Raw genomic sequence first — 57,671 nt, 5'->3', positions numbered from 1 at the left:
ATGTTCGAAGTTATTATAAGTCTGTGCAACTATTGAATTTATATTTGAAGCAATAGTTTTCTCAGAATTATATGTCGGAGTGATTACACTTATTTTCATCAATGTTCTGTAATTATTGTGTCAAAAATACTATAAATAAATCAACTTTATGACCATTAACCTTAAGCAGAATAAAAACATTTTGCTGATAACACTTCGTTCAGATATTGGCGGTGGCTCAAAGCATCTGAATTCTGTTTTTGAAAATCTTAAAGATGATTTCAGTTTTTTTATAGCTTCACCTGTTGATGAACCTTTTGGAATTAAGTGGCTCAATGAATTGAAAGATAAATTCTTTCAACTACCGCACAGAAGATTTTCTTTAATTCATTTCTTCCGATTAATCGGTTATGTCAGAAAAAATAAAATCAGAGTTGTTCACGCACACGGCAAAGGAGCGGGAATTTATGCCCGGTTGTTAAAATTATTTTTGCCCTCTTTAAAAATCATTTTTACCTGGCATGGATTTCACATCGAAACTTATAATTCATTATCAAAGCAAATTTATATTCTGATTGAAAAAACACTTTCAATGCTTACTGATCTTTTTATAAATGTTTCCGAAAGCGAAAGAGTACCTTGTCTCGCAATTAAGATTTATGATGAAAAGAAATCGGTTGTAATATATAATGGAATCAAAGATGAGTTTAAGCCAGTTGATAAAATAACCTTAAGAAAAAAACTCAATCTGCCTGAAGATAAATTTATTGTTATGAACATCAGCCGTTTTGATAAAACAAAAAATGTTAAAGCTTTTGTGGAAATTGCCTCGATGCTTAAATCGCACAATGAAATATTTTTCGTTCTTGCCGGAGATGGTGAAGAGAAAAAAGAAATTGTTAATATGATCGAGCATAGAGAAATGAAAAATATTTTACTCCCAGGTTTTGTTAACAACCCGGTTGAATATTTACAAGCAGCAGATGTTTATCTTTCAACTTCTTTAAGTGAAGGACTTCCTTACACTTTGTTGGAATCTTTGATGTGCGCTCTGCCAATTGTTGCTTCAGATGTAAGGGGAAATAATGAAGTGGTTCAGAATAATGTTAACGGCTTTTTATTCGATTTGCGAAATAGATCACAAGCTTCTCAAAAAATAATTGAAATCAAAAGTGAATCTGATAACTATAAGAAACTCTCCGATAATGCCCGCAAGATATTTTTAGATAAATTTACAGAGCAAAAAATGATTTTTAAGTTAAAAGAAGTTTACGAAAAATATTTATTATGAAAATAGCTTTGGTTCACGAGTGGCTCGTGTTTTATGCTGGTGGTGAAAGAGTTTTTGAATCATTCACAAACATCTGGAAAGATGCCGATGTTTTTGCACTCGTAGATTTTCTTAATGATGAACATCGGAAGATAATTCTTAAAGGAAAACACGCTAATACAACTTTCATTCAGAAACTGCCTTTTGCTGAAAAAAAATTCAGATCATATCTGCCACTATTTCCACTGGCAATTGAGCGTTTAAATTTCAGCAACTATGATGTGATTATCTCAAGCTCGCATGCAGTTACAAAAGGTGTTCGCAAAAAGCAAAATCAATTGCACATCAGCTATTGTCATTCGCCGATGCGTTACATTTGGGATGAAGCTGAGACATACTTTGAAGCTGCGAAACTAAATCGTGGTATAAAAAAAATTATCGCAACAAAAATTCTTAACTATCTTAGAAAATGGGATTTGAAAACCGCAAAGCGACCGGATTATCTTCTTGCTAATTCAAATTACATCGCTGAAAAATTAAAAAGAATTTACAATCGTGAATCAACAGTGATTTATCCTCCTGTTGATGTTGATAAATTTACTTGTGTTGAACAGAAAGATGATTACTATTTTGTAGCTTCAAGATTAGTTCCTTACAAAAGAATTGACTTAATTATTGAAGCATTTGCACAAATGCCGGACAAAAGATTAATTATTGCCGGAACCGGACCTGAGCTGGAGAAATTGAAAAATAAATTTCTTATTAATGTAGAATTTCTTGGTTATCAGGATGAACAGGCTTTAAAGGATTTAATGCAAAAAGCCAAAGCTTTTGTTTTTGCAGCCGAAGAGGATTTTGGAATCGTAGTTGTTGAAGCAATGGCTTGCGGAACGCCTGTTATTGCCTTGAATAAAGGCGGTACTGCCGAAACTGTTATTGACGGCAAAACAGGAATATTATTTAATGAACAAACAGTAGAAGATATTAAAGATGCAATAAAAAGATTCGAAAAGATTGAAGACACTTTTAATCATAAAGAGATTGCAGAGCATACAAGAAAATTCAGCCGACAAATATTTGAACAGAATATGAAAAACTATGTTGATGAAAAGATTGAACAATTCTTCGGAAAGAACTCACGCAAATGATTGTAAATAAAAGAACAATTAAAATTGCCAGGTTACTTAGCGATTTAATTCTGCTTAATCTTGTTTTTATTCTATCTGCAGTTCTTGCACAGTCGTGGGAAATTCTGCTTCAGCGCAATTATATGTTTATACTTCTCGCTTTGCTGAATCTTGTCTGGTACTTTTACACAAATCTTTCCGGATTTTATAATGATTTTTTCACAAGAAGATTTTCGACTCAGTTTTTCAATATCGTCAAAAGCTCAATCGTTCAGGTATTGATTACTATTGCATTTATCTTCTTTGTTAAAGAAGATTTATTCACAAGAAACTTTATTGTTTATCTTGGAGTGTTTCTAACAATTGCAATAAGCATTCGCACTATAATATTTAAAAAATCTCTAAAGCAATTACACAAAAAGGGAATAAGCGTCAGAAATCTGATAATAGTTGGAGCCGGCGAGACAGGTAAAAACTTTAAAGAAACAATCTGCGATGTTCCGGAATTCGGTTACAGATTTATTGGATTTGTTGATGATGAAAAATCCGATGAAAACTATCTTGGCAAAATTTCTGAACTGGATAAAATTCTTAAATCATATCAGATTGAAGATGTTGTTATAACTTTACCTGAAGAAGAATCATCTCTGCTGGATGAAATCATCCGTATCTGCAACATCAACGCTGTTAAAGTTCACCTCATTCCTGATTATTTCAGATTTCTTTCAAACCGGTTTCAGGTAAGTTCAATTGGCTCATTCCCTGTAATCACTGCGCGCGATGAACCTCTTGAAGAAGCAAGCAGAAGATTTCTGAAAAGAAGTTTTGATATTGTTTTCTCTTTGTTCGTGATAATCTTCATCTTCAGCTGGTTGTTTCCTTTGATTGCTTTGTTGATTAAAATCAGTTCAAAAGGTCCTGTATTTTATTTGCAGGAAAGAGTTGGTGTTCGTGATCAGAAATTCAAATGCTATAAGTTCAGAACGATGAGAACTGAAATGCAGAAAGTTGAGTTTAAACCTGTCACTGAAGATGACCCACGGGTTACACCAATCGGTAAATTTTTAAGAAGGTCTAACATTGACGAGCTTCCTCAGTTCTTTAATGTTCTCAAAGGAGAAATGTCTGTTGTTGGACCAAGACCTCATCCAATTCCTTTTCATAACAAATACAGCGAGTATTTTGAAGCGATTAAGTTGAGACATAATGTAAAGCCCGGAATAACCGGTTGGGCACAGGTTCATGGTTATCGCGGTGATGTTCCCGATGAAGAAGAGAACAGAAAAAGAACTTTGCAACGAATCAAGTATGATTTATGGTATATCGAAAACTGGTCTTTCAAACTTGATTTGCAGATCATTATGATGACTGTCTGGCAGATGATAACCGGAAAGACGAATGCCGTTTGAATGAATTCTTGTAATAGTTACATCTGTTAAATGAAATTTTAACATCTTTTTGAAAGATAAGTTGTCAATTTTTACAAAATAAAAATATTTCTCTGGTTCAAATTTTGATTTTTCAGAAGTTGACCGATACCTGTTGTTAAATGTTTATCCGAATTTTAATAACTAAAAAATATATATCAGGAGATAAAGAATGTTCATAGCAAATAAACTTTTTAAGCTATCTGTTTTTTTCGGAATATTAATTCTTGTGCTTGTGGTTTATTTTGGCTATTTATTCTTTGAGCCATACCTTACTCAGGAAATAATCACAATAGAAATAGTGAACAAAGAAAGATTCGGAACCGAGCCATCAAAATATCTTATATTCACACCTGATGAAGTATTTTTGAATGAGAACAATTATTATCACGAGAAGAAAAATGCTGATGAACTTTATCCTATGTTTTCGAGAGGTAATAAGTATAAGGTGAAAGTAGTTGGAACATATTGGCCCTCTATTAACAGAATGAGGAACATTGTTAAGATTCTGGAGATAAACGGAGTGCCTGTAAAACAGGAACCAATAAAAATTGATTAGAGCTTTGTTATTTCGATTCTAATGGATTGTTGTGTGATTTACACGACAATCCTTTTTATTTTAAATGACAGATTATAAAAAATGATTAAGTTTACAACGCACGAAAAAATCTATTCAAAACTATAAGGGGAACTTTATGGCAGTATTTATTACAGATGATTGTATTTCCTGCAATGCTTGTGAAGTTGAATGTCCGAACAACGCAATCTACAATGCAGGTGATCCATGGATTCTTGCTGGCGAGTCACACGATCCATTAAATGAAGAACACACATACATTGCACCTGATAAATGCACCGAATGTGTCGGATTTTATGATTCTCCACAATGTATTCCTGCTTGTCCTTCTGATGCAATAATAATGGATCCAAACCGTCAGGAAACCAAAGAGCAACTGATGGCAAAGAAAGAATTTCTGGATAAAGTAGGAAGGTAAGATTTAAGGGAGTTTCGGCTCCCTTTTTTATTTCCTTTTCTTCACAGGAGGTTTTTTAGTGCAATATTTTTTTATCTGTTCATAAGCATCAAAGTAACCCAGTTCACCGGCTTTCTTAAAATCATCGCACGCTGCTTTTTCTCTTTTCAATTCAATATTAATTAGTCCGCGCTGATAGTATGCAAGTGAGTTGAGTGAATCAGTTAAAAGAATTTTTGTATAGTCGTTAAATGCATTCTGATAATCTTTTAACTTTGTTCTTGTTTCTGCAATAAGGAATAATAAATCGGTGTTTTTATTATCCAGTTCCGAAGCACTTAACAAATCATTTAATGCTTCGTTGTTTCTTCTTTGAGCTAAATATTCAACAGCACGGTTATAATGAGCATTAAAATCACCCGGATTAACTGTTATAGCTTTTGAATAATATTCTATTGCGAGATCATTTTTACCGATTAAGCCATAAATAAATCCCATGTTAACTAAAGGCACGGAACTGTTTTGATCCAGTTCGTACGCTTTTTCGTAATCTGCGATTGCTTTTTCAAAGTCATTAAGTTTATAATAAGTGTAAGCTCGATTCAGATACCCCTCTGTAAACCGGTTATTAAATTCTACCGATTGTGTAAAATGATAAAGAGCATTATTAAAATCAGATTTATCATAAAGAATTTTCCCCATAATAAAATGCGCTTCGTAATCTTCATGAATTTGCAATGCTTTTTGAATATCTTTTTCTGCCTGCTCAGTATTACCTAGTTTAAGATTTACCTTACTTCTTAATACAAATACTTCGTAAACATTTTCATTCTCTTTGATAATTTCATCCATGTAATACAATGCTGTCTGGTAATTTCCGTCTGAGTATTCTTTATATGCATTTTCATAATACTGCTGATTGAAAAAGCTGCATCCGAAAAGATTTAATAAAAATATTATAAAAATTTTTTTCATAGTTCTATTTAATCAAAAAAGGTCGGGCGAAGATTGTCTGTAAGATGTAGTTTGATTTCTTCAATATGTTTTTCATTTGTTCTGTTTAATGATAATGGTGGAAGTTTATCTAAGGGAAAAAATTTTACATCAAGTGTTTCATCGCTTGTTCTGGCTTCACCACCAATTAAATCACATAGAAAAACAATTTTGAATGCATGGAAGAGTTCAAGATGTCCGCCAAGTCTGTTTGCATCAAAAACACCAACTACTTTTCTTGGAATTACATCATAACCGCTTTCTTCTTTTGTTTCTCTTATTGCTACCTGCGACGGAATATCTCCAACATCAGCCCAACCACCAGGCATTGCCCAACATTTATCTGTTGATTCCTGTACCAGCAGAATTTGATTATCTTTTATTACTGCAGCACGAACATCAATCTTTGGTGTTGCATAGCCGGGATGATTCATCAGATATTTTTGAACAGATTCTTTTTCAAGCTGAGTATGATTTTCAATAATTTCAGATACAATCTCAATAAGTCTTGTATATCTTTTCTTCTCATAATCATTTGTGGCAAATGCAAGACCTGTTTGTGACAGCTGCTGAATTTCTCTTGCAATCTCAAGCCATTTAATTGATGAGTTATTCTTTTCCATATAATATTTTCTAATTGAATCTAAGTGTGTTTGTCGTATAAGTAGTAAATATATTTTCCAATTGCTTTTCTAAAAAGGATTTGTTGCCCACACAGTTACTTCGGGAATAAAACCTCTGTCGTCCATCTCAAGTGCAGAAACTATTGTATGCGCGATTTCAACCGGACGAAGTTTATTCTTCACTTCAGGTCTTTCAACTCTTTCGTCATTACCAAAAGCCGTTGTTACTTCGCTTGGATTAACAAGTATTACACGCACATTATATTTTCTTAACTCTGCCTGCCAGCATTGAGTCATTCCACGCAAAGCAAATTTGGAAGATGAATAAACTGTTCCGTTAGAAAAACCTTTTGTGCCGGCTGTGGAAGAGATGTTCACAATGTTGCCATAATTCTGTTGTTTGAAAATTTTGGCTGCTTCTCTTGCCATAAGTGCAGCACCAAAAACATTTACAGAATACACATCAAGAAAATTCTGATTTGAAAGGTTGAATACATCTTCCCATTTGCCACCAATTCCGGCATTGTTAATAAGACAATCGAGTTTACCAAATTCTTTCATTAAAACATCATATGTTTTCATAACATCTTTTTCTTTTGCAACATCAGCCTGAACAGCAATTGCACCGATTTCTTTTGCCACCAATTCTAATTTTTCTTTGTTTCTTCCGGTGATTAAAACTTTTCCGCCTTTTTCAGCAAGCATTTTTGCTGTTGCTTTACCAATTCCGGCACTACCACCGGTGACAATAAAAATACTATCTTTTATTTGCATTGCTTCTCCTTATTAATCTTCTGTGAATTTTAAAATTAACTGTTATTAGTTTAATTCAATTTAATTAATTCTCAGAACAATCTTACCGATATTTTTGTTCGCTTCCATTCTTTTATGTGCTTCCGAAACATCAGTCCAATCAAAAACCTTATCAATAATTGTTTTTATTCTTCCCGAAGAAATTTTATCATAAGCAAAATTGTAAAAATCTTTTGTCAGCTTTATCTGATAATCAAGTGACCTTGAACGCAAAGTTGAGCCGACAATTTTCAATCGCTTAGTAAGAATCTGTCTTACATCAAACTCATTAACTTTACCACCACTTAAAGTTGCGAGTAAAATTAATCTTCCGTCTCTTGTGAGAGAATCAATGTTATCATTAAAGTAATTTGCGCCGATAAAATCAATAATTACATCAACACCGTAATTATTAGTAGCGTTCAAAACCACATCTTTGAAGTTTTGGGATTTGTAATCAATCAGAACATCAGCACCAAGTTCTTTGCAGATAAAATGTTTTTCTGCAGATGCTGTAATAATAATCTTTGCACCAATTTCACGAGCGAGCTGAATTGCAGCTGTTCCAACTCCGCTTGCAGCAGCGTGAATGAGAATGAACTCATTCGCTTTAAGTTCTGCAAGCCACACAATTGCCTGATATGAAGTTAAGAATGCTTCGGGAATTGCAGCAGCTTCTTCGAAGCTTAGTTTATCCGGAATGCGCATTGCCATTTCTTCATGAATGACTGCATACTGAGCATAACCTCCGCCTGGTATTAAACCAAAAACTTTATCTCCGGTTTTCCATTTAAATACTTTCGAACCTTTTGCAACAACAACGCCGGCAATCTCTAATCCAAGAATCGGACTGGCTCCGGTTGGTGGTGGATATTTACCCAGCCGTTGTAGTATATCAGCACGATTAAGTGCAGTTGCTTTCACTTCAACAAGAATTTCTTCTTCACCAACTTCAGGTTTTGGAAATTCACCAATGTAAAGTTTGTCTGCAGCACAAGGTTCATCGAACAAAATTGCTTTCATTTTTTCCATGTCTTTGACTTAATAATTAATTGGTGTAAAACAATGTTGAAAAAATTTAATAAAACTTTGATGATTATAAATACTCTAATTCTTAATCGTAAGGCATAATAATTGAAATTTTAACATATAAATTTAGTTAATTAAGTTAACAAAGCAGTTCAGAAAACTTTTGTTATGAGTATTAGAAAAATTATTCAACCTGTTGTTTCTGATACTCTGAGAACCATTCTATTGATTCCCGGAGTCTTTCTTTCAAACAACTTTTTATTCCGATTTTTATTTAATCTACACTTAAAATTTTATTGGAGTAAATTATGTTAAAACAATTTTCACTTTGGTTTGTATTACTTATTTCGTCTCTGATTCTTTTTGCTTCGTGCAATAAAGATGATGAGATTGTTAATCCCGCTAACCAGAACAAACTTGTTCTGAAAGGAAATATTTCAGCCCTCTATAAAGATGGAATGATTAAGTTCAACAATGGACAAAAAATTTTTTCTGATTCCATGATTTCAAAAGTAATTGTTTTCTATCCACAGGGTTATTATAACATTGCTAATGTAGTTGATGGAAAATTTTCAATTGAGGTTGAGAAGGGAAAGCCAGCTTTCATGATTTTTGCGGGACCAAATGATAACTATCTCGGGTTCTTATGTTTGAAAGATGGTTTTGAATCGATTCCGCTAATTAAAATTTCTGATGATGTAACAACCATTGATTTACAGAATATTATTCTGAATAATAAAATCGGCTCTCCGACGCACAATCCACTTGGTACAGAAATTCAGTTGAATGAAGAAGAACAGCAGATACTTTCAATGTTTGATGACTTCTTCTATCCCATAGTCAGAAATCCCGATGTTGATGGAAATGGTAAAATTGATTTGCTCGAAAATAAATTCTACAGACTTCAGGTGTTATAGTTTTATATGGGAGGAAATTTCGGAAATAATCTTACGCCATCTTTCATGCCTCCGTTAGAATATAGTGGTTGGAAGCTTGCATTCTCGGCTCAGGAAAATAATGTTCCTCAATCAGTTGAATTTTATTATCCCTGGAATCCAGCGGTTCCTTCTGTATCTGAGCAAACAAAATATCTTCAGCAATGGAATACAACTGTTTACTTTTCCCGATTGATAATTGAATCACTACCAATTGGTGGTGTTTACAGAATTAATTTTAAGGGACAAAACTTTAATTTCAATATACCGGATCAAAGTCCGGCATTCAGAAATTGTCCGATAATTGTTCCAACAATTGCTCTTAACAGTGATAGCTCAATTCAGAAAGTTAGCTGGATATACTACAATGCTTCAGGAACATCATTGGTAGACCCTACATCTTTCGCAGCAAGAGTTAATTTTGGAATAGAAACATTAAGCAGAAATTATGATTCACCAAATATCGAAGTTCCTGAAAATCAATTTACAATGGATGAAAAAATTTATTGGAGTTCTGTTACAAGAGTCTGGATCGCTTATCATGATATCTTTGATAATCATTATATAATCTTCTACAGCAAATAACTTCAATTATTCTATTCAACAGAACTTTAAAATGAAAAAGAGCTGTATCAGAAATGATAACAGCTCTTTTTGTTCACTCCTCCGGTCTCTTTACTTCTCTTAATCAGAAATTAAAGTTTAAGCCACCCATAATTCTGAATTCATATTTGGGTTGATTAACTGCATCGTCTGCATCCTGATATGAATATCCCTGTCTTGGATTTACATTTTGTCCATCGGGACTATATGCAGTATCGTGTCCAAGAAGCTTTGATTGGAAATAGTAATCAAATCCTGCTGCGACAACAAAACTCATATTAGGTGAAATACCAAGATGAGTTTCAAGTCCGGTTCCGATTCCCCATTGATCTGCAGTAACATCAAAGAATTCATTTCCGCCGATAAACTTGAAATTTCCGGTGAACATAGAATATCTCGGACCTATTATGATGTTGGTCTTATTCAGAGAAAATAATTTTACAGGATAAGTAAAATCAAGTCTGAACTCCCAGATATAACCAGACTCTTCAGGAGTTCCGTTTGTTGCATCATTTATAAAAACTTTTCTTGCGTCAAGTGGTTTGCCTGCATCAGTTATTGTGTAGCCGAGAGAAAATCTTAATGAAAGCGGAACATCATAAGAAAAATTAGAAATTGTTCCGTAAACATTTCCTCCGATATTATCTGTGTAACCAAGTAAAAATCCGGCTGATACTTTTGGATGAGCAAACAATGCAGGTGCTGTTTGCGCATAATTTATTTGTGTAAAAAAGATGAGTGTCAATAAAGTAAATGATATTTTTTTCAATTTGTTTCCTCCTGTTTGTTCAGGATTATGCAATCATTTTGCCAGAAGGATTCGAAAAAATATTCTTCATTTTTTTAACATAAACTAAAGAATTAGAGTCGTAGAATTAGTTTTAATAAAAATGGCGACAAGGTTGTCGCCACTTATGTCGTTTCAGCAAGGACTAAACATTATTGATTTTAATATTTTGGCTCGATTCCCAAATTATAAAACACAAATGACCAGACATCAGCAACTTCTTCAATTATTTTTGAAGTAGGTTTCCCGGCACCGTGTCCTGCTTTAGTTTCTATTCTGATAAGAACAGGATTTTCACCTTTATATTTTTCCTGAAGTGTTGCAATGTATTTGAAAGAATGTGCCGGTACAACTCGGTCATCGTGATCTGCAGTTGTTACAAGCACTGCAGGATAGTTTAAGTTTTCTTTTATGTTGTGAAGAGGAGAATATTCATAAAGAAATTTGAATTGTTCAGGGTCATCACTTGAGCCGTACTCAACTACCCAATAATAACCTATTGTAAATTTATGGAATCGAAGCATATCCATAACTCCAACTGCAGGAAGAGCAACTTTAAATAGTTCTGGTCTTTGATTAATTACAGCACCAATTAATAATCCACCGTTAGAACCGCCTGCACAAGCAAGTTTGTTCGGATTAGTGTATCCTTCTTTAATTAGATATTCAGCAGCGGAAATAAAATCATCAAACACATTTTGTTTTTTATCAAGCATACCTGCTTTGTGCCATTCTTCGCCATACTCACCACCACCGCGAATATTTGGCATTGCAAACACTCCACCGTTTTCAAGAAAAATTAATCTCGAAGTACTGAAAGAAGGAAGTAATGAAATATTAAATCCACCATAGCTGTAAAGGTAAGTTGGATTATTTCCATCAAGCTTTAATCCTTTTTTATGTACTATGAACATCGGAATCTTTGTTCCATCCTTGCTTGTATAGAATACCTGTTTTGTTTCATAGTTATCAAAATCAAAATTGAGTTCTATTTGTTTATAAAGTTCAGATTTATTTGAGTTCACATCAAACTTAAAAATAGTTCCGGGATATGTGAATGATGTGAAAGAATAAAATGCAATGTTATCGTCTCTTCTTCCCGAAAACCCCACAGTACCTAATGCAGGTAACTTTATTTCACCTTCGGGTTTTCCATCAAGACTGAAAAGATAAACATGATGACTTGCATCCTGCATATATTTTGCAACCAGCTTTTCTCCGATTATCTGAACGGATTGAAGCACATTATTTGATTCAGGAATTACATCCTTCCAGTTTTCACGCGAAGGATTTTTTGGATCTATTAAAATCAAACGATACTTTGGTGCTTTATAATCCGTTAATACCAATAGTTTATCTCCGACATTATCAACAACACCGTAATTATTATTTAAATCATCAACGATGGTTATAAATTCTGATTTTGGATTTGATAAATCTTTTACAATCAGTCCATTATTACTTGTTCCTTCTGAAAAAGTAATGATGAGAAAGCGTTCATCGTCAGTTGTGCCTGCATAAAATCCCCTGTCAGGTCGTGTCGGGTCTTCATAAATAACAATATCTTCTGATTGATCTGTCCCAAGTTTATGGTAATAAACTTTTGCAAATTGATTTTTTTGTGAAAGTTCAGAGCCGGTTGGTTCGGGATATCTGCTGTAATAAAATCCGTTATCTTTCCAGGCGATTCCGGAAAACTTTATCCATTTGAGATGGTCTTTTAATTTATCTCCGGATTGTGCATTCATAACAAAAAATTCATCCCAGTCAGAACCACCGGTTGATACACCATAAGCAAACCATTTTCCATCCTTTGAGAAAGAATAATTTGAAAGAGATTTTGTTCCATCTTCAGCAAACTTATTTGGGTCAAGAAAAACTTTTTCTTCGCCATCAAGTTTATCCATTACATACATTACGCTCTGATTTTGCAAACCATCATTTTTGAAGAAATAAAATTTATCACCTGCTCTGAATGGTGCGCTGTATTTGGGATAATTGTAAAGCTCAGTGAATCGTTCTTTTATTTTTTCCCTGAATGGAATTTTAGAAAGATATTCAAATGTAACTTTGTTCTGTGCTTCAACCCACGCCTTTGTCTCTTCGGAGTTATCATCTTCAAGCCATCGGTAAGGATCAGCTACAAGCGTTCCGTGATAGTTATCCACTACTTCAACCTTTTTTGTTTCAGGATATTTCATTTGCGAATATGAAGTTGTTGCGATGATTATTGTTAACAAAATGAAGTTCAACAGTTTCATTTTACATCCTTTCAGTTATTAAAATTGCACGGTTTTAGTTTAATAATCGGAATTTTCGTATATCAATTCGCCTGAACTGAGGAAATTCTTTAACCACAGATTACACAGATTATCACAAATTTATTTTAACAATTCAGAATATTCAGGATGTCGTTGCATAAAAACAGCGACATAAGAACAAGAAGGAATTACTTTTAAACTGTTTTCTTTTGCATATTCAATTGCAGCGCGAACAACTTTTTCAGCTAATCCTTTTCCTCTTAGTTGAGGCGGAGTATAAGTGTGATAAAGATTCATTTCTTTTTCATTAAGCGAATATTCAACAAATGAATCCAGTCCATCAATGTTAATTACAAATCTGTTGTTTACTTTATCGTGTATTACTTCCATAATCAATTACTCAAACTTAATTGTGGATTAATAATTTTTTCTCGTTCTTCCTGTCTGTTTATTATTGTTAAGATATGTTCGTTTATGATTTCATTCAATTCATCTTCATTTACCATCGCTTTTTCCGGTTCAGTCGGAAGAAGTAACCAGGGTTTTATTCCTTTAAAATCATACTGACCATAAATGATTACGGGTGTACCATATGCTATAATAAATTCACCGTCCTTTGTTAATATCCATTGTTCCGCCCAGTTGTAAATCCAGAAAGCATCTTCTTCAAGTAATCTTACGCAAGCATGACTTGCCGGATAACCCGGTAATTCAAATTGATGTATCGAAATACCACGAAAATTTTCCAGATTAAAATACCAAGGAAGAATCCAATCTTCATTATCTGTGCTGATTGTTTCTTTGGCTTTCCAGTTTGTGTGAAATAAACCATTAGGTGTCGGAGTTGATCTCTTTCCTGTGCTTGTTGGTCCCCAGTTCACAAGATTACCATACTCATAAGCTGCAAATGCCTGAATATGCTGATCAACAAGAAGAATTTTTTTTACACTTTCTAATAGTGCTATGTGTTTTGGAAAAGGTGAGTAGAGCAATTTATCATTTATTATAGTATCAGGAACAACAATTGAATCTGGTTTTCTTATAAACCTTTCATCAAGACGATTCAGTGCTAAAATTATTTTGGCTCCGATTGTATCATAATTTTCAATAAGAAATTTATATCTGTTCTGCTTTGGTGGAGAAATAAAAATGTAATTAATTAACGGCAAAGCGGGAATTGTATCTTTAATTAAAATTAGTGAGTCTTGTGTTTTAATAGTCGAATCAATCTGTACTTTTGCCTGGTTAGAATTTTTATTATCAGAACATTTGATTAAAAAGGCAATTGCTGATATCAGAAACGAGTATTTCAAAAGAGATTTTGTCAAGATAAAATTCCTTTATCTGAAAAATCTTTAACAAGATTATCATATCCCGTAAACTGAACTCCGTCCCATCCAACTTTTTTTGCTGCTTCAACATATTCTTCGATGTCATCAATGAAGATGTGTTCTTCAGGCGGAAGTTTTGAATAACTTTCAACTGCCCGGTAAATACCCTCTTCAGGTTTAACAAATCCGACTTCGTGAGAAAGAAAAAGTTTGTCAAAGATTTTCAGAAAATCGTAATGTTGATAACCGTATTTCTGATGTATCGAATTTGTATTCGAGAGAAGATACAGTCTGTATTTTTCTTTGAGCTTTGGAAGCAAAGAAATTACATTTTCATTAAGTGAAAAAATTGAAGACCAATATTTAACAAACTGTTCGGCAGTTACTTTATGCTCAAGCCATTCAATCATCTGCGCGATAAAATCCTTTTCAGAAATTTTACCGCGCTCAAAATCACGATGAATATGGTAATTCTGATTATACTTTCTTACAAACTCTTCACCAAGTCCGGCTTTATGCTTGTTAACAGCACGGATAAAAATATTATAGTCAAATGGAATCAGAACCTGACCAAGGTCAAATACTATTGCAGAATATTTTCTTTTGCTCATTCGGAAATAACAAAAGTCTCGTCAGGAATTCCTTTATTAATTTTTACACTGCTGATTGTCAACTCAACACTCTGTGGTCCGAATGATTGTTTCATCTTAAAAGGAATTTTTATACCGTCAACATCCTGATAATCGGAATATTCAAGAATCTGAGTGACGAGTCCCATCTGTGTTTCTGTTTCTTTTGTTTCTTTTACTTTGAGACCTGTTTCATCATCAAAGTAAGCAACCCAGTTCAAACCCGAAGGAAGAATAAACTTCACTTTGTGCAACAAACTTTCACCATCTTTTTCAGTTCCTTCATAAGCTAATTTAATTCCCAGCAATTCAGGGTTTAACAACATTTCCATGGTTGATTCTAATTTTAATTGCTCGAGCTGCTTTCCTTCAATATTGATTGTTTGTCCTGCAACTTTCATAACAGCCTTTTCACCATCAAAAATCAGAACCTGATCCATACCACCGGCTTTGATATCCTGACGAAGTTTATTCGGGAGTTTCTGCTTGATGATAATTGTAACTGCCTGATCCATAGCTGTTCCGCGCATTATCACAGTTTTATCCTGGATGTTTTTAACTACATCAGCTCCGCCAATTGCATCCAGATATTTTGCAATTACTGATTTTGCCTGCTCATCTGATTCAGCATTTTCATTCTGTGAAAATGCATTCACAAATAAAAACATTGTAATTAAAAACGAAAGTAAAAGAGATTTGAATTTCATTTTTGTGATCCTTCTTGTTTGGTTAATTTGTAGTGGTAAAAATACTAAACAGTAAGATATTTATTTTATCCGTTTATCAATTTATTACTCCATTGGTTTATGATAATTCAGGTAAATTTTATCAAAAATTTATTTTTCGGAAGATGATATTAGAATAGTATGAAAAATTTAGCACTCATTATTTTAATTAGCTCAATTCAGGTTTTTGCACAAAGCTTTTCTATAAAAGGAAAAGTTATCGATTTTCAATCCGGCAGCAGTTTAAGTTTTGCCAATATTAGAGTTGAAGGAACAACTCTTGGGACAGCTTCGAATGTTAATGGTGAATTTGAACTGAAATTAAATGCTGGTAATTATAAACTCATCGCTTCATTCATTGGTTATTTTTCTGATACTATTTCAGTAAACGTAAATTCTGATTTATCAGGTTTGATATTCAAACTAAAAAGCACAGAAATAAATTTGCCTGAAGTTGTGGTTAAGCCGGGAGAAAATCCTGCGCTTGAAATTATCCGAAAAGCAATAGAGAAAAGAAAGCAAAGAGAACTAAATTTATTCTCCTATGAGTTCGAAGCATTTTCCAAAGGAACTATAAGAACCACCGAAGATATAACCTCAACAGGAAGCGGCTCGATTAATTTGGGAATTGGTGAATCTGATACTGCAAAACTTAAGGTAACGGGAATTCTTGAAAGTCACAGCAAAGGATATTTCCTTAAACCGGATAATTATAAAGAAATTATTCTTGCCCGAAAGCAAAGTGCAAACTTTCCTCCGTCTGTTAATACTTTAACCGGCGGAAGATTAATTCAGAATTTTTACAGCAGTGATATAAATTTTCTCGGAAGAGATTTACCCGGACCAATTTCAAACAACGCTCTCGATTATTATTACTTCTATATTGAAAAAACTTCTGCAATTAACAATCAAAAAGTTTTTCAAATTCATATTGAACCAGACAATCCATCAGATCCAGGATTTGTTGGAAAAGTTTTCATCACAGACAGCACTTATGATTTACTTAAAGTTGATTTGATTCTTAATCGTGCTGCAAACATTGGGGGAATTTTCGATACGGTAAATATTGTACAGCAATTTGATTATTATGATGGAATTGTAATGCCCGTTGATTATCGATTGTTTGTGACTGCTAATTTTCTTGGACTTGCAAGGTTTGGTTTTGAACTGAATACAATATTGTTTAACTACAAAGTAAATAAAAAAATTGATGAATCGGTTTTTAACAAAGCAATAGTTACGGTTTTACCTGACGCTGATAAAAAAGATTCAACTTATTGGTTTACCACTCAGACAATTCCAAATACCGATGAAGAGGAAGAAGCTTATAAACGAATTGATAGTCTTGAATCTCTTCCTAAAGAGTTTTGGGATGATTTTTCAATTCTGAATTCGCGATTAAAATTGAGTAAAACTTTTTCCGTAAGTGCACCGCTTGCAATGTATCATTTCAATTGTGTTGAAGGTCATTCAATTGATTTTGGATTTTTCATTAATGATGAATTCGACAGAAGATTTAATTCATCACTAAACCTGTCTTATGGATTTTCTGACAAGAAATTCAAACAGGATTTTTCAGCCAATTATCTTTTAGGTGATTACAGAACTGTTCGCTTAGGAATTAATGCTTTCAATAAAACGAAAATTCTTTTTGCAGAATCTGACAATTACGGCGAACTCTTTGGAACGCTTTCAACTTTGCTTTATAAGGAAGATTTCAGAGATTACTATTACACAAAAGGATTTTCAGTTTCTGCAGAAGGAGAAATTTTCCCTGTACTAAAAAGCAGAATATCATTTACGAACAGAACCGATAAATCAGCAATTAACAATTCAGATTTTTCATTCTTTTATAAAGATAGATCCTACAAACAAAACCTTCCTGTTTATGAAGGAAAAACAAACGCAATTAAAATTGGTTTTGAATTGGATTTCCGTAACTACATTGAAGATGGCTTCTTCAGAAGAAGAACTTCACTCGGTAGAACATACACCTTAATTTCAATGGATGTTACTGCTTCGGATAAAGATTTGTTGAAAAGTGATTTTGATTATCTGAAATATGAATTTTTATCCAGAACATTTATCAGATCTTTCAATTCAACAACTGCAACAATTAAAATTTACGGAACTTATTCGAATGGTTCTGTTCCTTATCAGGATTTATATGCTGTTCCCGGAAACATAAGCACATTTTCTTCACCACTTACTTTCAGAACATTGGGAATTAATCAAATACTTGGGGACAGAGTTGTTACATTAAATGCTGAATATAATTTCAGAGATGAGTTATTCCGACTATTGAATATTCCTGTTATTAAAAGACTTGAAATTTTGCTTACTGTCTTTTTTAATGCTGCTTATGGAGACATTAGTTCAAAATCAAATGAAATATTGGTAAATCCAATTCAAACATTTAAGCATCCGTTCTATGAAATTGGCTTTTCGCTTGGACAGGGGTTACTTCCATTGTCAATTGAATTTGGTTGGAAGCTGAATTACAGAAACGGGAATAATTTCAGAATCAGTCTGAGTTCCGTCTTATTCAATCTCTAAAAAATTTTCGGCGTATTATCAGATAAAAAATTGATTACTTAATATCAGTCCAAAGATTTTTCTTCTTCACACCGAAAGAAACAATTTTTGCATCTTTCGGAACTTCATAACCACATAAGAATGAGCGCGCTTTTGTTTTTGCGGGAAAATTGTCGCTGTAACAAAGATTATAAGCTTTCTGATCCTGTTTTACTTCAGGATTTGCTGCAAGATATGAAGAGACAATTCCCGCACCTCTTAAACCTGAACGATATTCATTACCTTTTGCATCTTTCAATTCAATACTCATTGTGTATTCTGCGCCCATATTTATGCTTTTGTCAGAAATATTCTCAATAGTTATTTCGGCAACAAGAAATTTATTTCCTTCTTTTGCACCACCAAACTCAATTAGTCTGTGAAGTTTAATTACGACTTCACTGTTTTTAATTTCGGCAATTACATCACTTTTCTTCTGAGCATTAATTTGAAAAGTTAAAGCGAATAGTAAAAGTGTGATTAAAGATATATTTTTCATTGTAGTACCTTCTTTCCTTATTTCATTTTTTAATCAGTTAAAAATTATTGATATGTAAATCTTTTTCAAATTAAATAGAGCCAACGATGATTTACATCATTTCCCGGTGCATACATTATGCCAGCAAAATAATTTGTTATGAAAGATTATTAAAATACTTATCGATTTCATTGAGCAGTAATGAATACATTGATTGTAGTTTATATGCATAGCAGGGATTCAAGTAATTTCGTCTATACATTCATTCAACAAATCATTCATTCATTAATCCAAACATTCATCTTTACCTACCGAAGGCAGGCATTCACCAATTCGGTTTTATGTTGATTGTGTTGAAAGATTTCTCCCCCGACAGGTCGGGGTCGAAATGACAAACACTCATTCAGATTAACCCGACGAAGGTATGCATTCACACATTCATCAATTCAAACATTCATCTTTACCTACCGAAGGTAGGCATTCATTCCCTCGTTCATTCTTGTTCTTAACTCATTGACTACTTAAATTTCGCCCGAAATTTTTTTGAAAGGGAACATCTGTGGCAAAAACATTTGAACAACTTAAAACCGGATTTCAGCATTCTTTCTGGGTGGCAAATGGAATGGAGCTTTTCGAAAGACTTGCATACTATGGACAGGCAACAATTTTAAGTGTTTTCCTTCGCGATCATCTAAAGTTTGATGAAGTACAGGCAGGACAACTTTCCTCTATCTTTGGTGGGTTGATTTACTTCCTTCCGATTTTTGCCGGAGCACTTGCTGATAAGTTTGGTTTTAAGAAAGCTTTTTCGTTTGCATTCTTTGTTCTTGCTATCGGATATTTTCTTATCGGCTCAACAGGAATGACAGCATTTTCTTCCTGGTATGAAAATAAAGATTTGTTCCCTTTACTTTCCGTTATATTAATATTTACTGCAATTGGCGGTTCATTCATAAAGCCAAGTGTACTTGGAACAGTTGCATTAACTACCACTCCGGAAACAAAATCTCTTGGTTATGCAATTTATTACTGGCTTGTAAATATGGGTGCTGCAATAGGACCATTCTTAGCTTATCTCGTTCGTGATTCATTCGGAATTGAATTTGTTTATATGGTTTCGGCAATAAGCTGTGCGTTAATGTTTCTGGTTACAATATTTATTTTCAAAGAGCCGGAAGCAAAACTTAATGAAGAAAGGGATTCGCTCCTTCAGGTTGTTAAAAATCTCTGGACTGTTGTAAAGAACATCAGGTTTATGGTTTTCCTTCTCATCTTTGCTTTGTATTGGATTGTATTCTGGGAATTCTTTATCGTAATTCCATTTTACATTTCAGATTATATCTCACCCGAAGCACCAATTGAATTAGTTTTGTCAACCGGTGCCTGGACAATTATACTGCTTCAAATTCCCATTAACAGATTAACTAAAAATATCCCAACACCAACAGCAATTATGATTGGTTTTGTGTTTGCTGCTCTTAGCTGGTTTCTTCTTTACTTTGTTACCTTAGCAGGAACAATTGTTGGACTTGGATTTATCATTGCAACAATTTTTATCTTCTCAGTAGGCGAACAAACACAAGCTCCAAGATTCTATGAATATCTTGCTGACCTTGCACCCAAAGGACAAGCAGCATTATTTCAGGGCTTTGCTTTTCTTCCTATCGCAATTGCCTGGCTTTTAGGTGGTACTTTTGGCGGATGGCTGTATCATACTTTCGGAACAAAAGAAGTCGGTAAACCCGAAATGGTTTTCCTGATTATCGGTTTGGTTGGAGTTGCAGCAGCGGCAATGATGTTTGCTTATAATCTGGTTGTGCATAAAAGAAAGTAATATTTCTCCTGCCTTCTAAAGATAATTTTGACAAGTCATAAACTACTTGCCACTCAGGATTTTTGTTTTTGACTTTCATTAAACGAATAAAATCTTTAAACAGCAAAAAAGCTAAATACTTTAATAGCGTTTTTATTATACATAATTTTGAAAAAACAATTTTATACATTAAAAGAAAATGAAAAAAAACTTTAAACCAATTCTGATCACCATATTAGCCGTTATAATTCTTATTCTTCTTATTATTCCAAAGCTTGGATCCTCAGAAGGTAAAAATCCTGTTAACACTAACAGACAAACCGGACCACTTCCTGTAAAAGCTCATATACTAAAACCTGAAAATCTTGATAACAAAGTTTTAATAACGGGCACAATTCTGGCAAACGAAGAAGTTGAACTGAGAAGTGAACAATCCGGAAAAATATTAAACATATATTTCAAAGAGGGAAGTCTCGTCAATCAGGGAGATTTGCTGGTTAAAATAAATGATGCAGAACTTCAGGCGCAATTACAAAGTGCTAAGTCAAGACTTGAATTGCAGAAACAAACTGAATTCAGACAAAGACAATTACTTGAAAAAGAAGCAATCAGTCAGGAAGATTATGATATGACCGCAAATCAACTTAAGGTTAATCAATCTGAAGTTGATTTAATAAAGGCACAAATTGATAAAACTGAAATTCGCGCTCCTTTCAGTGGAGTTATTGGTTTAAGAAATGTCAGCGAAGGAAGTTTCGTAACAAATTCAACAGTAATTGCAACACTGCAGAATATTAATCCGGTGAAAATTGATTTTTCAATTCCTGAAAGATATTCTGCGATGGTTAATACTGGTGATGAAATTTACTTTACGGTGACTGGTAGCGATAAAAAATTTGTGGGAAGAATTTATGCAATTGAACCCAAAATCGATCCGGTTACACGAACTCTTCGTATGCGGGCATTATGTTCTAATGCTGGAAGAGAATTGCTGCCCGGCTCATTCGCAAATATTGAACTTGTTCTTAAAAGAATAAATGATGCACTGATGATACCCACAGAAGCACTTGTTCCTGATATTTCAGGTCAAAGAGTTTTTTTATATCGTGACGGAAAAGCAGTTCCGCAACAAGTTGAAACGGGAATCAGAACTGAAAGAAGAATTCAGTTGCTCTCTGGGGTTAATGCCGAAGATACTGTAATTACATCCGGAATGCTTCAGCTAAGACCAGGTTTGCCTGTAACAATTTCGGAGTTTGAATAATGAGTCTTTCATCATTAAGCATAAGACGACCTGTACTTGCAATTGTAATGTCAATTGCAATTGTAGTACTTGGACTTTTAGGTTATACATATCTTGGAGTGCGTGAATATCCATCTGTCGATCCGCCAATTATAACAGTTACCACTTCTTATATTGGAGCAAATGCAGATGTAATTGAATCTCAGATAACAGAGCCACTTGAAGAATCTATAAACGGTATTGCAGGAATTCGTTCGTTAACCTCAGTTAGTCGCGATGGAAGAAGTACAATTACAGTTGAATTTGATATTGATGTTGACCTTGAAACAGCTGCCAATGATGTAAGAGATAAAGTATCCCGCGCAATCAGATTACTTCCGCCAGATGTTGATCCACCAATTGTTGCCAAAGCAGATGCTGATGCAATGCCAATAATAAATCTGAATGTTAAAAGCGATAAAAGAAATCTGCTTCAGTTAAGTGAAATAGCAAACAATATCTTCAAAGAAAGATTTCAAACAATACCGGGTGTAAGTGCTGTTAACATCTGGGGTGAAAAACGATACTCTATGAGACTTTGGTTAGACCCCGCAAAACTTGCCGCTTATAATCTGACCCCAATCGATGTTCGTAATGCAATTAATCGTGAAAATGTTGAACTGCCCACAGGGCTGATTGAAGGCAACAGAACCGAATTATCAATCAGAACAATAGGAAGGTTGCAGGATGAAGAAGAGTTTAATGAACTGATTATCAAAGAAGTCAGTGGCAATATTGTCAGACTTAAGGATATAGGATATGCTCAGCTTGGTGCAGAGAATGAAAGAACTATTCTCAAACGGGATGGCATTCCTATGGTAAGTGTTGTTCTGATCGCTCAGCCCGGTGCGAATAATATTGCTATTGCAGATGAATTCTATAAAAGACTTGAACAGATCAAAAAAGACCTTCCGCCCGATATCAGCACTGCAATAGGTTTTGATATTACTAAATACATACGCGAATCCATTACCGAAGTAGAACAAACTATTATTGTTGCCTTTGGTCTTGTTGTTCTGATAATCTTTCTTTTTTTAAGAGACTGGCGTACAACAGTTATTCCGGTTATCGCTATTCCAATATCTCTTATCGGAGCATTCTTTGTAATGTATGTTGCTAACTTTACTATAAATGTTCTTACTCTGCTTGGAATCGTTTTAGCAATTGGATTAGTAGTTGACGATGCAATCGTTGTTCTTGAAAATATTTATAAAAAAATTGAAGCCGGTGATCATCCATTTGATTCAGCAAGAAAAGGTACCGCAGAAATTTTCTTCGCAGTCATCTCTACAACTGTAGCCCTCGCATCAGTTTTTCTTCCGATTATTTTTCTTCAGGGATTAACAGGAAGATTATTCAGAGAATTCGGAATAGTTATATCAGGTTCTGTAATCATATCATCATTTGTTGCATTAACTCTTACTCCGATGCTTAGTTCCAGAATTTTGAAGAGAAGAGATAAGCATAATTGGTTCTATAATGTAACTGAGCCATTCTTTGTAAAAATTAATAATGCCTATAAAAACTCTCTTGAAGCTTTTCTTAAAAGAAGATGGCTTGTCTTTCCGATAATGGCTGTATCATTTATCCTGATCTATGTTTTTTATAATAACATTTCATCTGAACTTGCACCACTTGAGGATAGAAGCAGTTTAAGACTTATTGCAACTGCTCAGGAAGGAGCTTCATTTGAGTATATGGACAGATTTATGGATATGTTAGTTCAAACACTAAAAGATACTGTTCCAGAAAGTGAGGCAATAATTTCTGTAACTTCACCCGGTTTCGGGGCTTCGAGTTCGGTTAATTCCGGATTTGCAATGATAATTCTGAAAGATCCATCTGAGCGTGAAAGAAGTCAGATGCGAATTGCTGATGAACTTGGACCAATTTTATCTAAAATGACTGAAGCTAGAGTCTTTGCAACTCAGCAACAATCAATTGGTCAACGAAGGGGAGGACTTCCTGTTGAGTATGTTATTCAGGCACCAAATTTCGAAAAGCTGAGAGAATATCTTCCGAAGTTTCTTGAAGCAGCATCAAAAGATCCCACCTTTACAATTGTTGATGTGAATCTGAAATTCAACAAACCTGAAATTAAACTTACAATTGACAGACAACGGGCAAGAAATCTTGGAGTATCTACAATTGATATTGCTCAGACAATTCAGGCAGCTTTTAGCGGACAACGATTTGGTTATTTTGTAAAAGATGGTAAACAATATCAGGTTATTGGTCAATTGATTCGTGACAGAAGAAATGCCCCCATTGATTTAAAGTCACTTTATGTTGCCAACAATCAGGGAAAACTTGTACAGCTTGATAATGTTGTTACATTAACTGAACAAAGTACACCTCCACAACTTTATAGATTTAATCGTTATGTATCTGCAACAGTTTCTGCGGGATTAGCACCTGGTAAAACAATTGGCGATGGCATCAAAGCAATGGACAAAATAGCATCAGAAGTCCTTGATGAATCTTTTTCTACTGCTTTGAGCGGTCCATCAAAAGATTTTGCCGAAAGTTCATCGAGTTTATTATTTGCATTCATTCTTGCAATAGGATTTATTTATCTGGTTCTCGCGGCTCAATTTGAAAGTTTCAGAGATCCTTTCATTATTCTTTTTACTGTTCCGCTTGCATTGTTCGGAGCTTTGCTTTCACTTTGGTATTTCAATCAGACTCTTAATATCTTCAGTCAGATTGGTATAATTATGCTGATTGGAATTGTAACAAAGAATGGAATCCTCATTGTCGAATTTGCAAATCAGCGTAAAGCTGCAGGGCTTAGTAAGATGGAAGCAATTAAAGATGCTTCAGCAGCAAGATTACGACCGATTCTTATGACAAGTCTTTCAACAGTTCTTGGAATACTGCCAATAGCTCTTGCACTTGGTGCCGGTTCTGAAAGCAGAGTATCGATGGGAATAGCTGTAATCGGCGGACTTATATTTTCTACATTTCTTACTTTGCTTGTTGTGCCGGCGGTTTATTCATTTTTGTCCCGTGCCACAGCAACTGTTTCCAATGTAACTGAAATTGAAGAAACCGAAAAAGAAACAATCTTTGCAAGTAAATAAAAAATATGCGGGTGTTTATGAAATTCTTCCAGACAATTTCATTTCTGTTTTTAATTTTTGTTAGTCAGAGCTTTTCACAACAATTGCTGTCACTTAAGGATGCTGTTAAAATTGCACTCGAAAATAACTTCTCTATAAACATTGCAAAGAACATCTCAACCATTGCAGAAAATAACGCATCTGTTGGTAATGCAGGTTTTCTTCCGACTATTGATGCAACCGGTTCTTATACAAAAAGTCAGAGTAACACAAAACAGGAATATTTTGACGGGAGAACTATTGACCGGACTGGTGCTAAATCAACTAACTTGTCTGCAGGAGTAAGTTTGAACTGGACAGTGTTTGATGGATTTGAAATGTTTGGTAATCTTGACTTGCTTAAACAACTTAACAAAATCGGCAAAGCAAACTACAAAGCAGAAGTTGAAAACAATATTGCAGATGTTATTGATAACTATTTTAATCTTATCAGAGAAAAACAAGTGCTCGATGTTATTAAGGAAACAATAAGAATTTCGGAAGAAAGAGTTAGTATTGCAGAATCAAAAAAAGATGTTGGAAGTGGTTCAAAGTTTGACCTTCGTCAGGCACAGGTTGATTTGAATGAAGATCGTTCAACACTCCTGAAAGAAGAGCTTAATTATGAACAACTAAAAGTAACGCTCAATCAACTTCTGGGTAGGAATGTTAATACTGACTTTGATGTTGAAGACACTATAATTGTTAACGAAACTCTTAACTATGATGAATTGAGAAATTCAGCTCTTCAGAAAAACTCGCAGCTTTTTATTGCAGAAAGAAACCTTGAGCTTGCAGAAATAAATATTTCGCTTGCAAGGTCGGAATTATATCCGAGAATTTCTTTAACCGGAGGATACAATTATCTTAACTCAGAATCTGGTGCGGGATTTATCAAAACAAATAAAAACTACAGCTTGAATTACGGCGTTACTGCCTCACTGAATTTATTTAATGGCTTGAACACCAGAAGAAAAATTGAAAATGCACTGGTTGAATCTGATAACAGTCGTTTGAATTATGATTTGATAAAAAATTCAATTGAGGCAAATCTTCTGAATGTTTATAAAAAATATCTAAACAGCATTAAGCTGATAAAACTTGAAGAGGAAAATCTGATTATTGCAGAAGAAAGTGTTGATATTGCACTCGAGCGACTGAAACTTGGAAATATTACTCCACTTGAATTCCGCGAAACACAGCGTAAACTTATTGATGTTAAAAGCCGGTTGGTCTCTGCACAATATGAAGCTAAGACAGCAGAAACAGAACTTCTCAGATTAAGCGGACAGATTATAAAAGATTAGCAATAGGTTTAAGTTAAAGTATAAGTTAAAGATTAAGATAAATTTTAAGTTTAGTTGATTAAAAATTTAAATTTGTTCTACCACCTAAACTTGAACTTGAACCTTAAGATTTGCTTTTCCCATAAGGGATTCTTTGAGGATATTAAAACCAACCTGATGTTCACAGGTTGCCAAATGTTTCAGGTTGTGGTTTGATTTCAATTAGTTCTTTGAGGATATTAAAACCAACTTTCTAAGGTTAACAAGCTTACTGATACCCGTTGTGGTTTGATTTCAATTAGTTCTTTGAGGATATTAAAACCAACCCTCTTTTTGCTGATTGTCAACAGCATCTTGTTGTGGTTTGATTTCAATTAGTTCTTTGAGGATATTAAAACCAACCAATTATAGGAGACAAACATGCAGGTCAAAGTTGTGGTTTGATTTCAATTAGTTCTTTGAGGATATTAAAACCAACACATTCTTTTGGGACAGGCGAACCAATAGGTTGTGGTTTGATTTCAATTAGTTCTTTGAGGATATTAAAACCAACAAGATATCAAAGGCAAAGGAAACGACCCTAGTTGTGGTTTGATTTCAATTAGTTCTTTGAGGATATTAAAACCAACGTAGTGTTGTAACTTAATCCTAAAGTTCTAGTTGTGGTTTGATTTCAATTAGTTCTTTGAGGATATTAAAACCAACATATCGAATTTTTTGTCCTATTGTCATATGTTGTGGTTTGATTTCAATTAGTTCTTTGAGGATATTAAAACCAACTCATAACCAGCTGCAAAGCATTTATTACAGTTGTGGTTTGATTTCAATTAGTTCTTTGAGGATATTAAAACCAACAAAATTTTGAACGAAGTATATTGCTCAAAGTTGTGGTTTGATTTCAATTAGTTCTTTGAGGATATTAAAACCAACAGAGTTGAATGATTATACAGGTAAATATCAGTTGTGGTTTGATTTCAATTAGTTCTTTGAGGATATTAAAACCAACATAGATACTTATACAAGTGCTGCGGCTGCGTTGTGGTTTGATTTCAATTAGTTCTTTGAGGATATTAAAACCAACACACTAACCCATTTATCAATCACTGAAATAGTTGTGGTTTGATTTCAATTAGTTCTTTGAGGATATTAAAACCAACAATATCTAATTTTTTGTTCTATAGTTATATGTTGTGGTTTGATTTCAATTAGTTCTTTGAGGATATTAAAACCAACTCTCTCTCCAAGTATAAAATCATAGGACAGTTGTGGTTTGATTTCAATTAGTTCTTTGAGGATATTAAAACCAACTATAGATTTGTCCTAAAGCTCTGTTCTTAGTTGTGGTTTGATTTCAATTAGTTCTTTGAGGATATTAAAACCAACAAATCTGCGTAATAATAACATATAAGTTTCGTTGTGGTTTGATTTCAATTAGTTCTTTGAGGATATTAAAACCAACACAACTACACCTACTTCAGCATTTGTATGGTTGTGGTTTGATTTCAATTAGTTCTTTGAGGATATTAAAACCAACAATCTGATGAAGAAAAGCTTGGTTCAAGTTGTGGTTTGATTTCAATTAGTTCTTTGAGGATATTAAAACCAACTATTATAAAGGGACAACTGCAGAGAGGTTAGTTGTGGTTTGATTTCAATTAGTTCTTTGAGGATATTAAAACCAACGTTGCTAAAAAGAAGTCACGTGATTCTGAGTTGTGGTTTGATTTCAATTAGTTCTTTGAGGATATTAAAACCAACTATTGGATCAAAGCTACAAAGCCCGAAACGTTGTGGTTTGATTTCAATTAGTTCTTTGAGGATATTAAAACCAACTGATATAATTCATAATCAGCTTAAGTTGTGGTTTGATTTCAATTAGTTCTTTGAGGATATTAAAACCAACATGAATTACAATGTATCATAGTTGAGTTGTGGTTTGATTTCAATTAGTTCTTTGAGGATATTAAAACCAACTCATTTGGTTTTAGCTCTATATAATGTAATAACTTACGGAAATAATAGGATTGAAAAAATCGGAATTCTGGTTTTAATATCATACAAGGGGCTGAAAGTAACCCTGATTTCAGCCCCAATTCTAAAATAATTCAAGTTGATGAGATTCAACAAAACCGGATTCTTCTCTTTTCTTTCCGTAAAATATTTCCATCATCCCGAATTGTTTGTCGGTTATTTTTAATATTCCGACATGTCCTTTTGAAGGTAAAATTTCTCTAACTCTTTTAACATGCACCTGCATATTCTCCTTGCTTGCACAATGCCTGGCGTAAATTGAAAACTGAAACATATTGAAACCATCCTTTATCAGCTCCTTCCTGAATTTTGCATACGCCTTTCTATCCTTCGGTGTATCTGTCGGAAGGTCAAATAATACAAGTATCCACATTATTCTGTATTGATTTAATCTCATAATCTAAAAACCGGATAAATAATCTTTCTTTGATCTCCGGAAAAACATTTTGCAAGTGACGCTGTGGTTCTTTGAACGGCAATCATAAGTGGTCTTTTTTGTTTTTCAATGAAGACATCAACTACTGGTATAGTTAACAATTGCTTTTTTATTGATTGAGTAAGTTCGGTAAAATCTTCACCATCCCTTACCAAGGTAACAACAATATCATCAACAAAAGGCCTGTACGGTTCCATTATATCGTCGGCAAGACAAAATGCATTATATTTGTTGTGATGATGTATCCCAAGAGTTGGTAATAAACCTGACGCAACGAGCGAACGAGCCACAACAGCTCTGAGGATTGCATATCCATAATTCAATAAATTATTTGGTGGTTCTCCGTAACGGTCTCTCTTAAAATCCAGCTCTTGCGGAAATAAATTTTTCCAATAATAAGCAGCAGCCCTGCCTTCCAGATTATCGGGATCACCAGACTTTACATCACGTGACCATTTTTTCATATTATCTGACTGTATTCCAATTTTATTTAACAGCAATGCCTGATTTAAGATTTTTGAGGAAATTGTTTGCTGCCATAATTGTTTTTTCAGCGGAACGGTAGCTTCTATTTGTTCCTGAAAACGCTGACTTTGCTCAAGATTACTTTCTAATGGGAGGAATAAGCCGGCAGGATGATGTTTATTATCGCAGGTTACAACTGCAGAATTATTTTCGAGCAAGGCGGCAAGAAGACCTTGTGTTATTGTTATTTGCTGATTATCCAAAATTACAATACCGATATCTTCTATCGGAATAATATTTTCATTCCCTCTATTTTTATACTTCTGATTAAGGTCAGGTTCTGCTTGCTCAGTTGTTTCCTCTTTCACAGAAGGAATTTTAATAACTAACTGCTCATCTTTTTTAGAAAGATAAGCGGGGTTGCCAAAGTAAATTGTTCTTTTAATCATCTTTTCATAATAATTTCTCCATCTGGCATTATGTCAAAATCTATGCCTTCAAAACAACAATTTAATTTATCTGGAGTTAATGCTAATAAAGGTTGGTACACTCCATCTAAAAAATTTTTTTCTGCATCAGGTAATTCATTATCAAGTCTCGCTTCATTATGATATTTAAGATAAACATAAGCAGTTTTAGAGATTTCATTAAACTTGTAAATTTTATACAATCGCATAAGTAATTTTTTCTTTTCTAAGTCAAATAATTCTTCAGGAGTTTCTTTCCAGAATAAAACTCTTTGTCCAACTTTTAATATTTGTTTGAGTTTATATAATGTTTTCTTCTTTCCTTGCCCTTTTTCTTTTGTTTTAAATGATGAAAGCTGATATAGTTCATTTGAATCTTTTATTCCAATCTTTACTAAGTCTAGTAAGTTGATAATATCATAAGTTCTTGAAACTTTTCCATCGGTTTCATTTTCATATATAAGAAATAAATAATTAATCTCATTCTGTACATAATACCATTGCTTGTGCTCTTGTTCAGATTTGAAAATGTGCTCTTTTAGTTTGAGTGCTTTTGTGAAATAACCTCTGCCAGCTCGTGCTCTACATCTTATGTGCCGGATAGGTAAAAGGTTATTGCCATTCTTATCTGTTTTCTTGGGGTTGCCATTATTATCAATCATCCAGATTGGCTCTGTAATTGCTTCTTTAAATGATTTTCCATTCTTGATTCTTTCAGTAACAGTTTTTAGCAAAACTTCCTTAATAATTGGATCAACTATATCTTCCAACTCTTTTTCGGATTTAAAATCTTTAATTGGCTTTTTTATAACAAATGTTAAATCTTCATTTGAATTTTCTTTTATTGCTCCATAAAAAGTTTCTTTGTGAAGTTGGCCACGAATGCTATCGCCTTTTGCGATTAAAGGAATTCGATTTCCGTTTTCATCAAGTTTATATTGCCACGTACCATTCGCTAATTTTTCTTTAACATATTGAATCTTTCCACGTTTTCTTACAATCTTTTTTGCCGGGACTAATGTTCTATCTTGTGCGATATAATTTACTAAAGTATTATTTTCAATTTCCAGGATAGTTGAAGGATTAAAATTATTCCAGTTAATAGGTTTAGAGTGAAACTGAATATTATTTTCCATTGCAGCGAAATGTTCTTTTAATAATCTGTCTCGTATGGTTGGAGGAGGGATTAATGTAAGCACAGCTGCATCAATCGCATGGTGTGTATGTTTTGACCTCTCTTTTTCAAATCCAACATTAAATATTTTACGAAACTCAGCGACCACGTTTCCTTTTTGTGCTTCTACTTTATCAAATACGGTTTTCAAATAATGAAGGGCATATTTTGTAATAATCTGCGTATCACGCAATTGACTATTGCGCCATTGAGGCTTGTATTCTTTAATTGTAAAAGTGTCAAGTTTCTTAAACCAATAATCTAATTCAAATTGATTGTAATGTCGATTCTGAATGCATTGATCCTTTCTATCTTTGGTTTGTGCTTTCTTCGCCTCTTTTTTCCAAAACTCAACTTGTTTTTTGAAATGTTCTACTTTTTCTTCCATAAATTTAAGTCGCGGTTTTATTGCAGTATATATTATGCCATCTATTTTGACATCACTTTCGTAGTTGGGAAGTTCAGAAGGTATTTTCTTTTGTTTTATTTGTCGATTATAAAAAGAATCTGCGACTGTAAGGTTTTTAAGTTCGTTATCAAAAGAAATATCTGCGGGGATGGTATGTTCAAAATCGAATTTAGTACCATCGAAAATTTCTGTTAGCGAAATAATTTTACCGGTGTAAATACATAGGTGTTCTTGCTCCATCCATAACCTATATTTATCAATTAGCTCATCTGTAATTTCCATTGTAATATTTTCTTTTTCTACGAACTCTTTAATTGCTTTTGCAAATTCCTGGTTTTGCTTTTCGCGATCTCTCTGCCATCTTTCTATTGCTTTTCTTTTATTTGCATCATTCAATTCACGTGCAATTTCAACAACAACTCTTGTTTCTTCATCAATCTTACCTTTCTTAATAAGATAATTTATAAGATGTTTAAGATGATGTAATGTTTTTAGTGCCATAGGATTTTTAAATCCCCGGCTTATAGGTACTGGATCTCCTAAATATTTTTTACCCTCTTTTTCTTTTGCAGGAGGATACAAATCTGTCTCTGACGGATGATATAGATATTTAAGATTTGCCTCTTCTACTTTCCATTCATTCTTTAAGTAATCTTTTATTAAATCGTCAAGTCTTAGTGGTTTATGATAAAGAAGTTTCATTTCGGTATTCTTAGGTGTTTGTAGAAACTCTTGATACTTTTTTTCAACATTTTGTTTTATTTCTAATTTCCTTTCTGAATCTAATTCGTTCCATCTTTTATTTCCTAAATACTCAATAATTTTTTGTTCAATTTCCTCTTTATCTTTATTTATCAAAATGTAACCCGGATATCTCCCGGTTTGTTCTTCAAGAGGTTTGTTTAAGTAATCGGCAATTAAACTATTAACAATACCAAGTTCTTCTCGAATTCGTTTATGCAATTTCATTTGCAACCGAATGCCCTCGGCTATTTTATTTATTTCAGCATCATTTAGTTTTCTTCCGAACACCTTTGGTAGATTAGCCAGAAAAACAGCTTCAGAATAAATAAATCCCATGCGTAAATATGGAAGTATTTTAGAAATAGCGTTCAGACTTAAACTTGCATAACCCTTAGGCATACGAATCTTGCTAAATGCTTTAGCTTTTTCATCATCAAGATTAAGTTTTTCTTTTGCGAAGATTTCAAGTTTTTCTTTACTATCGAAAGTAAAAAGAGCATGCCATAAATCGTTATAATCATAATAATCCTTTTTACCTTTTCTTTTTTCATTCGGCTTATGTGGTACTTTTATTTCTGAAAGTTCACAATTAAATATTTCTTTAAGTGAAAAAGTTATTGGACAACCTGAAACCATTATATAAGGTTTAAAGTTAAATCCAAGCGTATTTCCTTTTTTATCCAGTGCTTTAATTATCTCTTTGAATTCAAAACCATCTTTATTCTTTTTCTTTCCAAAGAATACATTTTGAAGAATAATTGTTTTCTGCTCATTATTAAGTGGCGCGCTTTTATTATCTATTGCTTGTGTTGATTGAACCCTAATATTATTTATAAAACTCCACATTCTATATTCTTCATATAATGGATGACTAACCGGGCATCGAGGTTTTGAAGGTTCAAGTGTGCATCTTCCAACGTTCCCTTTTTGAGTCCTTAAAGGTCGTTGCCAAACTATAGATTTGTATAGTTTTCGAAAAAGTTCACCATTCTCATCAATGTCTTGTACTTTACAAATTCTTTTTAATTCTGCTTCAACATCTGTTCTAAGATTATAACGATTGCGTATTCTTTTATTATATTTTTCACGGGCCAAAAATAATGCACCACCTAAAGTCGTATTTTCTTCTGCCATAATTTTTTGAATTTCACTGGCTCCAACGGTTTCTTTTTCCTTGCTTCCCTCTAAAATTGTTTTTGATTCCTCTTCATCTCTTCCTTTAAAGCCTCTTCTTTGTACCATATGATAAAAGACTCTCCCGAGTGCATAAGCATTATCTAACTTCTTTTCTGATGCCTCTTTTCTGAGTTGGTAAGGGTTTATATAATCTGATTTACCATCACCATCAAAATCAAGTCTTAACCAATTAATAAATATTTCAGATTGAGGGTAGGTTCTTTCTCTCCCTTTTTCATAATTTCTCCACCCATTTAATTCTTCCATTGTTAGGGGGCAAAGTCTTGGTTCATTTAATATTAATGTTTCAAGCAATTCCTGCTTTCTGTATTTTTTTGCTTGGTAGTTTCTTCTCTTGCTTCTGCACTCTGTTCTTTTTTGAACAAGTGGTACTTCTCTACCCTGATCTTCACCAACCCCTTTTTCGAAAGTTAGAACTCCTTTATCAACTATTTGATTTTCAGAAGAATTAATTTCACGAATTGACCAACCTATTGAATTGGTCCCAAGATCAATTCCTAATACTTTTTTCATAATTCCCTCAATATTTTTTTAATACTTGAATTATTGTTTTAAAAATTTTAAGTTTGCTACGAAATCTTACCACAATAAGGCTATAAGCCGAAGAATAATTCTTAAGCCCCGCGTACCCCGTGGGGCTTTTTATTACTTAACCACCAACTCGGCATTCCTTTTTTGCGGAAAGATTTTCGGAAGGAATTTTTTAATTAATTGTTTCCCCATATATCCTCAAATATTCTTTCACAAAATAATTACTAAAGTTTTAAATTTCCATAATCTGTTTATGCTATTTTCATAGCTGACAATTTGTCAGTACAATTGTTTTAGGAATTTTAAAAACCTCATTTTCTTTGACTTTTTTCGTATATCTCCATCTTCACTTTAAAGTCAGTGCAAAGTCACTGAAAAGTCACTCCAAAGTCGTTGAAGAAATACACGAGCAATTTATAAGTCATTCTGTCAAACTCCAGTGTGATTTAATGTTTGTGTTACGCTTTTAACATAGCTTGCAAGTTCAACAAATTTTATCTTCGCAGCGTATTAAATAACTAATCCGAAAGTTTTATGGACGCTTCGCAAATATTCTTTTATGGTCTTTTGGCTTTATTGATTCTTTACATCGCAAGAAAAGTCTATCTTTATCTTTCGGTTAAGAATTATTCGCCTGCAGAGTTGGCTGAAAAATTAAAAAAAGATAAAAATGTAATTCTACTTGATGTACGAACTCCGCAGGAAAGAAAACAGGATTACATAAAAGGTTCGTTTCATATTCCGCATTATGATTTGGGAACCAATAAAAAAGAGCTTCTTAAATTTAAAGACAAAGAAATAGTTTGTTACTGCAGAACTGGCAACCGAAGTCTGATTGCTGCATCTAAACTCCGTAAACTCGGATATAATTCTGCAAATCTTAAAGGAGGAATAATTTATTGGAACAAAGCAGGTTTGAAATAATAAAACGCCGGGCAAAATTGATTCTGCCAACTGTTGCCGGACTTGTTGGTGGATATCTCTACTATTACTATGTTGGTTGTAATCGCGGTTGTCCGATAACCGGAAATCCTTACACCAGCATGTTGTGGGGTGGGGCAATCGGATTACTTTTAACAAACTGGAAACAGAAACCAAAACAAAATAAAGAAAAATCAAACGAGGTTTAGAAATGAAATACGGATTTTCAAAAACAACAAATTATGCTTTTGAAGAAGCAATTCAGAGAGTTACCGATGAACTTAAGAAAGAGGGCTTCGGAGTTCTTACAACAATTGATGTAAAAGAAACTTTGAAGAACAAACTTAATGTAGACTTTAAAAAATATACCATACTTGGTGCCTGCAATCCGCCACTGGCTCATCAGGCACTTCAGGCAGAGGAAGAATTGGGACTTCTTTTACCATGTAATGTGATAGTTTACGAAAAAGAAGGGAAGTCAGTAGTTTCCGTATTTGATCCTATGATTATGACCCATATAATTGAAAATCCGGATATGAAGCCGGTTGCCGAGGAAGTAAAGAAAAAGCTTGAAAAAGTTCTCCGGGCAGTGTAGAAATTCCGAACTTTGAAACTTTCTTTCAGGTTTATCATCATACTGATTGGATTTTAATAAATCTAAGAACTTATAATTTAAGAAAGGCAATAATACAATGACTGAACATTTAACAAAGGAAACATTTTTAGAAAAAGTTTTCGATTACGAAAAAAATCAGGAATGGAAATATCAGGGTGAATTACCTGCATTGATTGATTTCTGGGCTCCGTGGTGTGGTCCCTGCAGAATGGTTGGACCGATTCTCGAAGAACTTTCCGAAGAATATGAAGGAAAGATTAAAGTTTATAAAGTAAATACAGATGAAGAGCAGGAACTTGGAGCAGTTTTTGGAATCAGAAGTATTCCTTCATTGTTATTCATTCCTGTTGATGGTCAACCGAAAATGGCTGTAGGTGCACTACCAAAAGAGGCTTTAAAACAGGCAATCGAAAAAGAGCTTTTAACACAAGCAGCTTAAGTTTGTTTCATAGATGCCCCCTGAGAGAAGGGATTATTCCACTTGTGGAATGGTCCCTTTTTCTTTTAGTGAACTTCTCAAATCTTTTTCCGTTCTTATTATAGAAAGCAAAACATCTGAAAATTTTATCCTTCAAAGACATAATTTCCACACCGAATATTGAGCAATAAAATTTCACCTATCTTAATTAAATTTGTCTTAAGAAACATGGAGTTAACAATGAAAATCGTTTTAAGTTTAATCATCTCAATTTTATCATTCCTGAGCTGTTCATCCCAGGAAAAGATTATTAAAGAAAATTCTGAATTATCAGAATTTAGTGGGGATGAGATAGTTAATCCTTCATTCTATCAGGAAAAATTTTTAAGAGGCATTGATTTTTATGCAAGAGGGAATGAACCAAACTGGGTTTTAGAAATTGATTTTGATAGCTCAATGAAGTTTTCTGAAATGAATGGATTGAATATTGTTACTCCATCTGTTAAAGGAATAAAAGCTCAGGATGCGGATGTTACGAATTTCAGAGCACAAACTGAAAGCGGTGAGTTATCAGTTACAATTTCAAAAGTGAAATGTCAGGATAATATGTCAGGCGAAATGTTTGATTATAATGTTCGTGTTGCCTTCAAAAGAAACAACGAGACTGATTTCACAGAGTTCAACGGATGCGGAAAATATTTATATGATTATCGTTTGCACGATATTTGGGTAATGGAAGAAATGACAAATGTTGAATTGAAAAAAGAAAATCTGATGAAAGGTTTGCCAATGTTTGAATTTAATCTTAGCGAAATGAGATTTAGCGGACATGCTGGCTGTAATCAGATTTTAGGAGCAATAGATTTGAAAGGAAATAAAATCATTTTTGGGAATCTTATTTCCACAAAAATGGCTTGTCCGGATATGACTGTTGAGGAAAAAGTTGGTCAGTTACTCAACAACAATACTCTTTCATACAGAATTGAAAAGTTAAAACTTGTTTTGGAATCTGATTCCGGGACGAAGATGATATTCAAAAAAGTTGATTAAAGGTTACAGCACAATTTTTACGAAAGCGCTTGCCGAAACTTTTTGGAAAATTATATCTCTCACAATTTCCGATGGAACAAATACTGTGAGATTTAAACTAAAATAATTTCCTTTCTTGCTGATATTTGAAGGAGTTATTTCGTAAGTTAAATCTCCAACAGCTTCCTCAATTACTTTTACCATTTCACCCACATCAGTCCCGATTATTTTATAATCCCAATTGCAGGGATATTCTATTTCAGGTCTTTTACTGTTTTCGTCAAGAATCATAAAATATTACTCCAATATTAAATCTTATATTAAGATAATTATTCCTTATTAACCAGATAAACACCAAAAATTATTAACAGACCACTTAATACCATCAATGCGGTGATTTCTTCTTTAAGAAATAACCACGCTGTCAATACAGTAACAAATGGTTCGAGATAAAGATACGCACCAACTTTTGCCGATTCCATCTCACGAAGTGAATAAGCCCATATTACATATGCAACCCCGGAACACAATAATCCCAGAAATAAAATACTTATCCATCCAATTGTTGAAAGATGAATGATAGAATCAACAGCTTTTTTATTTATGTTGAACGGAATTATAATCAGTGCCATCAAAATAAAAAGATATAAAATTGTCATTAACGGTGAATAGTTTAAAGAAATTTTTTTATTTATGATTGAATAAACTCCCCAGGTAAATGAACTGAACAAAACAAGCAGATCACCAACATTTTTAACCAGGTCTATGTTAAGCGGATTTCCTTTCCCCACTAAGAGCAAAAGTCCCACAAAAGCAATTACAATTCCTGAAATTTTTATCGAATTAAGTTTTTCTTTAAGAAAGATAAATCCGAGTAAAGCAATAAAAATCGGAGCAGTACCGATAATCCAACCGGTGTTGGCTGCGGTAGTGTATTTCAATCCTGTAATCTGAATCCATAAATGAAAAACGGCCACAGCAGCAAGTAGTAATATTCTTAAATGATTTTTCAGATTTATTGAAAAATCAGATTTGGTAATTAGTGCAACAATCGTTAGTAAAATTATTGCAAGAATTAAGCGAAGTGAAATAATAGTTTCAGGTGAGACTTCTTCAAGCAAAAACTTTGTTGCGATAAAAGATGCTCCCCAAAAGATTACTGCAAGCAGAGGTAACCAGATTATGTAATTTTTCTTTTTGATATGAATATTATTCTACTGATAGTTATGGGAGGTTAAAACTTCAGTAATTCTCTATTTTGATTTTTCTGTTTTCTTAGCTGAAGAATAATTTTCAATATCATAATTGATTACTCTGTCGGGCATCGGAAGCTTTACTATTTCAACTCCTGCATCAGTGTAAAATTGCGTTGCAAGTGTATCGTGAAAATCAGAGAACACAACAACTCTTTTTATTCCGGCTGCAATCAATGCCTTTGCACAAGTTGTGCAGGACATATTAGTGATGTAAGCAGTTGCACCGGTTGTATTAACACCGTGTCTCGCTGCCTGAATAAGTGCGTTCATTTCAGCGTGGTTGGTTCTCACGCAATGATTATCAACTATAAGACATCCTACATCTTCGCAATGTGGTTGTCCGGGCAATGAACCATTGTAACCAGTTGCCAGAACGAATCTGTCTTTTACCAATACACATCCGCAATGCATTCTCGGACAGGTTGCTCTTTCTGAGGCAAGCATTGCAAGTTTCAGAAAATACTCATCCCACGAAGGTCGTTTTTTGTTTGACATATTAACCAGTAATTATTCAAAAAATAGTGTGAGCAAATTTATAGTTTTTGATTTGTCGTTTGCAAGCAGGAACGATCATTCAAACCAGAAAGATGCTATTAATGATATAAAAAACTTTGCGTTCGCCAGTTGACGGATACCATGCGTCCCTTGCGGTGAAAACATATCTCACCGGAAAGAGGTTATCGAAAAGGACGCGAAGAAAAATTAATGAATCATCTCTTCCTGCATTTTATTACTCAAAAATGCCCTGAGCGCATTTTGTGGCGAATCGCTAAAAGTTATCATAACTTCTTTGCCCATTTGCTCAAGTTGACTTTTTATTTCCCTGGGCAATCCTCTCGAGATTATTGCATCCCACTCAGCAACATCTTTTGCCTCAATCAACTGATCAAGAGTTTTTTCAGGGCAGTAATGACAGTTTTTAATTTCCCATTTGTCAACATCATAAACAAGAAAACCGCCTGATCTTACAAATGGATTTGCAATATGCTTCCCACCGTCTGTTGTATGAACTGCAATTTTCATGGCTCTTACCCCTTTCATAAAATTATTAATGAACTTTAAATGCCCATCTTACTTTTGGACGACTCTTTCTTGAAAATCTACGGTGTTGATGACTGATATAAATTTTATCAAAACCACAATCAGGACAAGATTTGGGTTTTTGCTCGAGATAACCATCAAACTCAACTTTGCAACGGCCGCAGAGATAAATGACTTTTTTCATAATTATTCTCCCGATTTTTTATTCTCCCAAGTAATCTTTTCTGATAAGTTAAATATGATGTAAGTTTACCACGATTGTAAATTACCGAGTAAAGATTCGAGCCAACAAGTTCTGCTTCCTGAAGTTTAAGTGACTGCATAAGAAAACTGCACAAGTCACCTCTGAAGAAATCAAACTTTGCAGCGCAATCACCAATTGCAAAGATGTCTTTGTCTGATGTACGGAAATAATCGTCAATTAAAATCCCGCGATCATAATCAAAAACTATTTTCAGTTTTTCGGCTACTTCTACATTTGGTCTGCTACCGGATGAAATCATAAGAAAGTCGCAGTTTAATGTTTCTTCATTTCTAAGTTTAACAGCTTCTATTTTATCGTTTCCGATCACTTCTTTTACTTTATTGTTAAGAATAACAATGCCACCCTGAGACTCAATTATACTTTGTGCCGATAAACTTATCTCAGCATCAAATGATGAAGGCAAAAGACGATTTGATCTTTCAACAATCGTTACTGACTTTCCTTCACGCAAAAGTTCATCCGCAAATTCAACACCCAAATAGCCGCCACCAAATACGACTATCTTCTCAGATTTTAATGCAAGCTTTTTTATCCGGTTTATGTTCTGAAAATCTTTGTCAATAAGAAATACGCCTTCTTTATCAATACCTTCAATATTGGGTTTGATAGGTGAAGAGCCAGTTGCAATAACAAGTTTATCGAAGCTAATCACTTCGCTATCACCAAATATGAGGTTATTTGTTTCTCGGGCAGTTATTGCTTTATTGAAAAGTGAAATACGTCCATCTGAAGTTGAAGCCAGATTTTCAGCTAACAAAAGAATAAACTTTTTATCATTGTCAGGGGATACAAGAGCGATGTTTTTATCGGGATATGTTTTATGTGCTGAATTAGCACAAACCAAAGCAGCTTCGGTTAGACCATAAATGACGATGTTATACTTCTGCATCACATCTCTCCTTTCATAATTTGAGATTATGAATTTTGCCAGAGAGTTATGATACAAAAGGATTTAGCTCATCGGTAAGTGTTTAAGGATACCTTAGGTTTAAATACTCTCCGGCTAATACACAACCGGAAATGTTCATACAAAAAATTCCTTTTTCTTTTGGTTATAAAATAAAAAATTTTAGCACTTTATCAATGTTATTCGCAGGCAAGTGAATTAAAATCATTTGACAAATGTAAACGAAAATGGAAGTCTTATTGTGGCATTTCCTTTAAGAGAAGAGAAAATAAATCTCAGATGAAATATCGTTAGTAATACTATAAATATTGTTCCGATTAGTAATGGAATCATAAGAACAGAAATAAAAAAGTAAAGTAAAATATTTAATTGATAATTAATCAATGTTTTGTTCTTTGTTGCGAATTGAGTTTTACTTTTGGGAGTAAACAGCCAGATTGGAATTGAAAAAACCGGCAAAGGAATAATTGATGTGAGATATAAAAACCACATTCGTTAAAACCATTTTTTTCTTTTGAAGAAAATAATCATTCCCAAAGAAATCAAAAGTGAAACAGTCCAGAATCCCCACGGATACATCCATTTCATATCCAGCTCAGGAAAGTAATGGAAGTTCATCCCATAAACTCCTGCAAGAAAAGTAAGCGGAATAAATAAAGTTGAAATTATTGTCAGCACTTTCATTACTTCATTTAATTTATTGCTGGTGCTTGAGAGATAAACATCCAGCATACCAACAATCATATCACGATAAGATTCAATTGTATCAATGATCTGAATTATATGATCATAAACATCACGAAGATAAATCTGGGTTGATTGGTTTATTACATCGTGCTCATTTCTTTGAAGATGTGAAATAACTTCGCGCAATGGCCAGACAGACTTTCTGAGCAGAATCATATTTCTTCTCATATGATGAACAGCTTGTAAATCATCTCTTGTTGGTTGAATAACCAATCTGTCTTCAAGTTCCTCAATCTCTTCACCTAACTTTTCAAGAATGTGAAAGTAGCTATCAACAATAGAGTCGATTAATGAATAAGCGAGAAAGTCGGAACCATTATTTCTTATCTTCGTTCCATCTTTTCTTATTCTGTCGCGGACAGGATTAAAAACATCTCCGGGATCTTCTAAAAATGTAAGAAGATAATTTTTGCCAAGAATAAAACTTACTTGTTCATTTTTCAAATCATGATTTTCTTCATCGTAGATAAACATTCGAACTACTATAAATAATTTATCCTGATATTCTTCTGCTTTTGGTCTCTGAGTAGTGTGCACAATATCTTCCATTGCTAGCGGATGAATATTGAAATAACTCTGAATCTTTTCCATCAGTTGAATATTATGAACACCATCTACGGTAATCCACGACACTTTATCATTTTCCTTTGAGAGAAGAATTTCTTTGAGGTCTTCAATTTTCTTTTCAGTTAATGAATTCTGATCGTATTCAATTAGCGAAATGTTCACAGGCTCCTTTTCTTTTTCGCCAGTGTAAACAAGTGTTCCCGGTGGCAAACCAATTTGCTTTGGCTCCTGATCAAATAACTCGGTTAATTTCCTCAGCTTTCTTTTCGTTTGAATTCTAAAACGTTTAGTTTGTTTTTTTAGCATATAAAATCAACTTTCTTTGATAACGATTTCTTTAAGAGTTTTAATCCACATTGGATGATCATTAAGACTCTCTACTAACTGAACCTTTTCACCGCCGTGTTCTTCAAAAAGTTTTTGATATTCAATTCCGATTTCAACAGTTGTTTCGAGACAATCCGCTACAAAAGCAGGGGAGAAAACTAAAAGTTTTTTTGCGCCTTTCTTTGCCTGCTCAATTACAACTTCATCAGAAAAAGGTTCTAGCCATTTTTTATCAAGACGCGATTGAAAGCAAACAGTGTATTTTTCTTTTGGTATGTTCAGTTTATCTGCAAGTAATCTTGTTGTGGCATAGCAGGTGGCTTTGTAGCAGTAAATATTTTCATCATTAAGTTCTTCATCGCACTTGTGATCTGAACAAGGTTTACCGTCAAAATAAACTTTATCAACCTGTCTTTCCGGAAGTCCGTGATAGCTGAAGAGAATATGATCGTATTCATTAAGATTATATTTTTTAGCCCGCTCTACAATTGTGTTGAGAAATCCTTCGTTATCAAAAAACTGTCCGATGAATTTTATTTCAGGAATAACCCACCACCGGCTTACAATTTTCATAACTTTTTCTATTACCGAACCGGTTGTTGCAGAAGCATATTGAGGGAACAATGGAATAACAATAATTTTTTTGTAATTCTTAACACGCATTCTGTCCAGAACATCATTGAGCGAAGGATTCCGGTAACGCATTGCAAGTTCAACTTCAAACTCGTCTCCAAGTTCCTTTTGTAGTTTTTCTTTAACTGATTCGCCATAAATCAGTATCGGCGAACCTTTTTCTGTCCAGAGCATTTTATAAATCTCAGCAGACTTTGGTGCACGGAAAGGTACAATAATAAAGTTGACCAGAAAAAATCTTACGGCTGAAGGAATATCAATTACTCTTGGGTCGTTGAGAAATTCAAATAAGTATTTTCTTACATCTTTTACAGCGGGACTATCGGGTGTCCCGAGATTAACTAATAGTACACCGGTTTTTGTCATTTGTAAAAATATTTTTTTGTTGTTGAATCGGTTACAAATATATGTTTAAGTTAACAAAAAAAGATTGACAGATATGAAAAAAATCATTTTGATTTTAGGAAGATTCAAATTGCTTTTTTACGTAACAGATTAGATAGAGAAAAATTTTTATATATTCTTTCTTGTGAATTGTGAAGTTAGATGTCTTGTTCAGAAAATAGGTTATCCGGAAAAGATAGTCGTGAATTGAGGGCGAAGATTAAATGTTAAATAAAAAGGCGAGTACCAGGACTCGCCTTTAGTAAAAGGAAAAAAATAATTATTTCAGCAGTATCATTTTCTTTGTCTGAATATAATCACCAACTTTTCCATCTTTGCTTTGCGAAGGTCGGATAATAAATTGATAGAAATAAACACCTGAGCTTAGTTGCAAGTTGTTAACTGTGAATTCCACATTATAACTGCCAGCTTCTCTGTATTCATCAACCAGCGTTGCTACCTCTCTTCCGAGTATATCAAATAATTTCAATGTTTGCCAACCGCCTACTGGTGACTGCCAACTGATAACTGTACTGGGATTGAAGGGATTGGGATAGTTCTGGTATAATTTAAATTCTTTTAATGTTGTAACATTATCATCAGCACTTAGACCAAAGTCGGCGTGGAATGGCTGTGAAAAAGATCCGACAATTATACCATTTCTTTTAACGACCAACTGAATGTTGTAAAAATGGTAGTCGGTATAAAAAGTTGAATCAAATGGAATAATTATTTTTGGCGACTTATCAAACCCTGTCTGATAGTACCACAACTCATAATTGAATTCATCAAGGGAGTCTGTGACAATAAAATAAAAGTTTTCTACTGATATCTGTGTTCCCGTTGAATCATAATAATAAAATATCGTATTAGGGCCCGGCTCAATTGAAATGCTGTCTCTTGTTGAGGTGCCCGAGAATTTTCTTGCAATAATCTGAGGCGTACAACATCCGCCATATACAAAGGCGGTGTCAACCTGTGGATAGAATTGAATATCAACATTTCCGTTATGCGGAATCAAATTAAATTTTTGCAGAACTCTTTCGAGAAATCCATAATCATCAATCAGATTGTATAAATCAATTATTACATTAAGCGAATCATAGCCGGAGCTATAAGTTGTATTAATAGGTGAGAAATCTGTTTTTCCCACTAAAATTGAATCTACATTTCCTATTATGACAGGAATAATTCCGCTCATAAAATTTGTATCAATAACTAAATCTTGTGTAAACATACCTTGAACACCAATTACAGTATCAATTGGAACAGAAATAAGTAATCCATAAACTTCTTCAATTCCGATGTGATTCCAGAATGCAATTGAATCTGAAACGAGTGGTAAAGCTCCTGTGTAAACATAAACAGGCTTGTTTTCGGAGGTATATTGAATCAGTCGGTTATTCTCTTCCTGAGTTAGAGCAAATGGGATAAATAAAAATAATGCATCATAGCTGAAAACAGAATCGTCAATTGTATCAGCAACAAAAACAGAATCATCAGTTAACCGGGAAAGTGTATACTGAAAACTTGCCGATACTCCATTGGGATCGAAAACGAAAATTTTTTGATCTTGTGCAAAACTTAATGATGCACAGAGTATTATAAACGAGACCAGGAATCTTAAATTTTTCATCTTATTAACATCATCTTTTTAGTTTCTATGTAATTATCAGCTTTTAGCTGATAGAAATAAACTCCGCTTGCAAGACTGCTTGCATCAAATTCAATTTTGTATCTTCCGGCTTCTCTGTATTCATCAACCAGTGTGGCTACTTCTCTTCCGAGTATATCAAATACTTTTAATGTTTGCCAACTGCCTACTGGTGACTGCCAACTAATTGTAGTGCTCGGGTTAAACGGATTTGGGTAGTTCTGGTATAAAACAAAATTTGTTGGTATCTCTTCATTCTTTTCAACAGATAAAACGGTGTCTCCGTACACAACGCCATCAATAATACAACCTCGCAGAAGATCTATTGTGTAACCGAAATCGAATATATAATAAGAACTGTCCAGTCCATAACCCTCTGTTAAGGAATAAACGGGCATTTCTAAATTATATGTCTGAAAAATTTTCCTTTTGTTTCCCGAACCCCATCTTGTAAAATTTGTAATTTCTCTTAATACTGTAAAACCATCCTGCATCCAATATCCTATTCTAAAAGATTTAACTGTTTCTCCAACTTCTAAAGTAAGATCATCAATAAGCAATTCTTCATTGGGATAATTAAAATTGGGGAAATATCTGTAAACCTCTCCCGTTGTACTATCAATTCTCTCAAGAATATATGTGGTATAACCAGAGGCCTTTTCTTCCTTTACAACAAAATATTTTTTATTATTTGATGCTGTTGAATCACCGATAACCTCCCTGATTATAGTATCATAATAAACTTGTGGTGGGAAATCGTCTACTACGGTTTTCCGATTATAAATCCACTTGTTGCCAACCTTCAATGGATAATAGTTAAATAAATCAGATGGAATTGTAAAGGATTTTACAATTAAAGTTGTGTCCGGGGTTATCTTGTAAATTTTGTATTTGGTTGATGCGTAAAGAATATCTGAATTCGGTTTTTTATAGATGCCAGTTACATTCTTATCAAAAGTTTTATATAACTGAAATGTAAATCCATAATCAGTAGATTTGAAAATATATCTTCCTTTTGAAAAGAATATAACTCCATTTATTGAATTATCATTTGAAATGTAGATCGGATAATCGCTTTCATAAATTTTTGTCCAGCTAAACTGATTACCAGAATTATTTGAAATAGAGAGAACATATTTTCCGTAACTTCTGTTAATCCGATAAATATGCTGCTGATCAGAACCATATAAAAATTTTGTATTGAACATATCATCAATTTTTGATGTATCTACCAGAACAGAAGTATGTCCTCCATCAAATGATTTGATGAGTCGTTTCAAACTATCTATTCCGAATATGATATTATCATTAAAAGGTGACATTGATAAAAATGCGAATTGTAATACCGAATCAATTGGGAATGTATATCCACCATCAAAACTTCTGAAAAGATGATTATAATCTCCTCCGGCATACACCTTTTGATAATTCTGTTTTGATATATCAACTTTGAATATATCTAACGGAATTGAAAAAGATAGTGTGTCATTTCTTCGGATTGTTCCCCAGAAATCAATATCATATTCATTACCAACATTCATAAAATTTACAGAATCATTTGGGAAGAATTCAAAATCGTTATTTGCCCTAGAAGTGTTCCCGAAGGGAGTCCAGGATACATATCCATAGAGAAATATCGTATCTTGCAATGTTTCTGTATCGAGTTTATAAATTGAATTATATGGAGTAGGGCTTCCCTGACGATAAAACAGATAAGTTCTTCCACTTTGGGTTTCAATTCCATTCAAATCTGAAATTTCCTGAGCAATGGAGAGGGAAGAAACTATTAAACAAAAGAGAAGGATAAAATTATTTTTCATACTTTCCCCGCTAAAAGTCTGACTAAAACTAATTCTTTAAACTCAAAAAGTAAATAGTGAAAAATTACTAGCGGATTTTTTAGGAAGTGATTTTTTCGAAATGAGAAAATAATTAGCTTATGCCACACTCCATTTTTAGTGAGCGTGACATAAGCATTTATTATAAAATGAATTTACTTAGGTCGCGGTTCTTAACAATTTTTTCAAGTTTGCTCTTTACAAAGTTACCATCAATCACAACTTTGGTTGATGGAATTTTATCAGGAACATCGAAAAGAATTTCATCGAGTAATGTAGTAAGAATTGTATGAAGTCTTCTTGCGCCTATGTTTTCAACCTGCTCATTTACTTCTGTTGCAATACGTGCGATTTCCCTTATTGCATCTTCAGTAAACTCAAGTCTAACACCTTCGGTTTCGAGAAGAGCATTGTATTGTTTGAGCAGAGCATTCTCGGGTTTGGTAAGAATCTGAACGAAGTCTTCTTCGGTTAAACTGTTCAGTTCAACACGAATTGGAAATCTTCCCTGAAGTTCGGGAATTAAATCAGAAGGTTTGGAAACATGAAATGCACCCGAAGCAATAAATAAAATATGATCTGTTTTAACCACTCCGTATTTTGTATTTACATTCGAACCTTCAACAATCGGAAGTAAGTCTCTTTGAACGCCTTCGCGGGAAACATCAGGTCCCTGACCTTTTCCACCACCAGCGACTTTATCAATTTCATCAATGAAAATTATTCCGGAGTTTTCAACTCTTTCAATTGCCTCTTTCTGAACAGCTTCCATATCAATCAATTTCTGAGCTTCTTCCTGCGCCATAAACTGTCGGGCTTCTTTAATTGTTGTTTTTCTTTTCTTCTTTTTCTTGGGCATTAAACTACCCATAATTTCCTGGATATTAATTCCCATATCATCCATTCCGAACGGACCCAGAACCTGCATTCCAATTGTAGCGGTTGTTTGTGCATCAAATTCTATCAACTTATCATCAAGCTCACCATTTTTTAATTTTGCTTTCATCCACTCACGCGTTTTCTGATTCTGATATTCTTCTGATTCTTCTGCTTCATTCGTTTCATCGGTTGATTGTACGGTGGAAGTTTTTTTAACCGGTGGAATCAGAATATCAAGAATCCTTTCATCAGCCATTTCTTCTGCTTTTGACTGAACTTCTTTTGTCTTTTCGGAACGGACAAGATTAACACCAACTTCAACTAAATCGCGAACCATTGATTCAACATCTCTTCCAACATAGCCTACTTCTGTAAATTTTGATGCTTCAACTTTTACAAAAGGTGCCTGTGCAAGTTTTGCAAGTCGGCGTGCAATTTCTGTTTTACCAACTCCGGTTGGTCCAATCAAAATAATATTATTTGGCATTATCTCTTCGCGAAGAACATCTTTAACCTGCTGTCTTCTCCATCTGTTACGAAGTGCTATTGCAACAGCGCGTTTAGCTTCAGTTTGACCGATGATGTATTTATCGAGTTCTCTTACAATCTCAGTCGGAGTAAGTGCTCTCATATCAAAATGTTTTTGTTCCATAATTATTCAATCACCTCAATATTTATTTTATCATTTGTATATATGCAAATTTCTGCGGCGGTTTTTAATGATTCTTCAACAATTTCTTTTGCCGAGAGATTGCTGTGTTTCTTTAACATCTTTGCTGCTGCAAGTGCATACATTCCGCCTGAGCCAATAGCAACTATTTTATCATCAGGTTCAATTACATCGCCGTTACCGGAGACAATCAGTGCTGTATCTTTTGCAATCACAGCAAGCATAGCTTCCAGTCGTCGAAGATATTTATCGGTTCTCCAGTCTTTTGCCAATTCAACTGCAGCGCGGAATACATTTCCTCTGTATTGCTGAAGTTTGTCTTCAAATCTTTCCATCAAAGTGAAAGCATCTGCCGATGCGCCTGCAAATCCACATAAAACTTTTCCATCAGCAATCTTTCTTATTTTAGATGCATTATGTTTCATAACAGTGTTTCCAAGAGTTACCTGACCATCTCCACCAAGTGCTGCAACCCCATTGTGAACAATTCCTATTATTGTTGTAGAACGAATGTTTTCCATTTCAAAACTCCTTCGTAGAAAAAGATTTTATTATCTGCATCAAACTTAAATAATATTTTCAGGATTTAATGTTGAATAATTTAATCGGGAAAATTCTGGGTACATTCTTTTGGTAATCTTCATAATCTTTACCAAAAATTTTAATCAGCTTCTTTTCTTCATAAACAGAACCGATGTAAAAATATGCTATGAAACAGATGAGAACTGTGAGGTAAAACAAATCCATTTCAGCTCTGAAGACAAGAAATATTATTGAGAAAAAGTATATGGGATGTCTTGAATATTTATAAGGTCCTTCGATTCTGAATGTCATTTTCTCATCAAGTTCATCTGCAGAAAATTGTTTGTTCAGAAATCTTTCAATCTGTGAAAGACCAAGAAATTCTTTGAAGCAGATATACCTGAAAGACCAGAAAATTCCGATTAAAGAAATTAATTGAGGAATTAAAACCAGATAATCGAATGGAGGACTAAGCTTATAAATTTTTAACGATGGATGCGGAGCGTATTCCCAAATAAGATAAAGAGTGATTAAGGAAATCGCATTATAGAATAATCTGTAAAAAGCAATTGCATTTCCAAATTGCCTGCGTATAAATTCTTTTACTTTTAATGATGCAAGAACAGAATGAGAATAACCAAAAAGAGTTAGTAGTGAAATAAGGCTCAGAACATCAACTAAATCATTCATTAAATATTTTCTTTACGTAACCTGGCAACCGGAATTTTTAACATCTCACGGTATTTTGCTATTGTTCTTCTCGCAACATGAATTCCTTCTGCCTGAAGCATCTGAGCAATCTTTTCATCGCTGTACGGAGCTTTTTTATTTTCTGATTCTATAATTTCTTTTACGCGTTCTCTGATATGTTTGTTTGAAACTTCTTCGCCAGTATCAGTTGAAAGTCCCTCACTGAAAAAGTATTTGAGTTCGTGAATTCCCTGCGGACTTTGAACATACTTGCCATTCACAACACGACTGATTGTGGAAATATCCATTCCGATTATATCTGCAATGTCTTTGTATATCATTGGCTTGAGATATTTGGGACCTTTTTCGAAAAATTCATATTGCATTTCGAGAATTGCACGCATTATTTTCATCAGAGTCTCTCGTCGCTGCTGAATGCAAGCTATGAACCATTTAGCTGATTCAAATTTTTCCCGAAGAAACTTATAGGTTTCTCTTTCTCTGTCGCTTCTTTTCTTTCTTTTATTGGCATCGAACATCTCAAGATATTTTTTATCAATCGTAATGGAAGGCATTGATTTATCGTTGAGCGTTACAATCCACATATCATTAACTTTTTCGACAATAAAATCCGGAGTAACCTGATTCATCTCGACAATATCTACATTACCTTCTCCGGGTTTGGGATTCATCTTCTGAATAAGGTCAAGAGCTTCTCTCAAAGTATCATCGGTAAGTTTCATCTTCTTCTTGATTATATCAAATCGTCGCTTTGAAAATTCATCGTAATAATCTTCAAGAATTTTGATAGCAATGTATTTATAATATTCATCTGCTTTTGCTTCCTGAAGCTGTACGATTAAACATTCCTGAAGTGAACGACTTGCAATTCCAATCGGATCAAACTTCTGAATCTTTTTAAGAAGTTCTTCCGCATCCTTCATATCAATTTTCACATGTTCGAATAGCTCAAGTTCCTGAACAATCTCGGCAAGGTCTCTTTTTAAGTATCCATCAGCATCGAGGTTTCCTATAATTTCTTCACCAAGCATATAAAGGTTCTCGTCAAGATCGAGCATCATTAATTGTTCACGCAGATGTTCATAGAGAGAAGTTTTTTGAGGAGCTACAGGATGAAATGTTTCTTCATCGTTACTTCTGTTAAGTTTTTCGTGGTCAAGTTCATCATCATTCATAAAATCTTCAAGCGAAAACTCTTCATCAGCTTTATCTGAATCTTCTGTAGCTTCAACTTCGGCTTCAGTTTCTGTTTCGTTTTCCTTTTCTTTATCGTCCTGCTCAGTATCGAGTTCCATTTCTTCTACAAGGAGCGGATTCATTTCGAGTTCTGTTTTAATTCTCTGCTCAAGTGCCAGATTATTTAACTGAAGCAGTTTCTGATATTGTATTTGTTGTGGCGAAAGTCTCTGTTGTTGTGAAAGTCTTTGATTAAGTGTTAGCATATTAACGACCCGATTTTTCCTTTAGTTGTGAATACCATTTTTCTCCATAAAGTCTTATTAAAGAATCTTTGCAGAATTCTGCAATTGTTATGTTTTGTTTTTTCCCGTTTTCCAAAGCCGGTGTACATTCAGAAAATTTTTCGTATCGTAAAATATCCCCACCGAACTTTGCAACTCTTATTGGAAACAAGTGACAGGAAATTGGTTTCCTGAATTTCACTTTTCCATCAAAGTAAGCTTTCTCAATGGAACACTTTGCAATATCACCTTCGTAATAAACAAACACGCAAGCTTTATTATTTATACTTCTAAGCAGAAGTTCATCAAATTTTTTTTCAAAGAATCCGTTTCTTTGAATTTCGCTCCAGTGCTCTTCACTTATATAATCCTTAACAACAGGAAGTACTTCTTTAATTTGCTCAATCTCTTCTTCATTTACCGGTGCACCAAATTCGCTATCGAGTGTACAACAAGCTCCTTTGCATTTTTTCAGGTCACAGGCAAATGGTGTATTCAGCACTTCTTCCCTAACAAGGACTTCATCAATAGCAATTATTTTACCAAAAAACATCTGAATAAATTTTGTGATTTTCGAACAAAATATAAACGAAAAAATTTTGACCTCGCAATATTCAGGTAAAAATTTGCTTAGTATAATTTTTGATTTCCAACAAAACTTATTTTAGATTTTAGTTGAAAAAATCAATCCGATATGAATCTGAAGAATAAAGTTATCCTGATTACCGGTGCTTCTTCCGGAATAGGCGAAGCTGTTGCTAAAAAGTTTGCTGACGAAGGAGCTTTGCTTGCGCTTGCCGCAAGAAGAAAAGATATGATTGATAAAATTGCACAGCAACTTGAATTGAAAACCAGAGTTGCTGCTTATAAATGTGATGTAACAAATCTTGATGAAGTCAGAAATGTTTATCGTCAGATAAAAGTTGATTGCGGAAAAGTAGATATAGCATTCCTTAATTCGGGAGTAAGTTTTCGTTCAGGCATAAAAGAGTTTGATTCAGTAAAAGCCAAACAGACATTCGATACCAATGTGATGGGATTGATAAATTTTATCGAAGTTCTTCTTCCGGATTTTATATCTGAGAAAAACGGAGTAATAGTTGGCGTTTCAAGTCTTGCAGATAGCAGAGGATTTCCTAAAAGCGGATTTTATTGTGCGAGTAAAGCTGCAGCTTCAATTTTTCTTGAAAGTCTAAGAATTGAACTGAAGCCATATAATGTGAAGGTAATTACCGTAAGACCTGGCTTCGTTAAAACTCCTATGACAGATAAAAATGAATTTTTCATGCCTTTTCTGATGGAACCCGAAAAAGCTGCAGATATAATTGTTAAAGAAATAAAAAAAGAAAAGAGTCGAATTCAATTTCCATTGGCAATTTCATTAGCAGTAAGGTTATTAAGAATTATTCCTGATTCTTTATTTGAATATCTTGCTTCGCGGGAACCTATACCAAGAAAATAATTTTTTCATTTAAAATTTTAATGACGAAAAAACTTTACATCATTTTATCTCTTTTACTTATTCAGAAAATTTTTTCTCAGGCAGACACTTCTATAATTTTCTCTGAGATAATGTTTTATCCGGCAAGCGGTAACAATGAATTTGTTGAACTTTATAATACAAGCACAACTCAATCTGTTGATCTTTTGAACTGGAAAATCAAATACTACACTTCTACTAATGATGTAATTATTGACGCCGGATTTGGAACTATTCTGCCTCCGCAATCTTTCGCAATAATCTTTGAGAATGATTACGATATTGTTAATGGAATTTACTCCGGCTTAGTGCCGGCAAATGCGTTGATATTAAAAATATCTGATGGTTCATATGGTTCTTCAGGAATGGCGAATACAACAAGCCGACCTTTGTGGTTAATTAATTCATTTAACGATACAGTTGATTATTACTTTTATTCCGCTGATAACTTGCAAACCTTCTCTGATGAAAAAATTTTAATGAACAGAGATTCTTCGCAAACTAATTGGTCAAACTCGCTTTACTCAAACGGGACGCCGGGATTTACAAATTCAGTAACACCATTAAATTATGATTTGCAAATATCTTCTCTGATATTCAATCCTCCGCAGCCAATTTTGGGTGAAGATGTAACAATTATAACAACAGTAAGAAATAAAGGAATCCTGACTGCTACTAGTTTTCTCGTTGAGATTTTTAACGATGTTAATTTTGATTCAACAGGTCAGGCAAATGAAATAATTTATTCGCAATCTTTTACAAATCTCTCAAGCGGAGATTCGCTAATTGTTTCGACTACACTGACAAATTTGTTGATTGGTTCTTATCAGATAATTGCCAAAGTAACTTTTAATGAAGATGAAAATCCTCAGAATAATCAATTGATAAAATCGTTAATAGTATATCCTCCGGGAAATGTTTTTAATGATTTGGTAATTAATGAGATTATGTATGCGCCGTTGAGTGGTCAGCCGGAGTGGGTAGAGTTACTGAACAAATCAGCAAATCCTGTGAATCTGAAGAAGTGGAAATTTTCTGATGCAACATCAAGTGTTATAATCATTAATCAGGATTTCATTTTGCAACCGGATTCATTCGTTGTGCTCACAGCAGATTCTTCCATACTAAATTATTTTCCTGTAGCTTCTCAGATAATTAAAATATCTATGCCGGCACTAAACAATACCGGTGATGCTGTCGTAATTAAAGATTCTATGAATGTTTTGATTGATTCAGTTTCATACTTGCCATCGTGGGGAGGAAATTCTGATGGTAAATCTCTTGAAAGAATATCTAAAGATAATCCAGGTAATGATCCACAAAACTGGAAGACTTCACAAAGCATATTCAGAGCAACTCCGGGCAAGATAAACTCAGTTACACCTAAGGATTATGACTTAACAATAACTGAATTCAAATCAATAAATAATTATGGAATAGTTGGTGAGCAGATTTCTTTTAGTTCAAAAATAAAAAATATCGGATTAAATAATTCTGCTCAGTTTGATTTGTTGCTTTATCACGATGTAAATCTTGATTCTATTCCTCAAACTAATGAGTTGTTGTCACAACAAAGCTTTATTACTCTTAATGTTGCTGACAGTCTTGAAACTGTTTTTAGCACGGAAAGTTTCGACGAAGGTGAAAATAATTTTATTCTGAAAATTCAGACCTCAATTGATGATGATACAACAAACAATATTGCTTTTAATAAAATTGTTGGCGTAGTAGTTAATGAAGTTCGAAACGATATTGTAATAAATGAAATAATGTTCGCACCAACTTCACCTGAACCAGAATGGATTGAAATTTATAACCGGTCAAACAAAACAATTAATCTTAAAGGCTACAGAATAGCTGATGCTGCTGATACAGTTAATGTAATCTTGAGTTCATTATTATTAAACCCGAGTGAGTTTTTAGTTATTGCTCAAGATTCAACCATAAACTCTTTTTACAATGTTCAGTCAGGAGTTTATGTGAGTTCAATCCCAACACTCAATAATACTGATGATAAGTTAATTCTGCTTGATTCTCTCAATCGTGTAATTGATTCTTTGCAGTATTTTTCTTCGTGGGGAGGAACAAATGGTAAATCGCTTGAAAGAGTGAATGTTAATTTATCTTCAACTGATTCGTTAAATTGGAAAACATCTGTAAGTCGTTACAAAGCTACTCCCGGCACTTTCAATTCTGTTACGAAGAAAGATTACGATTTACTTGCAAGCGATATTGTGTTCACTCCAAAATTTCCATTGAATGGCGATAATGTTGGTGTTGCTGCTGTAATTAAAAACATCGGAAATTTGCCGGCATCTTTTTCATTAAGACTTTTTGAAGATACCAATCTTGATTCTCTGCCTGATATTCTTGTCGAAACTTCTTCACAATTTCAATTAGCAAATGATGATTCAGTAGTTATAAACTTTTCATACCTGATTCAGAATTTAATCAGTAAAAAAGCATTTTACTTTATTGCTGATTTTCAGAATGATCAGGATACTTCAAATAATTATTTTTATAAAAATATTGAACCTGGATTTCCACCACAGACAATTGTGGTTAATGAAATAATGTTTGCCCCATTTGGTGGTGAACCTGAATGGATTGAACTTTACAATAATTCTTCCGAACAGATTAATCTTAATGGCTGGAAAATTTCTGATGTGATAACTACTCCTGCTGTTGCAGAAATAAAATCAGATTTAATTATTGCTCCTGAAGGATATGTTGTGCTGACGAAAGATACAACCATCTTTAATTATCACAGATTCATTCCTTCACAGGTATTAAAGTTAAATTTGCCAAGTCTGAACAATGATATTGATGGAGTAATTATTAAAGACAATCGTGGTATGACAATCGACTCAGTTTACTACTCAAATCAGTGGGGAGGAACAAACGGATATTCGCTCGAAAGGATTTCAGCAGTTGCTAGTTCCAATCAATCATCTAACTGGCAGAGCAGCAAAGATATTGAGCAAAGTACTCCCGGAAGAATTAATAGTGTTACACCAAAAGAATTTGATCTTCTTGTTTCAGAAATTATTTTCACGCCGCGATTTCCGGTATTGAATGATAATGTTTCTGTATCTGCAAAAATCAAAAATTCCGGATTAAATAGTACCAGCACTTTCGAAGTTAAATTTTTCATTGATACGGATTCTAACAATGTCGTTGACCAAATGCTTTCATCAATATCAGGAACAAATCTTTCTTCGGGTGATTCTACTATTGTAACTTCATCAGTACAAATTCAGAATCTTCAGAGAAAAACTTTACTCGCAGCTTCAGTCTATTTCGTTAGTGATTCAGATACGCTGAATAATTATCTTGAAAAATTTATTGAACCGGGCTTTGCATCGGAAATAATCAAAATAAATGAAGTGATGTACAATACTTCTTCTGATAGACCCGAATGGATTGAGCTTGTTAATGCTTCCTCAGATTCTGTAAATCTTAAAGACTGGAGTATCAGCGATTTGTTAACATCTCCTACAAAAGCAATAATCAGTTCGCAGGATGTTTATGTATTACCTAACGAATATTTTGTCATTTCAAGAGATACTTCTTTTCTTAGATTTTATCCTGATGTTCAATGCAAAATATTTTATTCGAACTTTGGTACGCTTGGTAACACCTCCGATGGAGTTGTTTTGTATGATTTCAGGAATGGAATTATTGATAGTTTATTCTATCGTTCATCCTGGGGAAGTAAAACTAATGTCTCTCTGGAACGAATAAATTTAAATGAATCCACAAATGACAGCACAAACTGGACATTATCGCTTTCTCAAAAGGGAAGTACACCGGGCGAAGCAAATTCTATTTTTAACTTGCCATCTTATCAAAGGAATTCTGTTGTCATCAATGAAATTATGTTTGATCCTGATATTGATAACAGCGAGTATATTGAATTTTATAATATCAGCAATGATTCCGTAAATATTGGTGGCTGGACAATCTCTGATGAAAATGGAAATTCATTTAAGTTGTTTTCATCAAGCTTTTCACTTCCACCCAAAGCATATTTCCTTTTGATAGCCGATTCAATTATGCTTGATAAATTTAATCTGAGTAATTATGACTTTAAAAATATTATTGGGACATCCTCACTTGGTTTAGTTAATACAGGCGAATTAATTCTTCTCAGAGATGTTAAAGGAAATGTTATTGATTCGGTCTTTTATTCCAGCAAATGGCACAACAGAAATTTTGTTACAACAAAAAACAAATCAATTGAAAGAATTAATCCGAATTTAGGAAGTAATGACCCTTTCAATTGGAGCACTTGTGTAAATTCTGTTGGCGGAACTCCAGGTTATGTTAACAGCATCTTCGCGGAAAATAAAAATATTCAATCAAACATTTCTGTTTCACCAAATCCATTTTCACCCGACAATGATGGTTTTGAAGATTTTGCAATCATCAATTACAGCCTCTCACAATCAGTTTCACAGATTAAGCTGAAAATTTTTGATAGCAAAGGAAGATTGGTTAGAACTGTGTACAGTAATCAGCCAAGTGGTTCAAACGGCTCAGTAATTTTTGATGGATTGGATGATGATGGCAATGCTCTTCGAATCGGAATTTACATTATCCTGCTTGAAGCACTCAATGATAATAGTGGAACAGTTGAAACTCTTAAAACCACTGTAGTAGTTGCAAGAAAGTTAAATTAGTATTTGTTGTCACTAATTCCCCGATTCAATAACTATTCTTTATCAGGATTTAAGTTTTTTTCCGGAATAATTTCGTATTAAAAGAATCATCACTATTACTAATCAACGAAAGGGTGCTTTATGAAAAAATTCTTTCTTATAATGTGTATTGTATTTTTAATTTCAGAAGTTGGGAGTATTACTGCTTTACCACGCTTTGCAGTAAAACTGAAAGATCGTTGCATTGATTGTCATTTTAATCCTTCTGGTGGAACAATCAGAAATGAAAATGGCTGGCACTGGGGAAAAAACACTTTGAGCATGATTTCAACTCCGGATAAAGATTTTATAATGTCCCCAAGAATTTCGGATAATATTCATATTGGCTTGGACTTCCGTTCGCAATATTTATACTCTCAGGAAAAAAAGCGAACTGACTTTCAGAATATGAGCGGTTCAATCTACACTAACTTCGGACTATCTAAGGAAATTAATGTAACTGCAAAATATGATTTCGTAAATCGTATTTGGGAAGGCTACGGAGTTGCGCACATTTTTCCGAATAAAAGTTATATAAAAGTAGGAGCTTTTGTTCCGAATTTTGGAATAAGAACTGATGATCATACAGCTTACACACGAGGTGGTGATTTCGGTTTGTTATTTTCTCAAGGCGTTTATAGAGGTTTGATATACAATCCATTTTATAATGAAGCCGGAGTTGAACTTGGAATTTTTGCAGATAAATTTCTGTATGCATCTGCAAGTGTGGGGACAAATAATATTTCTCCATCAAGACCTTTATCCAAAGATCCCACTTTCACTTCGAGAATAGAACTAACTCCTAATGTTGGCTCACTTGGATTATTATTCGGAGGTTCATTTGCTTCTGCTAAAGTACCGGATAAAGTAAATATGTACGGCGGCTTCACTGGTTTTGGTTATGATGAATTTTCTTTATTGGCAGAATTTGATATAGCTGAAAATCTTATTAGTACTGATACTAAAACTTCTGTTATGATGATCGAAGCAGCTTACGGAATATTAACCGGACTTGATGCAATTGTTCGCTACGACAGAATAGATCCGAATATTGACTTAAGCAAAGATGAAGTTTCAAGAGTAGTGATTGGTTTCGAATTTCAACCATACAGTTTTATTGAGATAAGACCTCAGTACCGTTTACAAATTGAAAATCCCTCGGTTGATAATGAT

51 protein-coding genes and 1 CRISPR repeat array (2 of these 52 only partly in view) are annotated in these 57,671 nt (G+C 33.8%); of the genes, 20 read left to right on the top strand and 31 right to left on the bottom strand.

The annotated features are described in order from the left end of the window. Positions 1–99 carry the 5' portion of a glycosyltransferase family 2 protein gene (locus Q0X14_RS09510; RefSeq protein WP_297837511.1) on the bottom strand. It extends 708 nt beyond the left edge of the window, so the window shows 99 of its 807 coding nt (coding positions 1–99); the start codon lies at positions 97–99; its stop codon lies beyond the left edge, outside the window. A gap of 49 nt (positions 100–148) precedes the next feature. Between Q0X14_RS09510 and Q0X14_RS09505 the strand changes: the two genes are divergently transcribed. From Q0X14_RS09505 to Q0X14_RS09485, 5 genes are all read left to right on the top strand, one after another. Next, positions 149–1,270, top strand: a complete 1,122-nt coding sequence (locus tag Q0X14_RS09505; RefSeq protein ID WP_297837507.1) for a glycosyltransferase — start codon at positions 149–151, stop codon at positions 1,268–1,270. After that, entirely contained in the window at positions 1,267–2,397 is a 1,131-nt protein-coding gene (locus Q0X14_RS09500) for a glycosyltransferase (RefSeq protein WP_297837504.1), read from the top strand. The genes Q0X14_RS09505 and Q0X14_RS09500 overlap by 4 nt, the downstream gene beginning before the upstream one ends. After that, positions 2,394–3,785, top strand: a complete 1,392-nt coding sequence (locus tag Q0X14_RS09495; protein WP_297837503.1) for an undecaprenyl-phosphate glucose phosphotransferase — start codon at positions 2,394–2,396, stop codon at positions 3,783–3,785. The genes Q0X14_RS09500 and Q0X14_RS09495 overlap by 4 nt, the downstream gene beginning before the upstream one ends. A gap of 190 nt (positions 3,786–3,975) precedes the next feature. Beyond that, positions 3,976–4,362: a hypothetical protein gene (locus Q0X14_RS09490; RefSeq protein WP_297837500.1), complete on the top strand. Its 387-nt coding sequence runs from the start codon at positions 3,976–3,978 to the stop codon at positions 4,360–4,362. A gap of 136 nt (positions 4,363–4,498) precedes the next feature. Beyond that, on the top strand, positions 4,499–4,798 hold the full coding sequence (locus Q0X14_RS09485; protein ID WP_297837498.1) for a 4Fe-4S dicluster domain-containing protein: 300 nt from the start codon (positions 4,499–4,501) through the stop codon (positions 4,796–4,798). A 27-nt stretch (positions 4,799–4,825) separates the two neighbouring features. Here Q0X14_RS09485 and Q0X14_RS09480 read toward each other — a convergent pair whose 3' ends face one another. The 4 genes from Q0X14_RS09480 to Q0X14_RS09465 all read right to left on the bottom strand — a co-directional run bounded on the left by Q0X14_RS09480 (position 4,826) and on the right by Q0X14_RS09465 (position 8,208). Beyond that, positions 4,826–5,752 carry a tetratricopeptide repeat protein gene (locus Q0X14_RS09480; RefSeq protein ID WP_297837495.1) on the bottom strand — a complete coding sequence of 309 codons (927 nt, stop codon included), beginning with the start codon at positions 5,750–5,752 and terminating at the stop codon, positions 4,826–4,828. Between the two features lie 8 nt (positions 5,753–5,760). Further along, positions 5,761–6,393 carry an NUDIX hydrolase gene (locus Q0X14_RS09475; protein ID WP_297837494.1) on the bottom strand — a complete coding sequence of 211 codons (633 nt, stop codon included), beginning with the start codon at positions 6,391–6,393 and terminating at the stop codon, positions 5,761–5,763. Between the two features lie 69 nt (positions 6,394–6,462). Continuing rightward, a complete protein-coding gene (locus Q0X14_RS09470) occupies positions 6,463–7,167 on the bottom strand; it encodes an SDR family oxidoreductase (protein WP_297837491.1) in 705 nt (234 codons plus the stop codon). Positions 7,168–7,227: 60 nt separating this feature from the next. After that, on the bottom strand, positions 7,228–8,208 hold the full coding sequence (locus Q0X14_RS09465; RefSeq protein ID WP_366522807.1) for an NAD(P)H-quinone oxidoreductase: 981 nt from the start codon (positions 8,206–8,208) through the stop codon (positions 7,228–7,230). A 314-nt stretch (positions 8,209–8,522) separates the two neighbouring features. Between Q0X14_RS09465 and Q0X14_RS09460 the strand changes: the two genes are divergently transcribed. Further along, the gene (locus Q0X14_RS09460; RefSeq protein WP_297837487.1) at positions 8,523–9,131 is read left to right on the top strand and encodes a hypothetical protein; all 609 of its coding nucleotides are present in this window, start codon (positions 8,523–8,525) and stop codon (positions 9,129–9,131) included. A gap of 6 nt (positions 9,132–9,137) precedes the next feature. After that, a complete protein-coding gene (locus tag Q0X14_RS09455) occupies positions 9,138–9,734 on the top strand; it encodes a hypothetical protein (RefSeq protein WP_297837485.1) in 597 nt (198 codons plus the stop codon). A 103-nt stretch (positions 9,735–9,837) separates the two neighbouring features. Here Q0X14_RS09455 and Q0X14_RS09450 read toward each other — a convergent pair whose 3' ends face one another. From Q0X14_RS09450 to Q0X14_RS09425, 6 genes are all read right to left on the bottom strand, one after another. Beyond that, positions 9,838–10,521: a hypothetical protein gene (locus tag Q0X14_RS09450; RefSeq protein ID WP_297837482.1), complete on the bottom strand. Its 684-nt coding sequence runs from the start codon at positions 10,519–10,521 to the stop codon at positions 9,838–9,840. A 179-nt stretch (positions 10,522–10,700) separates the two neighbouring features. Then, positions 10,701–12,800, bottom strand: coding sequence for a prolyl oligopeptidase family serine peptidase (locus Q0X14_RS09445; protein WP_297837479.1), 2,100 nt, complete (start codon positions 12,798–12,800; stop codon positions 10,701–10,703). 120 nt (positions 12,801–12,920) lie between these two features. Continuing rightward, positions 12,921–13,190, bottom strand: a complete 270-nt coding sequence (locus Q0X14_RS09440) for a GNAT family N-acetyltransferase (protein WP_297837477.1) — start codon at positions 13,188–13,190, stop codon at positions 12,921–12,923. Positions 13,191–13,192: 2 nt separating this feature from the next. Next, complete coding sequence (locus Q0X14_RS09435) at positions 13,193–14,128, bottom strand: L,D-transpeptidase (protein ID WP_297837474.1); 936 nt, start codon at positions 14,126–14,128, stop codon at positions 13,193–13,195. Continuing rightward, positions 14,125–14,742 carry an HAD family phosphatase gene (locus tag Q0X14_RS09430; RefSeq protein WP_297837471.1) on the bottom strand — a complete coding sequence of 206 codons (618 nt, stop codon included), beginning with the start codon at positions 14,740–14,742 and terminating at the stop codon, positions 14,125–14,127. Before Q0X14_RS09430 ends, Q0X14_RS09435 begins: the two co-directional genes overlap by 4 nt. Further along, complete coding sequence (locus Q0X14_RS09425) at positions 14,739–15,467, bottom strand: hypothetical protein (RefSeq protein ID WP_297837468.1); 729 nt, start codon at positions 15,465–15,467, stop codon at positions 14,739–14,741. The genes Q0X14_RS09430 and Q0X14_RS09425 overlap by 4 nt, the downstream gene beginning before the upstream one ends. Before the next feature lie 159 nt (positions 15,468–15,626). On the opposite strand from Q0X14_RS09425, the gene Q0X14_RS09420 reads away from it, so the two are divergent. Then, the gene (locus Q0X14_RS09420; protein WP_297837465.1) at positions 15,627–18,041 is read left to right on the top strand and encodes a DUF5686 and carboxypeptidase-like regulatory domain-containing protein; all 2,415 of its coding nucleotides are present in this window, start codon (positions 15,627–15,629) and stop codon (positions 18,039–18,041) included. A 34-nt stretch (positions 18,042–18,075) separates the two neighbouring features. Here the strand turns inward: Q0X14_RS09420 and Q0X14_RS09415 are convergent, their stop codons facing one another. Continuing rightward, positions 18,076–18,558 (bottom strand): hypothetical protein, encoded by a 483-nt coding sequence (locus Q0X14_RS09415; RefSeq protein ID WP_297837462.1) that lies wholly within the window; start codon positions 18,556–18,558, stop codon positions 18,076–18,078. A gap of 538 nt (positions 18,559–19,096) precedes the next feature. On the opposite strand from Q0X14_RS09415, the gene Q0X14_RS09410 reads away from it, so the two are divergent. The 4 genes from Q0X14_RS09410 (at position 19,097) to Q0X14_RS09395 (ending at position 26,040) form a co-directional block, all read left to right on the top strand. Beyond that, complete coding sequence (locus tag Q0X14_RS09410; RefSeq protein ID WP_297837459.1) at positions 19,097–20,371, top strand: MFS transporter; 1,275 nt, start codon at positions 19,097–19,099, stop codon at positions 20,369–20,371. Positions 20,372–20,549: 178 nt separating this feature from the next. Continuing rightward, positions 20,550–21,614: an efflux RND transporter periplasmic adaptor subunit gene (locus Q0X14_RS09405; RefSeq protein ID WP_297837456.1), complete on the top strand. Its 1,065-nt coding sequence runs from the start codon at positions 20,550–20,552 to the stop codon at positions 21,612–21,614. Next, on the top strand, positions 21,614–24,715 hold the full coding sequence (locus tag Q0X14_RS09400) for an efflux RND transporter permease subunit (RefSeq protein ID WP_297837454.1): 3,102 nt from the start codon (positions 21,614–21,616) through the stop codon (positions 24,713–24,715). Before Q0X14_RS09405 ends, Q0X14_RS09400 begins: the two co-directional genes overlap by 1 nt. A 17-nt stretch (positions 24,716–24,732) precedes the next feature. After that, a complete protein-coding gene (locus Q0X14_RS09395) occupies positions 24,733–26,040 on the top strand; it encodes a TolC family protein (protein WP_297837452.1) in 1,308 nt (435 codons plus the stop codon). 638 nt (positions 26,041–26,678) lie between these two features. After that, a CRISPR array of direct repeats spans positions 26,679–27,993; the repeat unit is 46 nt; unit sequence GTTGTGGTTTGATTTCAATTAGTTCTTTGAGGATATTAAAACCAAC. Between the two features lie 121 nt (positions 27,994–28,114). Here Q0X14_RS09395 and cas2 read toward each other — a convergent pair. Genes cas2 through cas9 form a run of 3 tightly spaced genes read right to left on the bottom strand, consistent with a single transcriptional unit; the run spans position 28,115 to position 33,455 of the window. Continuing rightward, positions 28,115–28,450 (bottom strand): CRISPR-associated endonuclease Cas2, encoded by a 336-nt coding sequence (gene cas2 / locus Q0X14_RS09390; protein WP_366522806.1) that lies wholly within the window; start codon positions 28,448–28,450, stop codon positions 28,115–28,117. Next, the gene (gene cas1 / locus Q0X14_RS09385; protein ID WP_297837446.1) at positions 28,444–29,400 is read right to left on the bottom strand and encodes a type II CRISPR-associated endonuclease Cas1; all 957 of its coding nucleotides are present in this window, start codon (positions 29,398–29,400) and stop codon (positions 28,444–28,446) included. The genes cas2 and cas1 overlap by 7 nt, the downstream gene beginning before the upstream one ends. Then, positions 29,397–33,455, bottom strand: coding sequence for a type II CRISPR RNA-guided endonuclease Cas9 (gene cas9 / locus Q0X14_RS09380; protein ID WP_366522768.1), 4,059 nt, complete (start codon positions 33,453–33,455; stop codon positions 29,397–29,399). Before cas9 ends, cas1 begins: the two co-directional genes overlap by 4 nt. A gap of 552 nt (positions 33,456–34,007) precedes the next feature. On the opposite strand from cas9, the gene Q0X14_RS09375 reads away from it, so the two are divergent. The 5 genes from Q0X14_RS09375 (at position 34,008) to Q0X14_RS09355 (ending at position 36,478) form a co-directional block, all read left to right on the top strand. Further along, on the top strand, positions 34,008–34,397 hold the full coding sequence (locus Q0X14_RS09375) for a rhodanese-like domain-containing protein (RefSeq protein ID WP_297837440.1): 390 nt from the start codon (positions 34,008–34,010) through the stop codon (positions 34,395–34,397). Then, on the top strand, positions 34,373–34,603 hold the full coding sequence (locus tag Q0X14_RS09370) for a hypothetical protein (RefSeq protein WP_297837437.1): 231 nt from the start codon (positions 34,373–34,375) through the stop codon (positions 34,601–34,603). Before Q0X14_RS09375 ends, Q0X14_RS09370 begins: the two co-directional genes overlap by 25 nt. A gap of 2 nt (positions 34,604–34,605) precedes the next feature. Then, positions 34,606–34,989, top strand: a complete 384-nt coding sequence (locus Q0X14_RS09365; protein WP_297837435.1) for a DUF302 domain-containing protein — start codon at positions 34,606–34,608, stop codon at positions 34,987–34,989. A 97-nt stretch (positions 34,990–35,086) separates the two neighbouring features. Next, positions 35,087–35,449, top strand: coding sequence for a thioredoxin (gene trxA / locus Q0X14_RS09360; RefSeq protein ID WP_297837431.1), 363 nt, complete (start codon positions 35,087–35,089; stop codon positions 35,447–35,449). Between the two features lie 219 nt (positions 35,450–35,668). After that, positions 35,669–36,478 (top strand): META domain-containing protein, encoded by an 810-nt coding sequence (locus Q0X14_RS09355; protein ID WP_297837429.1) that lies wholly within the window; start codon positions 35,669–35,671, stop codon positions 36,476–36,478. Positions 36,479–36,481: 3 nt separating this feature from the next. Here Q0X14_RS09355 and Q0X14_RS09350 read toward each other — a convergent pair whose 3' ends face one another. From Q0X14_RS09350 to Q0X14_RS09275, 16 genes are all read right to left on the bottom strand, one after another. Further along, positions 36,482–36,748 carry a DUF493 domain-containing protein gene (locus tag Q0X14_RS09350; protein ID WP_297837427.1) on the bottom strand — a complete coding sequence of 89 codons (267 nt, stop codon included), beginning with the start codon at positions 36,746–36,748 and terminating at the stop codon, positions 36,482–36,484. Positions 36,749–36,786: 38 nt separating this feature from the next. Beyond that, positions 36,787–37,638, bottom strand: a complete 852-nt coding sequence (locus tag Q0X14_RS09345; RefSeq protein ID WP_366522805.1) for a DMT family transporter — start codon at positions 37,636–37,638, stop codon at positions 36,787–36,789. A gap of 72 nt (positions 37,639–37,710) precedes the next feature. Further along, positions 37,711–38,208, bottom strand: coding sequence for a cytidine/deoxycytidylate deaminase family protein (locus Q0X14_RS09340; protein WP_297837425.1), 498 nt, complete (start codon positions 38,206–38,208; stop codon positions 37,711–37,713). A 207-nt stretch (positions 38,209–38,415) separates the two neighbouring features. Next, on the bottom strand, positions 38,416–38,736 hold the full coding sequence (locus Q0X14_RS09335; protein ID WP_297837424.1) for a NifB/NifX family molybdenum-iron cluster-binding protein: 321 nt from the start codon (positions 38,734–38,736) through the stop codon (positions 38,416–38,418). A 25-nt stretch (positions 38,737–38,761) separates the two neighbouring features. After that, entirely contained in the window at positions 38,762–38,938 is a 177-nt protein-coding gene (locus tag Q0X14_RS09330; RefSeq protein ID WP_297837422.1) for a hypothetical protein, read from the bottom strand. Beyond that, entirely contained in the window at positions 38,898–39,908 is a 1,011-nt protein-coding gene (locus Q0X14_RS09325) for an NAD(P)/FAD-dependent oxidoreductase (RefSeq protein ID WP_297837420.1), read from the bottom strand. The genes Q0X14_RS09330 and Q0X14_RS09325 overlap by 41 nt, the downstream gene beginning before the upstream one ends. Before the next feature lie 222 nt (positions 39,909–40,130). Next, a complete protein-coding gene (locus Q0X14_RS09320) occupies positions 40,131–40,418 on the bottom strand; it encodes a DUF4870 domain-containing protein (RefSeq protein WP_297837417.1) in 288 nt (95 codons plus the stop codon). Positions 40,419–40,421: 3 nt separating this feature from the next. Further along, complete coding sequence (gene corA, locus Q0X14_RS09315; RefSeq protein ID WP_297837415.1) at positions 40,422–41,546, bottom strand: magnesium/cobalt transporter CorA; 1,125 nt, start codon at positions 41,544–41,546, stop codon at positions 40,422–40,424. A gap of 6 nt (positions 41,547–41,552) precedes the next feature. Further along, positions 41,553–42,566, bottom strand: coding sequence for a ferrochelatase (hemH, locus tag Q0X14_RS09310; protein ID WP_297837413.1), 1,014 nt, complete (start codon positions 42,564–42,566; stop codon positions 41,553–41,555). Between the two features lie 298 nt (positions 42,567–42,864). Further along, a complete protein-coding gene (locus Q0X14_RS09305) occupies positions 42,865–44,220 on the bottom strand; it encodes a T9SS type A sorting domain-containing protein (protein WP_297837411.1) in 1,356 nt (451 codons plus the stop codon). Next, a complete protein-coding gene (locus Q0X14_RS09300; protein WP_297837410.1) occupies positions 44,217–46,058 on the bottom strand; it encodes a T9SS type A sorting domain-containing protein in 1,842 nt (613 codons plus the stop codon). The genes Q0X14_RS09305 and Q0X14_RS09300 overlap by 4 nt, the downstream gene beginning before the upstream one ends. Positions 46,059–46,218: 160 nt before the next feature. Beyond that, positions 46,219–47,607 carry an ATP-dependent protease ATPase subunit HslU gene (gene hslU / locus Q0X14_RS09295; RefSeq protein ID WP_297837409.1) on the bottom strand — a complete coding sequence of 463 codons (1,389 nt, stop codon included), beginning with the start codon at positions 47,605–47,607 and terminating at the stop codon, positions 46,219–46,221. 2 nt (positions 47,608–47,609) lie between these two features. Beyond that, the gene (gene hslV, locus Q0X14_RS09290; protein ID WP_297837408.1) at positions 47,610–48,146 is read right to left on the bottom strand and encodes an ATP-dependent protease subunit HslV; all 537 of its coding nucleotides are present in this window, start codon (positions 48,144–48,146) and stop codon (positions 47,610–47,612) included. A gap of 58 nt (positions 48,147–48,204) precedes the next feature. Next, complete coding sequence (locus Q0X14_RS09285; protein WP_297837407.1) at positions 48,205–48,837, bottom strand: methyltransferase; 633 nt, start codon at positions 48,835–48,837, stop codon at positions 48,205–48,207. Further along, positions 48,837–50,300 carry an RNA polymerase factor sigma-54 gene (rpoN, locus tag Q0X14_RS09280; protein ID WP_297837406.1) on the bottom strand — a complete coding sequence of 488 codons (1,464 nt, stop codon included), beginning with the start codon at positions 50,298–50,300 and terminating at the stop codon, positions 48,837–48,839. The genes Q0X14_RS09285 and rpoN overlap by 1 nt, the downstream gene beginning before the upstream one ends. 1 nt (position 50,301) lies before the next feature. Next, the gene (locus Q0X14_RS09275; RefSeq protein ID WP_297837404.1) at positions 50,302–50,871 is read right to left on the bottom strand and encodes a DUF3109 family protein; all 570 of its coding nucleotides are present in this window, start codon (positions 50,869–50,871) and stop codon (positions 50,302–50,304) included. Between the two features lie 141 nt (positions 50,872–51,012). Here Q0X14_RS09275 and Q0X14_RS09270 point away from each other — a divergent pair, with 141 nt between their 5' ends. The 3 genes from Q0X14_RS09270 to Q0X14_RS09260 all read left to right on the top strand — a co-directional run. Further along, complete coding sequence (locus Q0X14_RS09270; RefSeq protein ID WP_297837402.1) at positions 51,013–51,780, top strand: SDR family NAD(P)-dependent oxidoreductase; 768 nt, start codon at positions 51,013–51,015, stop codon at positions 51,778–51,780. 20 nt (positions 51,781–51,800) lie between these two features. Next, the gene (locus Q0X14_RS09265) at positions 51,801–56,480 is read left to right on the top strand and encodes a lamin tail domain-containing protein (protein ID WP_297837400.1); all 4,680 of its coding nucleotides are present in this window, start codon (positions 51,801–51,803) and stop codon (positions 56,478–56,480) included. A 120-nt stretch (positions 56,481–56,600) separates the two neighbouring features. Next, a protein-coding gene (locus Q0X14_RS09260) for a hypothetical protein (protein ID WP_297837398.1) crosses the window boundary here: on the top strand, positions 56,601–57,671 show its 5' portion. It continues 33 nt past the right edge of the window; the window shows 1,071 of its 1,104 coding nt (coding positions 1–1,071); it begins with the start codon at positions 56,601–56,603; its stop codon lies off the right edge, out of view.

Source organism: Ignavibacterium sp., assembly GCF_025998815.1.
Classification (GTDB): domain Bacteria; phylum Bacteroidota; class Ignavibacteria; order Ignavibacteriales; family Ignavibacteriaceae; genus Ignavibacterium.
Note: the sequence above shows the minus strand (reverse complement) of the source record. Positions and strands in the feature narration are given on the sequence as shown.

Bases quoted from the DNA above. Each gene is read 5' to 3' on its own strand.
- Q0X14_RS09505 (WP_297837507.1), top strand. From the start codon at position 149: ATGACCATTAACCTTAAGCAGAATAAAAACATTTTGCTGATAACACTT.
- Q0X14_RS09500 (WP_297837504.1), top strand. From the start codon at position 1,267: ATGAAAATAGCTTTGGTTCACGAGTGGCTCGTGTTTTATGCTGGTGGT.
- Q0X14_RS09495 (WP_297837503.1), top strand. From the start codon at position 2,394: ATGATTGTAAATAAAAGAACAATTAAAATTGCCAGGTTACTTAGCGAT.
- Q0X14_RS09490 (WP_297837500.1), top strand. From the start codon at position 3,976: ATGTTCATAGCAAATAAACTTTTTAAGCTATCTGTTTTTTTCGGAATA.
- Q0X14_RS09485 (WP_297837498.1), top strand. From the start codon at position 4,499: ATGGCAGTATTTATTACAGATGATTGTATTTCCTGCAATGCTTGTGAA.
- Q0X14_RS09480 (WP_297837495.1), bottom strand. From the start codon at position 5,752: ATGAAAAAAATTTTTATAATATTTTTATTAAATCTTTTCGGATGCAGC.
- Q0X14_RS09475 (WP_297837494.1), bottom strand. From the start codon at position 6,393: ATGGAAAAGAATAACTCATCAATTAAATGGCTTGAGATTGCAAGAGAA.
- Q0X14_RS09470 (WP_297837491.1), bottom strand. From the start codon at position 7,167: ATGCAAATAAAAGATAGTATTTTTATTGTCACCGGTGGTAGTGCCGGA.
- Q0X14_RS09465 (WP_366522807.1), bottom strand. From the start codon at position 8,208: ATGAAAGCAATTTTGTTCGATGAACCTTGTGCTGCAGACAAACTTTAC.
- Q0X14_RS09460 (WP_297837487.1), top strand. From the start codon at position 8,523: ATGTTAAAACAATTTTCACTTTGGTTTGTATTACTTATTTCGTCTCTG.
- Q0X14_RS09455 (WP_297837485.1), top strand. From the start codon at position 9,138: ATGGGAGGAAATTTCGGAAATAATCTTACGCCATCTTTCATGCCTCCG.
- Q0X14_RS09445 (WP_297837479.1), bottom strand. From the start codon at position 12,800: ATGAAACTGTTGAACTTCATTTTGTTAACAATAATCATCGCAACAACT.
- Q0X14_RS09440 (WP_297837477.1), bottom strand. From the start codon at position 13,190: ATGGAAGTAATACACGATAAAGTAAACAACAGATTTGTAATTAACATT.
- Q0X14_RS09430 (WP_297837471.1), bottom strand. From the start codon at position 14,742: ATGAGCAAAAGAAAATATTCTGCAATAGTATTTGACCTTGGTCAGGTT.
- Q0X14_RS09425 (WP_297837468.1), bottom strand. From the start codon at position 15,467: ATGAAATTCAAATCTCTTTTACTTTCGTTTTTAATTACAATGTTTTTA.
- Q0X14_RS09420 (WP_297837465.1), top strand. From the start codon at position 15,627: ATGAAAAATTTAGCACTCATTATTTTAATTAGCTCAATTCAGGTTTTT.
- Q0X14_RS09415 (WP_297837462.1), bottom strand. From the start codon at position 18,558: ATGAAAAATATATCTTTAATCACACTTTTACTATTCGCTTTAACTTTT.
- Q0X14_RS09405 (WP_297837456.1), top strand. From the start codon at position 20,550: ATGAAAAAAAACTTTAAACCAATTCTGATCACCATATTAGCCGTTATA.
- Q0X14_RS09400 (WP_297837454.1), top strand. From the start codon at position 21,614: ATGAGTCTTTCATCATTAAGCATAAGACGACCTGTACTTGCAATTGTA.
- Q0X14_RS09395 (WP_297837452.1), top strand. From the start codon at position 24,733: ATGAAATTCTTCCAGACAATTTCATTTCTGTTTTTAATTTTTGTTAGT.
- cas1 (WP_297837446.1), bottom strand. From the start codon at position 29,400: ATGATTAAAAGAACAATTTACTTTGGCAACCCCGCTTATCTTTCTAAA.
- cas9 (WP_366522768.1), bottom strand. From the start codon at position 33,455: ATGAAAAAAGTATTAGGAATTGATCTTGGGACCAATTCAATAGGTTGG.
- Q0X14_RS09375 (WP_297837440.1), top strand. From the start codon at position 34,008: ATGGACGCTTCGCAAATATTCTTTTATGGTCTTTTGGCTTTATTGATT.
- Q0X14_RS09365 (WP_297837435.1), top strand. From the start codon at position 34,606: ATGAAATACGGATTTTCAAAAACAACAAATTATGCTTTTGAAGAAGCA.
- trxA (WP_297837431.1), top strand. From the start codon at position 35,087: ATGACTGAACATTTAACAAAGGAAACATTTTTAGAAAAAGTTTTCGAT.
- Q0X14_RS09355 (WP_297837429.1), top strand. From the start codon at position 35,669: ATGAAAATCGTTTTAAGTTTAATCATCTCAATTTTATCATTCCTGAGC.
- Q0X14_RS09350 (WP_297837427.1), bottom strand. From the start codon at position 36,748: ATGATTCTTGACGAAAACAGTAAAAGACCTGAAATAGAATATCCCTGC.
- Q0X14_RS09340 (WP_297837425.1), bottom strand. From the start codon at position 38,208: ATGTCAAACAAAAAACGACCTTCGTGGGATGAGTATTTTCTGAAACTT.
- Q0X14_RS09335 (WP_297837424.1), bottom strand. From the start codon at position 38,736: ATGAAAATTGCAGTTCATACAACAGACGGTGGGAAGCATATTGCAAAT.
- Q0X14_RS09330 (WP_297837422.1), bottom strand. From the start codon at position 38,938: ATGAAAAAAGTCATTTATCTCTGCGGCCGTTGCAAAGTTGAGTTTGAT.
- Q0X14_RS09325 (WP_297837420.1), bottom strand. From the start codon at position 39,908: ATGCAGAAGTATAACATCGTCATTTATGGTCTAACCGAAGCTGCTTTG.
- Q0X14_RS09320 (WP_297837417.1), bottom strand. From the start codon at position 40,418: ATGTGGTTTTTATATCTCACATCAATTATTCCTTTGCCGGTTTTTTCA.
- corA (WP_297837415.1), bottom strand. From the start codon at position 41,546: ATGCTAAAAAAACAAACTAAACGTTTTAGAATTCAAACGAAAAGAAAG.
- hemH (WP_297837413.1), bottom strand. From the start codon at position 42,566: ATGACAAAAACCGGTGTACTATTAGTTAATCTCGGGACACCCGATAGT.
- Q0X14_RS09305 (WP_297837411.1), bottom strand. From the start codon at position 44,220: ATGAAAAATTTAAGATTCCTGGTCTCGTTTATAATACTCTGTGCATCA.
- Q0X14_RS09300 (WP_297837410.1), bottom strand. From the start codon at position 46,058: ATGAAAAATAATTTTATCCTTCTCTTTTGTTTAATAGTTTCTTCCCTC.
- hslU (WP_297837409.1), bottom strand. From the start codon at position 47,607: ATGGAACAAAAACATTTTGATATGAGAGCACTTACTCCGACTGAGATT.
- hslV (WP_297837408.1), bottom strand. From the start codon at position 48,146: ATGGAAAACATTCGTTCTACAACAATAATAGGAATTGTTCACAATGGG.
- Q0X14_RS09285 (WP_297837407.1), bottom strand. From the start codon at position 48,837: ATGAATGATTTAGTTGATGTTCTGAGCCTTATTTCACTACTAACTCTT.
- rpoN (WP_297837406.1), bottom strand. From the start codon at position 50,300: ATGCTAACACTTAATCAAAGACTTTCACAACAACAGAGACTTTCGCCA.
- Q0X14_RS09275 (WP_297837404.1), bottom strand. From the start codon at position 50,871: ATGTTTTTTGGTAAAATAATTGCTATTGATGAAGTCCTTGTTAGGGAA.
- Q0X14_RS09270 (WP_297837402.1), top strand. From the start codon at position 51,013: ATGAATCTGAAGAATAAAGTTATCCTGATTACCGGTGCTTCTTCCGGA.
- Q0X14_RS09265 (WP_297837400.1), top strand. From the start codon at position 51,801: ATGACGAAAAAACTTTACATCATTTTATCTCTTTTACTTATTCAGAAA.